The organism is Pontixanthobacter sp. CEM42, assembly GCF_017812015.1.
Taxonomy (GTDB): domain Bacteria; phylum Pseudomonadota; class Alphaproteobacteria; order Sphingomonadales; family Sphingomonadaceae; genus Pontixanthobacter.
In genome coordinates this window covers 1-55,620 of sequence record NZ_JADQTN010000002.1, presented here as the reverse complement: position 1 = coordinate 55,620, position 55,620 = coordinate 1, and the positions used below count along the sequence as shown (strand labels likewise).

The following is a 55,620-nucleotide window of genomic DNA, read 5'->3' as shown; positions in this document are numbered from 1 at the left end:
AAAGATCGCCTCGCGGTCACACTCCCGATCAAGGGCGATTTCCTACCCGAGAATGATCTGCCATCATTGCCTGATGTGCTTTCCTATTCCCCTTCTCGATACAGTCCCAAGTGTCCGCCGATCGTCTGAAAACTATTTGCGATTAGACCCTGTTCCATCTGTTCCATCTATTCAGGCTTGTGGATGGGAGGCTGAACGATGCGGTTACCACTGGCCAAATGATTCGCGGCAGGGCAGGAACATAACGCGCTCAAATAGCGAAGCGGTAGCGCAGAAAGTAACGTATGATTGCTAAGCTAAAAGGGCTACTCGACGAAACCGGCACTGACTGGGCGGTTCTGGACGTTCAGGGGGTCGGATATCTGGTCCATTGCTCGGCCAAGACGCTGGCTGCGCTGGGCGAAGTGGGTGAGGCGGCAACGGTCTATACCGATTTGCAAGTCAGCGAGAACGATATGCGTCTGCTCGGTTTTGCAGAGGCATCGGAGCGCGACTGGTTCCGCTTGCTGACACAGGTGCAAGGCGTAGGCAGCAAGGTCGCGCTGGCGATCCTGTCGGCGCTCTCAACTGCCGAGGTTCAAACCGCCTGTGCCAATGGCGATGCTGCCATGGTTGCGCGCGCTAATGGGGTCGGGCCGAAACTGGCGGGCCGGATCGTCAACGAGTTGAAAGATAAAGCTGGCGCGCTTCCGGCATCGGCTGGCGGCGCAGCGGTGGCGATCACACCTGCAGGCGGCGCGAGTGCGGATGCGCTCAGTGCGCTGGAAAATCTCGGCTTCAAACCGGTAGCGGCGGCAAGGGCTGTCGCTGAGGCGCAGGACGAATTGGGTGCTGACGCAAGCGAGGGCGATCTAATCCGCGTGGCGCTGAAGAAGGCGGCGGGATGATGGAGGCAGTAGTGCGAATTTTGATACTTTTGGCGGCAATGGTGATCGCGGCTCCGGCTGCGGCGCAGGATTTGAGCAAGTTCAAAACCGGCCCGGTATTTGAAGATTTCGGGCCGCATGCGCCGATTGAAGGGATCGACAATGTTCCGGCGGACACCGAGTTTTCGGTCGCTTTCGATGTCGCTAAACCGGCCGAAGAAGGGGCCCGAAATCGCGGGTTTGAGAGCGCGGCACGGTTTATCAATATGCATGTCGCGGCGGGTGTCGATCCGGACAATATCCGCATTGCGGTGGTGGTGCATGGCAAGGCGTCGCTGGATTTGCTCAATGATGTGGCTTGGGCTGCACGGCAGCCGGTGGGCGAGGAAGAAGAAGCTCCCGAAAACCCGTCAGGCGCGATGATCCGCGTCATGCTCGATCACGGTGTACGCTTTATCCTCTGCGGTCAAAGCGGCGCGGCATACGGGATCGAGCAAGCTGATCTGATACCGGGCGTTGAAACGGCACTGTCAGCAATGACCGCGCATGCGCTGCTGCAACAGCGCGGCTATACGGTGAACCCGTTTTGATCCTAAACTGGCAGGGTTGGTTTTCGTTCAAAGGAACAGGCTATGGCTAACGAGAAAGACAGCGAACACTCAATCCTCAAAATGGCCGAGTTCGAAAGCAAACGGAGGTCAGCCGAAATTGAGGAAAGGCGGCGCTATGCGCACGACTATGAGCAGGCAACCATTAAAGGGCTTTTTCTGGCAAATGGCGCTGCAATTATCAGTTTGATCACATTGGTTGGTAACAGTGATATCCAAGTCGATAAGTATGCACTCTACTGGTCATTTGTATGGTTTTCTATTGGGCTAGTGTTCGCAATGTTTGCAAACATTCTCGGTGCTATGTCTCAAGATCGGATGGCGAGTGCAGCGCACTGGACGGCCATTGAAGCAGAAGCGAGGTCAGTGCAGTTAGAATATGAACGCCGATCGAAGGCGCATGCGAAGAGTGGCAATAGCCTGTTCCGAGCTTCAATGGCATCGAGCTTCTTGGCGCTTGTTCTGTTTGTTTCAGGGGCGATGGTCGCGTTGGGCGCAGTCACATGACCGATAACCCCGACCTCTCCCCCGAGCGCCAGCCTGAGGATCAGGACGCAGCCTTGCGTCCCAAGTCGCTGACCGAATTTATCGGCCAGGAGGCGGCGCGTGATAACCTCCGTGTGTTTATCGAGAGCGCCAAATCGCGCGATGAGGCGATGGACCATGTGTTGTTCTTTGGCCCTCCCGGTCTCGGTAAGACCACGCTGGCGCAGATTGTTGCCAAGGAATTGGGCGTTGGTTTCCGCGCGACATCGGGGCCCGTTATCGGCAAGGCTGGCGATCTGGCGGCGCTGCTGACCAATCTCGAAGAAGGCGATGTCCTGTTTGTTGACGAGATTCACCGGCTCAATCCGGTGGTTGAGGAAGTGCTCTATCCGGCGATGGAGGATCGCGCGCTCGATCTGATTATCGGTGAAGGCCCATCAGCGCGCAGCGTGCGGATTGATTTGCCACCCTTCACATTGGTTGGAGCGACAACGCGGCAGGGCTTGCTAACCACGCCTTTGCGCGACCGTTTCGGCATTCCGGTACGGCTCAATTTCTATACCGAGGAAGAGCTGGAGCGGGTTGTGACGCGGGGGGCAAAGTTGCTTGATATGGCGATTGAGCCTGCGGGCGCGCGCGAGATTGCGCGCCGCGCGCGGGGGACTCCGCGTGTCGCAGGACGCTTGATGCGCCGTGTTCGTGACTTCGCGCATGTGGCTGGTGACGGTGTTGTGACGGCCAAGATCGCGGACGAAGCGCTCACCCGTTTGGAGGTCGACAGTCTCGGCCTTGATGCAATGGACCGGCGCTATTTGCACATGATTGCAGGCATTTACAAAGGCGGTCCCGTTGGCGTGGAAACGCTCGCAGCCGGCCTCGCCGAACCGCGCGATACGATAGAGGAAGTGGTTGAACCCTTCCTGATCCAGCTGGGTCTGGTTGCCCGCACGGCACGGGGGCGGTGCCTCAATGATCTGGGGTGGAAACACCTCGAGATGGACCCGCCTAAGGCCGCGAATCAGCGCCCAAGTGATTCGGGATCGGAGACGTCGCAAACAGGCTTGTTCGACGGAAAAAGTTAATAGCGCGGTAGGGTTTAGCGCGATTTTGGTTCCATTGTGGGACAAGTCGCGGAATCGCGCCGTTCATCGCGCAGAAATTTTCCGAATCGGCGGTTTTTCATGGTTAATTTGATTGCCGGTTAAGGGGTCAAGGCGCTTCTTGCTGTTCGAGGGAATTGAATGGAGGCGGACCCGCTGCTCTCCAAACATCCCGAGAGTAACAAGAGAGTTTGCCCATGTCGGTAAAAATGGCCCTAGCGAAATTGTCTGCGACAGCAGCAGGCGGAGCGCTTCTAGCAGGTGGTGCGGTGCATGTCGCCGAAACCCCAGTTACGGATAGCCCGACTTACAAGTCGGTTAAGTCTGAGCCGCGCTCGGTCAAAGCGAAGCCCGTACGCTATATTAAAGAGCGTCCGACAACGCGGAAGCGCATCGTGCGCACTGTACCCCGCAAGCGCCGGATCGTGCGCCGCGAGGTTGAGTGTCAGCCAGTTGGTAACGGTGGCTATGCCTATGCGAACCCTGCACATGCGGGTGCCGGTGTAGTTGGCGGCAACAATGGTGCTTATACAGGGGGTGCCTATGCGGGCGGCGCCACTTACGTAAATGGACAAGTAGACGGCTGTGCGCCGGCCTATCAAATGGCGCTGGCAGCAATTCCGGCTCCTTATGCCGCTCCACCGCAGCCTCCTTTCCAAGGCGGTAGCAGCGGCGGGGTAACCGTAATCGGTGGCAGCGGCGGATTTGGTGGCGGTTTCGGCGGCGGCTTCTTTGGCGGTTTCTTCGGTGGCGGTAGTAGCTCGGGCGGCAGCGTTGTTGTCAGTTCGACCACAACAACTTCTGGCGGTACGTCTTCGAGCGGTGGCTCTTCGACTGGCGGCGATATTATCATCGATATCGACAATTCCAGCGGTGGTAGCGGCGGCACCAGCACAAGCACCGGCGGTGTTACCAGTACAACTGGCGGTAGCACCACTGGCGGCATTAGCAGCACTTCGGGCAATGTCTCTTCGACATCCAGCTCGGGTGGCAGCAGCACAACCACAGGCGGTGTCAGCACATCGACCGGCGGTGTTTCGACATCAACCGGCGGGATCAGCAGCACCAGCACATCGGGCAATGTCTCGACGTCGACCGGTGGTGTATCGAGCTCTTCAGGCAATGTGTCATCATCGACTGGCGGCGTTTCGAGTTCGAGCGGTAACGTTTCCAGTTCATCTGGCAACGTTTCCAGCTCTAGCGGTAACGTCTCGAGTTCTTCGGGTAACGTTTCCAGTTCGAGCGGTAACAATGCATCGTCTTCGAGCAGCAGCTCGTCCAGCTCCAGTTCTTCGTCTTCGTCGTCCTCCAGCTCTTCAAGCTCGGGCGGTAGCAATGGCGGAATGACTTCGGGCGGATCAAATGGCGGTCACCCAGGTACCACCACCGGCGGCAGCAATGGCGGCTCGGGCGGCAGTTCGGGTAGCTCGAGCAGTTCGTCATCGTCTTCTTCGTCGAGCAGCAGCTCGTCGTCGTCTGGCGGTAGCAATGGCGGTACCAGCGGCATGACATCGACTGGCGGATCGTCGGGTTCGAGCTCCAGCAGCTCGTCCTCGTCGAGCAGCTCCAGCTCTTCGAGCTCGGGCGGCAGCACCGGCGGCGCGACCAGCAGCGGTTCGTCCTCGGGTAGCTCGTCATCGAGTGGTTCGTCATCGTCTTCGGGCGGCAGCACTGGTGGCGCGACATCGAGCGGTTCGTCTTCGAGCAGTTCGTCGTCTTCGTCGAGTTCTAGCTCGTCCTCGTCGGGCAACATGACCAGCTCGACCAGCAGCTCGTCCGGTAGCTCCTCTTCGAGCAGCAGCTCTAGCTCATCTTCGTCGAGCAGCTCGTCTTCGGGCAGCTCTTCGACTTCGGGCGGTACAACGGGCGGAACTCCGGTTCCTGCACCGCCAATGATGATCCTATTCGGGCTGGCTGCAGCAGCAGTCCTCGGACGCAAGAAGTTCAAACTCACGAAAACGGCCTAACCGCCTCTTCGGAACTTCAGACTAAAGGGCGGCTCCTGACGGTGCCGCCCTTTTTCTATGCGTCAGTGTCTTCTTCTGATTCTTTTGCGGCGACCCAATCGAGATCAGATGTCGGGACGACGTCCGCCAACTCCCACACATTGGTGTAGCCATATCCGTGGAGATTGATGAAGGTCGGGATGTTGAGCGCCAGCGGCGCGCGCTTGCTGACGACCGGGCGGATATCATCGCTGAAATTGTTGTTACAATAGATAAAGATTGGCCGGGTTTGATCCTTGCCGAGAACCTTGGCCAGCTTCTCATCTGTAAAGTCGGAGAACGGCAGGTTGATCGCGCCCGCGATATGACCTTCGGCGAAAGCCGCAGCGGAGCGGGTGTCGAGCAAGATCGCTCCCTCGGCTTGCGAACGTTTGATAAATTCTGCGATTGGTAGCCGATGCGCTTCGCGCACTTCCGCGAGTTCTATTGTCAGTTTGACGAACCCGTCATAGTCGATCTGCGGATTGGCCTCTTGGGCGGATGCCGGTGTAGCTGCGAGGATGGTTGTGGCAATTCCCAATACTACGGCACGCATAGCGATCTCCCATTGATCGGGAAAAACTGCTCTGCCGCCGCTGTATCGAGGCTGAATACAAAAAGAGCCCCGCCGTAGCGGAGCCCTTTCGTGATTGATTGATCGGCCGTGTTACGCGGCGAGTTTGCGCAGTACGTAATGGAGAATGCCGCCATTGCGGTAATACTCCATCTCGTTTGCGGTATCGATCCGGCATTGTGCGGTGAAGGTGAACTCGGTGCCATCGGCGCGAGTCACAGCCACTTCAACATCCTGACCGGGGGTCAGATCGGCGAGGCCAAGAATGCTGAAGCTGTCTTCGCCTGTGAGGCCGAGAGTTTCGCGTGTGTCGCCATCTTTGAACTGCAGCGGCAGCACGCCCATGCCGACAAGGTTGGAGCGGTGAATGCGCTCAAAGCTCTCGACTATCACGGCGCGGACACCCAGCAGGATGGTACCCTTCGCGGCCCAGTCACGGCTGGAGCCGGTGCCATATTCCTTGCCGCCAACAACGATCAGCGGAGTGCCATCGGCTTTGTGCTTCATGGCAGCGTCGTAAATCGCCATCTGCTCGCCATTATAGGTGGTGTAGCCACCCTCGACGCCCGGAACCATTTCGTTCTTGATACGGATATTGGCGAAGGTGCCGCGCATCATCACCTCATGATTACCGCGGCGGCTGCCGTAGGAGTTGAAGTCCGCTTTAGCGACCTGATTGCTCATCAGATATTCGCCAGCTGGGCTGTCTTCCTTAATCGCACCTGCGGGTGAGATGTGGTCGGTGGTGACCGAATCGCCCAGTACCGCCAGCGGCTTCGCGCCGTTGATGTCGGTGATCGGGGCAGGGGTCATATCCATGCCTTCGAAATATGGCGGGTTGGCAACATAGGTGCTGCCGGGACGCCATTGGTATGTGTCCGAACCGTCGACATTGATTGCTTGCCAATGCTCATCGCCTTCATAGACATTGGCATAGCGGGTCTCGAACATTGCGCGGTCGATCGAGCTTGCGCGGAGGTTCGCGATTTCGAGATTGGACGGCCAGATATCCTTCAGGAACACATCCGCACCATCTTGATCTTGGCCAAGCGGTGTATCGACCATGTCGGTGGTAACCGTGCCGCGAAGGGCATAAGCAACAACCAGTGGCGGCGATGCGAGGAAGTTCGCTTGAACATCCGGCGATACGCGACCTTCGAAGTTGCGGTTGCCCGAGAGGACTGACGCAGCGACGATACTGTTGCCGTTGATCGCCTTGCTGATCGGCGGTGCGAGCGGGCCCGAGTTGCCGATACAGGTTGTGCAACCATAGCCAACTAGATCGAAGCCAATCGCGTCGAGATCATCCTGCAATCCGGCTTTTTCAAGGTAGTCCGTGACCACCTGAGAACCCGGTGCGAGGCTGGTCTTGACCCACGGCTTCGGCGCGAGGCCTTTTGCGCGCGCCTTCCGTGCAACCAGACCGGCAGCGATCAGCACATCGGGGTTCGATGTGTTGGTGCAGCTGGTAATCGCAGCGATCACGACGTCGCCATCGCCAATGTCATGATCTTTGCCCTCGACAGGGGTGCGCTCTGCGGCGTCTTTCTTGAAGATCTTCTTCAGATCGCCGTTGAACAGCTCGTCCACATTGGGGAGCGTGACCTTGTCTTGTGGACGCTTAGGACCAGCAAGCGATGGCACAACGCTGGCCATGTCGAGGCTGAGAGTTTTTGTGAAGACAGGCTCGTTTGCCGGATCGAACCACATGCCCTGCTCCTTGGCATAGGCTTCGATGAGCGCGATCTGGTCTTCATCACGGCCAGTTAGGCGCATGTAATCGATGGTTTTGTCGTCGATGCCGAAGAAACCGCATGTTGCGCCATATTCGGGTGCCATATTGGCGATGGTTGCGCGGTCAGCGAGGCTGAGATTCGCGACACCAGGGCCGTAGAACTCAACGAAGCTACCAACAACGCCAACTTCGCGCAGCATTTGCACGCAGGTTAGGACGAGGTCAGTCGCGGTCACCCCTTCTGGCATCGCACCGTCGAGCTTGAAGCCGCAGACTTGCGGTACCAGCATCGAAACAGGCTGGCCGAGCATCGCTGCCTCAGCCTCAATACCGCCAACACCCCAGCCCAGCACGCCAAGGCCGTTGATCATCGTGGTGTGGCTGTCCGTACCGACGCAGGTGTCAGGATAAGCAACCATTGTGCCGTCAGGACCAGCCGACGACCACACGCCTTGGCCAATGTGTTCAAGGTTCACCTGGTGGCAAATGCCCGTGCCCGGAGGAACGGCTTTGAAATTGTCGAGGCTTTTCGCGCCCCATTTCAGGAAGTCATAACGCTCTGCGTTACGCTGATATTCCATTTCGACATTGTGCTCGAATGCTTTGGGATGGCCGAACTCGTCAACCATGACCGAGTGATCGATCACGAGGTGCACAGGAACTTGCGGGTTAATCTTCTGCGTATCGCCGCCCAGCTTGCCAATCGCATCGCGCATTGCAGCAAGGTCAACCACGCAAGGGACGCCGGTAAAGTCTTGTAACAACACGCGTGCGGGGCGGTACTGAATCTCGCTGCCGGTTTTGGGGTCTTTCTGCCAATCGGCCAGACCCTGAATGTCGTCGGTCGACACGGTGAACCCGCCATCTTCGAAGCGCAGCAGGTTTTCCAGAAGGACTTTCATCGAGAACGGCAGCTTGCTGACGTCACCGATTTTCTCAGCCGCTTTGGCAAGCGAGTAATAGGCGTATTCTTTACCGCCTACGGAGAGAGTGCTGCGTGTGCCGAGTGTGTCCTTACCGACCTGCGTCATCCGGGTGTTTCCTTTCGAGTGTGAGGTCCGCTCAGCAACCCTGCGGTGGACGCGGGTGGCGGCGAACGAATATCTGTCGCGGCACCTGCTCTTTCAGGCCGCTTTGGTCAAGACTTCGCACCTGCAAAATCGGCCAAATTACGCCTGAAACGCAGGAATTCTTACCTAATCAAGCCGCTAAAGCGCAGTTTGTTCCGTTTGGGGGACTTTCGGGCGCTGTCTCGCCGCGATCCAGCAGCCGATCACGATCAGGACTGTACCGGCAATTGTGGTGAGCGTGATCGTCTCTTTGAAAAACAGCCAGCCAAACAAAGCGGCCCATAAAAAGCCCGAATATTCCATCGGGACCAGCGCCTGCGTTTCTGCGCGGGCATAGGCCCATGTGATCGCGAAAGAGCCGAGCAGCGTCAGGATCGCGGCGGCTGCCAGATCACCCAGCACATGCACTTCAGGGACCGCAAAAAACCATGGTGCGAAGACCGCAAGAACCAGCCCGGCGACACCGCTATGGAAGGTCGTGGCTTCCAAGGGGCTGGAGACCTGTGCTTGCCGCCGGATAACAATGAAATTGTAAGCGTAAAGCAGCGCTGAAAACAGGATGGCGGCCAAGCCCTTAAGCGTTTCGGTATCGTAGTTAGCCGCGCCCAGCCTGCCGCTGATAATGATAATCGTACCGATCAGACCCAATACAGAAGCAATAATGGCTTCGCGCTGGATACTCTCACCAAGCAGGATTGCGGCTAGATACAGCGCAATCAGCGGCGCGATAAAGGATATCGCAATGGCCTCTGCAATCGGCAATTTTGTAATCGCATAGAAGAAACTCAGTGCCATGAACCCGGAAACCGTACCGCGTAGTGCATGTAGCTTGAGCACATGCTTCTCCGGCCATTTCGGGCGCGTGCCCAACCACACTGGCGCGATCAATCCGGTTGCGATGGTCGAGCGGAGTAGCGCCGCGCTATAGGCGCCGGCGGCCAATGCAGCGCTTTTCATGAATGCGTCCATCAGCGACAAAAACCCGACACCGAGCAACGCCGCAATAAATGGTAGGATGACATGCTGCTTTGGCATGGCGCCGCGCATAGGCGCTGTGTGGCGCGGCGTCACCATTTTGCTGCGATTCAGCGTTCAGTCAGCCATCATGGTTGATGATGCGTTGATATTGGGGCAAATTCGAATCGCATCAGGGGCGCGATCCGCCCCGAAAATCGGAACGATTGCCCTTTAAAAGGATTATGACTGTACGCACAGTCAAGAATGATGGGACGCGACGTGAATACACTTATGACTATCCGGATTTCCTTGCTGAGCGCAGCAGCATGTTTGGTGCCTGCAGCACTGTCCGCGCAATCGACCGGCCCGGAGAACTTGATTCCCGAACCAAAAGAGATCGTGAGCGAGCCGGTAGAGGTCGAAGACGATGCGGTCGCGGCAACCCCTGTGGAACAAGCTATCGATGCGATGGCCGAACCAGATTTCCCGGAAACGCAAGTTTGGAGCATCGAGAATGCTCGTGCTCTTGCTGCAATTGTCGAAGGGATCGGCGCAGAGGGTCTTTATCCCGAAGACTACAATCTCTCCGGCTTGCGCCAAGCGATTGCGATTGGACCCGATGGCGGACTGAACGATGTGGCCAGCGAAAGCTTCCAGTTTCTGGTCGAGGATCTGCGCGATGGGCGCACACCAATGAAAGGTCGTAAGCAATGGTTTGTGCTTGATCCCGATGTCGACCGCTATCCCACTGACAAATTGATGGCTGATGCCGTTGAAAGCGGCGATATCGCGGGGGTTCTGGCGCGCATTATGCCGGAGCATCCCGATTATTTCCGTTTGAAAGACGAACTGGCCAACACACCAACGACCGATATGAACCGGCGCAAGCTGATCATCGCCAATATGGATCGCTGGCGCTGGCTGGCGCGCGATCTGGGCAGTCAGTATTTGATGACCAATGTGCCCGAATATCAGCTGCGCTTGACGGTCAATGACAAGATTATCCGCACCTACCGCACCGTGGTTGGCAAGCCAGGGCGTACAGCGACACCGCAGATCGCCGAAAGCGTTGAAGGCGTTATTTTCAACCCGACTTGGACCGTTCCGCAATCGATTGTGAAAGGCGAAGGCTTGGGTGCGCGCGTGCTAGGCAATCCAGCTTGGGCACGGGCGAAAGGCTACAAGGCGAGCAAAGGCGCGAACGGATGGGTGTCCGTTGTGCAGCAGCCAGGTCCGACAAATTCACTCGGGCTGATGAAGCTCGACATGCCCAATCGCCACGCAATCTTCTTCCATGACACGCCGTCGCGGCATTTGTTCAAGAATGCCAGCCGTGCGCTCAGCCATGGCTGTATCCGCACAGAGCGAGCAACCGAGTTAGCGATTACTCTGGCGATCTTGCAGGGCGGTCTTACTGGCGATGAAGCCGCAGCTGTGTTGAAGACGGGGAAGTATACTAAGATTGGCTTCGGCAAGACGATGCCCGCCTACATCACCTATTTCACGATGGCGCAGGACATTAACGGCGAGCTGCGGACGTTCCGCGACATCTACGGCCGAGACAAAGCAGTGCTCGACAGTTTCGAGAATCCGCGTGTGCCAAATCGCAGCCGGGTGACTGGCGAGCAGGTTATTCCAATCGAGAACGACCCACGCGATATCGTCTGATTTTGAAGTCTAAAGCGGCTTAGAAAACGCCAGGGTTGAGTTGCTCTGTCCCGGTCGGGTTCTCCGGCTGAAGCACTTCGACATTCTTCGGCACTTCTGCCTTCGGTTCTGGCGGTTTCACGATCGTTCCGTTTTCGGCCAGACCGAAACTGTCCGCGTGAAGCACTCGTCCGCCACCAAGTTGCAATAGTGCCAGCTTGAAATCTGCGTCGCTCATCGCGAAGCAGCCATTCGATCTGCCGAGCACACCCCATTTCTTGAGAAATTCCGGCTCTGCATATTTCGCGCGGTGCATTACGATAGCCCGGTCCAACGCGTTGTTGTTGGTCGGGTCGAGCCCTTCCAACCGGATCGAAGTGCCATAGCGACCAGTGTACCATCCAAAGGTCGCGTATGTGCCTTTGCTCGAGCAGTGCGAATTGTGCTCGTTCGAAAAATGGTTCAGCCATCCGTCATGATCCGGATCAGATCCGTCGCCATGGCTGACCAGATACGACTTCACCGTGCCGGCTTCCAGATTGACGAAGTGAAAGCGCGGTTCTGACGAACGCAGCCCATAATCGGCAATGCCGACATAATCTTCGTGCCACAGCATACCGCTGGCCCGGGCTTTGGCCTGAGCGCGTTTGGCGATCTCAGCCAGCTTGTCGTCGCGCGCAAAGCTGGATCGCGCTTGGGCAGGAAGCGTCGTTGGCAATGCCAGCATAGCGCCGGCAACTGCCGTGCTTTTGATAAGATCGCGTCTGTTCATTTGGACTTCGATACCATAGCATTATTGGACGCTTGCTGAATGCCACGAATTGGGGGCTATTCCAAGCATTGAGGGAGATCGGGCATGCACAATCGTTTCGGTGTAAAACTGGCATTGGTCGCCGCAGCGGTCGGAATGGTCAGCGGGCCGCATGCATTGGCCGACGAACCAGCGGAGTCCGAAGAAGCTCAGTCGACCGGCCAGTCCGAGAGAGCATTACAGCGATTGCGCGCAAATTCGGGCGTTACTCTGCAATGGATCAGTTGGGACTATCGCGGCGAAGTGATGCTGCGCGAGCGTGAAGATACTGTCTATCTTTCCGGCGGGCAGATTGATCGGAGAGGCGGCGGGACTCTGTGGCTCGACGGGGAAGTAGTTTCCTCAGGTGATGATCACTTCATATTTGAAGGCCTGATCCGCATCGCAAATGCACCCGATCAAGGGCGAATTTGCCAAGAAACCAAACGCTGGCGTTTCGCGATTACGCAGAACCGGAAATATTACCGGTTGCGCGAATTTGAATGGTGCGACGGTCTGACCGACTACATCGATATCTATTTCTGACGCCGAACCAGCAGTCTAGCTACCTTTCCAAACCATCTGATCCTTCACAATTTCGACTGAGTCGATCTGCGAAAGGAAGGATTGGCCGAGCAGTGATATTTCGAGGCCTTCGGGAATGATCACCGCTTGCACATTGCGCTGGGTTAGGCCGCCGACTTCGACCTGATCGATCATAGTTGCCACGCCATAGACTGCACCGCTGGCTCCGGTCCCGATTTGCCGGATATCAGAATCACTCCATGTCAATCCTGCTGCGCGGGCATCATTGCCGGTCAGTGCAATGACGCTGGCGCCGGTATCCACTAGGAACTCTGTCGATGCACCTTGGACCGTACCGTTGGCGTAGAAATGACCATCTGGCTGACGTTTCAGTGAGTGCCCGCCGCCGTACCATTCGGAATTTCCGCCTGAGGACTTGCCTCCTTGGGAGCGTGTATTGCGTGCTACCCTGTTGCCGCTATCGGCCCAATCCGACGTATCGACACCACGAATTTCGCTGTTCTGCGGTTGCTCAACCGCGTCCTCGTCTCCCTTGGGAAACATGGTCGCTACTGCGACCACTAGGCCGCCGCTGAAGAGTAAAGTCCGGTACATCCCCCAAACCATACGGGCAGGTGCTTAAGCCGCGGTAAAGCCCTCGAGCTCGTTGTATATCGCATCTTCGCTGCGGCTGGCGGCGTTGCGCCATGTCTTCGCGGTATCGGCGTTGAGCAATTCACCCAAGGGCGAGACGATCAGAACGTTTGGTGTGCCCGAAATATCGGTGACTCCGAAGCGCTCGGCGACATCCAGATTATGCCCGTCCTTTGTCTGCGGCATACCTATGTTCACGTAGACCAATTCGTAATGCTGCGCGATCAATTGCTCGAAGCGCGGCGTTTCCATCCATCCGGCGAAGGCGCGGCTATCATGGCACCAATTGGCGCCCAAAACGATCATCACGAGGCGATTTTCGGCCTCTGCCTTGAGCAGCGCGGCATCAACCGCGACTTTGGCATCGAGCGAAGCGTCATAGAGGCGCGCTTCGGGGTGATCGGTTTTGTCGCGACTGGCAGCAGCCACCGTCTGCGGGGCCGGATCAACATGCGCACATGCGGATAGAAAGACCGCGCTTGCCGAGAGGCAGAACGAGAGCGCTTTCATCGGTCCTGATGCTCCTCTCGTGCGGCAACAGCCAACCTTTGAAGGCCCGGTATACCTACCGCGATGGCTTCCTGAAAACCGCCCATCACGGCGAGGCGTGTGTCGCCTTCTGCCATCATTTTCGCGATTGTCATGCCGGTCGGATCAAGTCGAGCCTTGGAGAGCCACGCTGCGATTTTCGGGTTCTGCGACCAAGCGCCGCGATTCATGAAATTGGTCAACATTCCCAGCGGATAGGTGTTGGGCGTGTCGGTCAGAGGAGACGGAACACCAAGTGCATTCTTGGTCTCATCATCATCGAAGTTGGCCTCGAGGAATGCGGTCAGCGCAGAACTGAACGTTACCAGCGGCACATGTAGCGGCTGCAGCACAATCGTGTCGCCGCGGAACTGCGGGCCGTGCACACGCTGTTCGGTGAAGGGCACTGCGGTCGCGGTGCAATCGATAAACAGCGCGTCTTCCGGTACCGTTTCCTCCGCATGCGCAAATGTCATTGCGCCGGGTGCGATTGACGTCACACGTCCATGGCGAACCACATTCTTGATCTTCCGGAGTAACTCGACCTCGCCTTCGGAGATCGTGGCGTAGTGGAACATTTCCGGCTTCACGCTCTCATCGATGCGCAGCATGTAGCCGTCTTCGCCCAGTTTCTCGAACATCTCGTCGCCGGTCTCGGATGCCGCAGCGGCTTTAAGCTGGGCAATCTGGTTTCCGACAACATCCTCGAAAAAGTCGGGGCCGGGCTGGGTGTATGTCCGGTTGATGAGCCAGGAATCGCGCGGGCAGATCCATGTGATTGCATCGGGATCGACGCCCGCCTGAATGAGCCAAACCCCCGCGTCCATCGCAGTCTTGCCCGCGCCGACAATGACATAATGGCTCGGCAAATCGTCGCCGCGCATCCACAAATCGGGAAGCTCACCCGGGATCGCGATCGGAGTCCCCTCGGCTACCTCATATTGGCGGGTGTGCGTGGCGGGGACGGAGGTTTTGTAGAATGTCGCATCGACCGTCTTGCGCCGGATATCGACCGTTGTTTCCTTGCCCGAGAGGATCGATTTGAACTTTCCATCTCCGAGATATTCGGACAGCGGATGATAGCTGACCCGTCCGCTGGGCAGGAAGCGGCGGTTCATCAGATGTGAGAAATAGGCCGAAATCTCCGAACCATTCGCTAGCGGAAACAGACCTTTGTTGGGCCCGTGATCATCGACTACATCATTGCCGAAGCCCATCGAATTGACGCCGTAAAAGGCGCTCGGTTGGTGCAGGGCAACGAAAGAATAGGCGTCATTCCAATGCCCGCCTGGTTTGTCATGCATATCGACAATGGTGATGTGACAATCGGGGTCTTCATCCAGCATCGTATCGACAAAGGCGAGGCCAACTGCGCCTGCGCCAATGACGAGATAATCGGTTTCAAAGTCAGCCATGGTTTCGTTGTCCAATCAGATCGTGTTGCACCGGCTGTATCACCGGCCAACGGCTTTGGGCAGGGCGTTGTTTTGGGTGTGAGGCCAGCGCGCATTCTCGTCAGCCATGGCGAGCATTGACCGGGCATGACGGTCAGCGACAATCCGCTGGTCATTGCCATACCCGCCGCCGAGCGCGCTTGCGATGGGAATGCCGCGTTTGCGCGCTTCACGAACAGTAAAGCGGTCGCGGATGGTTAGGCCCTCATCGGTTAGATTGAGCCTGCCGAGCCGGTCGTCAGCATGGGGATCGACGCCCGCCTGATACAGGATTAACGACGGATCAAAGTCATCGATGATGAGTGGCAAATGGCGCGACAGCGTGTCCATATACCCGTCGTCATCGACGCCGTCTGGCAGCGCCACATCCAATGTTGAGCGGGCTTTGCGAACGGGGAAGTTTTTGTCCGCGTGCAACGATAGCGTGAAGATATCTTCGCACCCAGCGGTGAGGCTTGCGGTTCCGTCTCCTTGATGGACATCGAGGTCGACAATCAGAATGCGGGTTGCGTCACCTTCCGCGATCAGGCGATTGGCTGCGACTGCCAGATCGTTGAACACGCAATATCCCGCGCCGGTATCATGCAGCGCGTGGTGGCTTCCGGCGGCGCTGTTGGCGGCATAGCCGTGCTTGGTCGCAAGCTGCGCTGCTAGCCATGTCCCGCCATTGGTGTGGCGAACTCGGGAGGCGATGTGCGGCGTAACGGGGAAGCCGATGCGGCGTTCCTTTTCGTGCGGTACGGTCTGGGTGAACACTTCTTCGACATAGGAAGGATCGTGCACTGCCTCCAGCCATTCGCGCGGGCAGGGATCGGGTGCGTGTTCTGTCATCGCTGCGCCGCTTTCGCGTAGCGCGACCATTACCAGCTGATATTTGTCGAATTTGAATGTGCCGCGCTCGGGTGGCGGCGCCATATAATCAACGTGATGAACGACGTGGAGCAAGTTACTCGGCGGGTACCGCGTCCTCTGCATGCAGGTCGAATGCTGTGGCTTCGCCAGCTTCGATTTTCGCAGCTTTTTCTTCCACCAGCTTGGCGATGTGATCGAGCATATCGTCTGATTGCACGGTGTGGTCAGTCACGCCGGACAGGTAGACCATGTGTTTGCCATTGCCGCCGCCGGTCAGGCCGATATCGGTTTCGCGTGCTTCGCCGGGGCCGTTGACTACGCAGCCAAGGACGGAGAGCGAGAGCGGTGTTTTGATATGTTCGAGCCGCGCTTCGAGCGCTTCGACTGTGCGGATCACATCAAAGCCTTGGCGTGAGCAGCTGGGGCATGACACAACCCGAACGCCGCGTGTCCGCAGACCGAGCGCTTTGAGCATTTCAAAGCCGACTTTGACTTCCTGCTCCGGCTCTGCGGAGAGCGAAACGCGGATAGTGTCGCCGATACCGGCCCAGAGCAGGCTACCCATACCAATGGAGCTTTTGACCGTGCCGCCAATCAGACCGCCGGCCTCGGTGATTCCAAGGTGCAGTGGACAATCAACCGTTTCCGCGAGCGCGTGATAGGCAGCAACCGCGAGGAATACATCGCTGGCCTTCACCGCGACTTTGAATTCGTGGAAGTCGTGATCCTGCAGCAGTTTGATATGATCGAGCGCGCTTTCGACCAATGCCTCAGGGCAAGGTTCGCCGTATTTCTCAAGCAGGTCCTTTTCGAGACTGCCTGCGTTCACGCCAATCCGGATTGAGCACCCGTTCGCTTTTGCGGCGCGGACCACTTCCGCCACGCGCTCGCTCGAACCGATATTACCGGGATTGATCCGTAAACAGGCGGCCCCGGCATCGGCAGCCTCAAGCGCACGCTTATAGTGGAAGTGAATATCCGCGACGATCGGAATGCGGCTGGCCTTGGTGATTTTTCCGAAAGCGGCCGTCGCTTCCTCAGTCGGGCAGGATACGCGGATGATATCGGCACCCGCATCTTCGCAGCGCCGGATCTGGTCGAGCGTCGCCACGGCATCTTCCGTTGGCGTGTTGGTCATTGTCTGCACAGTAATCGGTGCATCGCCGCCCACCGGTACATCACCGACCATAATCTGGCGGCATTTGCGGCGCTCGATTGTGCGCCAGGGGCGGATTGCGTTCATACTCACCAGTCAAATCCTACACGATGGAACACATGGAACAGGGTCCTAAAGCACAAATTCCGGCTCTCGAACCTCGCTTCCTTACCGACCCTATATGGCGGCTTTCCTGCGAATTTGCGACATATTTCATTGGCCCAGATTAGCGGTCGTCATGTAAGTAAGAAAACGGCGGCGAAGCCTAGGGATAAACCCCTTGCCTCGCCGCCGCTAATTCGGTCAAAATGAAGTATGTGTTACCAGCGCAAAAGCGGCGGCAGCGCGTAGCGACCGATGATCGCGCCAACCACTACCGGCGCAGCGTGCCACAGACCGAGATGGACGACACCGTCAATCGGGCAGGCCAAGCCGTATGCCACCGAACCGAGCGCAGTCGATGCTACACCAACATGCAACCCCGCGAGATTGGGCGATACCGGTGCGCCTTTGCGCAGCCAGTAAATCAATGCGCCAGCAGTACCGACTGACGCCAGCAAGCCTGCGCCGAAGCAGGTTAGGCCGTAGGGATCGTCGAGCGCGGACATTCCGTGATCGTGACCCAGCAATGTGATGAAGGCCGCCACAGGTAGAACAGCGGCCATCGCCATCGCCCATTTCGGACCATCATGCGAATTGCCGACACGCGGTGCAGCCATTTTGAGCACGCTGTTAGCGCTTGCACAGCCAAGGATCAGCAGCAAGCCGTTGCCAATCACGAAGAAGGCCGAGGCCTGTCCAGCGAAGGCACCGCGCCATAGACCGTCAAACAGTTCGACCGCCAGCACCGTAACCACAACGGCCAAAGCGACGAGGATCAACCCGTCGCGGAATTTGATCGATCGGACCGGCTGCAGATCTGCTGCCATTTGCTCAATCAATGGATTGGGAGTTACCCTTTTGTCGTCGGGGCTCATCTTTATTCTGCCTTCTCAATTAACGCGGAGAGTTTCTTCAAACCGCGATGTATATTCACTTTAACCGCGGACTCTGTTTGCCCGCTTCTTTCTGCAGCTTCCCGGATGGAAAGCCCTTCAATCTTTACCATCTCGATCACATCGGATTGCTTGTCGGGGATATGGACAAACATCCGCTCGAGACTGAGCCGCGCCAAGACTGCTTCTTCATCGCTGTCTTCCGGCGCATCATAATCTTCCAGACCCTCTTCCGCATTGCGGTAGACCTTCCGAAGATGGTCCACCCACCGGTAACGCGCGATAGCTGCGAGCCACGGTAGGAAGGGCCGGTCTGTGTCGAATGTGGCGCGCTTATTATGCACTGCCATCATCACTTCCTGGACCAAATCATCCAACTGAGCCGGGGGACAGCGACGGCGGAAATAGCGTTCCAACCACAGCTGCACCTCGGTCAGCAGAACGGTATAGGACTGTTGATCTCCCTTTTGGGAGGCGACCATCAGACGGGCCAATGTTTGTTCATCTGCAATCATTGACCCTCTCCCATACCGATCATGTTTAGTCTTTCGACGCGCTACGTACTTTGGTTACAAGCGCATCGAAAGAAAATATTCCAGCTCCGCGAGAGATCAGGATCATAGCGAGAGCAATGATTGTTATCGCCCATCCAAAGAAGTGGTCCGAGGTAGGGAACACGAATATCTGGATTACCAGAGCCATGATCATCAAAGATGCAGCGGATAAGCGTGTGAACACCCCGAGCACCAACAGGATCGGAAACAGGAACTCTGTATAGGTCGCCAAGGGAACCGCGATATCTACCGGTAGCGGAAGACCCGAAAACTCGTTTTCAAACAGGAAGTACTGGATCTCGCTGATTTGAAACCAGGTTCCTTCCTCGACCTTCGTTTTGTAGGATCGCCAGAACACACCGGCCAATGCAAGGCGGGTGAGCAGCAGGGCAACACTTTCAATAAAGCGTCCTGATAGAAGTCCGGTTACCCGGTCGTAAATCGATGTGATGCTCTGCATGGCTCACTCCCCTTAATTGTGTTGGTTTAGCGCTTGATTGGCTTCAACGAGCCGTTGCCTTTTGGGGTTTTGATGGTCGTGCAAGTGCCCTTGTCGACCAGCTTCCAGGCATTGCCTTGGTAATCGCGGGTCGATGTGCCCGAGCAGCTCGTGCCGGGTCCGGCAGCGCAATCATTCTTGCCTGCTTTGGCAACGCCATAACATTTTTCTTTGCCGCCGCTTTGGGCTGCAGCCGGGGTCATTGTGAGGCCAGCAGTTACGCCAGCTGCCAGTGCGATGCCTGCGATACGGGCTACTGAGTTCTTGTTCATGTCTATTCTCCTTACGTATTGTTTCGTTGTCCTAGGGGGGACTGTTTTGAAGCCCCGCTGTTGTGGGGTCAGACTGCAATTCGGAAGGAGGGGCGGGAAAGTTACAAAAGGAAAAATTATTTTGCTTTGTAACCTTTGATTGGGTGGGCGCGAATTGCCTCATGTCCAACGCGGACACTTTGTTAATTACGCGACACACAATTTAGAGGATTACCCCAATGACTAAGAACTCAGTATTCGCCGCTACTGCAGCAGCTCTCGCCCTTTCTTCTGCAGCCGCTTTTGCAGCAGACGCACCCGCCGGCAGCAACGGCCGCGCGCTGAACGCCAACGACACCGTCCACTGTTACGGCGTGCACGAATGTAAAGGTAACGCCGACTGCGCGACAACCGAGAACGCTTGTAAAGGCCAGAACGCTTGTAAAGGTCACGGCTTCAAAGCGATGAAGGCTGGTGAATGCCTGAACGCTGGCGGCACCATTGGTGACCTGGGTTAATCCCGACGCATCAACCAAGGTCTATAAAAATAGACTAGCTGATTGAGCAATCGCTTGATCACCTTGGGCGGTCCGGTGGGTTCCAACCCCTCCCCCATGCCTGCCGGACCGCCTTTTTTGCACTTAGAGACGACACTATGACCACTTCCGATCCGTTAACTGGCAACTCGGTCTCCGGCCCTTTTTCGGGCTTCGGTCTGGGCCTGCGCCGGACGCATTATCAGGACTTTCTGGAAGGCGATGTTGCGGTTGATTTTGTCGAAGTGATTTCCGAAAACTACATGGTGGAAGGCGGCAACCCGCTGCGCATTCTGGAACAGGTGCGCGCAAAAATGCCTGTCATTATGCACGGCGTTTCGATGTCCATTGGCTCTGCCGACGGGCTCGACCGTGACTATCTCAAAAAATTGAAGCAGCTGGCTGACCGGATTGATCCATTGTGGGTCTCCGACCACCTCTGCTGGACCCGCACCAGCGCGCATAACAGCCACGATTTGCTGCCTCTGCCTTACACGCATGAGGCGCTCGATCTGGTATGCGACAATATCGATCACGCGCAGAATACGCTCGGCCGCTCAATGCTGTTCGAGAACCCTTCCAGTTATATGACTTTCCCCGAAGACGAGATGACCGAATGGGAGTTCATTGCCGCGATGTCGATGCGCACCGGCTGCTATCTGCTGCTTGATGTGAACAACATCTATGTCAGCGCGCACAACCATGGTTTTTCGGCAGAAGCATTCCTGAATGGTCTACCGCTCGACCGCGTGCGTCAGGTCCATCTGGCGGGCCACACCGATGGCGAGATCAAAATCGACACGCATGATCAGCCGGTCTGTGACGGTGTGTGGGATCTCTATGCGAAGGCCATGCGCAAGCTCGGCCCGGTCGCGACGATGATTGAGCGTGATGACAGTATTCCGCCACTGCCTGAATTGCTTGAAGAGCTGGATATGGCAGCCAAGATCGCCGAACGTTCGCGCGAGCTGGAGCCAGCCTGATGATCGCAGCGCAAACGCTCACTCTGGCCGAGAAGCAACAGGAATTTATGGCGCAAGTGCTCGATGACGAGCGCGCGCTGCCCGATGGCTGGACCCCGCGGCACGCCGCAGGAATGGATATCTACCGCAACGCCTATCGTGCGCGATTGGTCGATGCGGTGCGCGATACTTACGAGCGGACAGCCAAATGGGTGGGCGAGGATGCCTACCGACAAGCTGCCGCGCATCATGTGATCACGCACCCGCCAAAAAGCTGGACGCTTGATCATGCGGCAGATGGTTTTCCTGAGACACTGCGCGAGCTCTTTACCAATAATCCCGAAGTTGCCGAACTCGGCTGGCTTGAATGGGCGATGCATCAGGCGTTTGTAGCGGCTGATGCCGAGCCAATGGATGCCGCCAAATTCGGCGAAGTGGCCGCGAGCTTTGCAGAAGAAGACTGGGCCAGCATGCGCCTGACTTTCCTGCCCGGCACCGAGCAACTGCCGATCACACACGACATCGGCAAGCTATGGCGCGCTTTGGGTGATGAGCAGGCTGAAACACCTGAGTTTACGCTGGAACAACCACTTCACTGCATCGTCTGGCGCGAAGGGTTCAAGCCCGTCTTTATGCAAGTCGAACAGCATGAAGGCCATGCGCTGGAAATGATGCGCGGCGGCGCAAGCTACGGCGAAATGTGCGAGACTCTGATCGAAATACTCGGCGAAGAAAGGGCAGTCGCAGAAGCTGGCGCGATCCTAGGCCGGTGGCTGCATAACGGGCTGATTGCTTCGGTTGAGAAGTAGCGTTGGCGCGACTCGGTCGATCGCCGGGCCGCTTGCATGCTTAGCCTTAGTAGCGTTAGAGTCTCTACACCTGTCGGGGGGGAGGCCACGTGAAAACCATTTTCTTTGTGTTGACCGTCCTCGTTAGCTGTGCGGCTCTCTACCTCCTAGAAGGTACCAACGCGCAGGCAATTTTCTTTGCCGTATTGGCCACCGTGTTGATCTATCTGGTCTTCGGGTTTGTTCAAAAACACCGCTTATCCAAAGCGCTGAGATCAGAACTGACTAAGCCGAATATCTGGCGCCGTAACGTCGTTTTTGGAGGAATGGTAACCGGCCTTGCGCTCTATGCCGGATGGATTGCCAACGCGCGTGTGCGAGTCGCGTCTATGCCAACTTACCCGAAACAGCGGAGCTTACCTCCAGTCGATCTTAAACTATCGGCTCCCAGTTTAGTGCGGAAAGGTAGAACGCTCGCCACTCCCGATGGGCCATTCTATTTTTCCGGAACACCCGAGGCGCGCGATATCGCGGCGACCCAAACGCCGGGGCAACCGATGGTGTTTCAGGGACGTGTCGTGGATGAGCAGATGCAACCAATCCCAGAAGCGGTGATTGAAATATGGCACGCCAACGGTGATGGCGACTATGATATTTCGGGCGGCAACAACTGTCGCGGCCATCAGTTCACCGACGAAAACGGCTGTTTTGAGTTTAGCACAGTGATGCCAATGGGATATGGCGAGCCAACGAAGTCAATCACCGGCATCATCGACTATCGTGCCGCGCATATTCACGTCAAAATCCTGACACAAACGGGTGCAGAATTAACCACTCAAGTTTTCTTCCCTGACGATCCGCGTAATCCGACTGATATGCTCTATGACACGTTCAAGGACGCGCTGTTCGTCAATGTCGCGGATATCGATGATGCACTCTATGCCCGTTTTGACTTTGTGCTGTGATAAAGCTGGCCTCCGCCGGACATCAATCTCCTTGCTTCCGCTGCCAAACAGTACTGGCTTGACCCCAACCCCATAACCCGCTTCACCTCCCGCCAAAGGGAGAACAGCATTGGCCGCCACATATTCCGAATTGCGCTTCAATAAACCAAGCCTGCGGATGCGGCTTGGGGAGTGGCTCGTCAGCAAGAAGCCGAGCGAGTTTAGGGATGCGGCGAAAATCCGCGCCGAAGTACCTAAACGCAAGACACCGGTCGACGCGCCGATGCCAGATGGTTTCCATGGCAAGTTCACGATCGAGGACTGGGAAGCTGAAGGGCAAAAGGTTGTCACCGTTCACCCAAAAACGGGCAAGGGCGAGTGGCACATCATCTATTTCCATGGCGGCGGATATTTCATGCCGATGTTCAAGGAGCACTGGCCGCTGATTGAGGCGATGGTCAATACCACCGGCGCGAGCATAAGTGTGCCACTGTATCATGTGATCCCCGAGCACGACTATCACCCGGCCAATAAGCAGGCGGACGCGGTGTACGAGAAAATTGCCACTGAGTGGGGCGATGACAAGATTGCTCTAGCCGGCGATAGTGCGGGCGGAAATATGACGCTGGCTCTGGCCTTGCAGCGACGCGATGCAGGCAAGTCCCTGCCCGGTCGCCTGATCCCGTTTTCGCCTTGGTTGGATATGGCAATGAAGGACCCCGCCGCGCAGGACGTGCAGGAAAAGGACATCATGCTCGATATTGAGAGCATCAAGGTGCTCGGCGAATGGTGGGCGGGCGATCGCGGCGTTGATGATCCGGTGGCTAGTCCGCTTTATGCCGATCTGAAGGGCCTGCCGCCGATTGCAATTTTCCAAGGGCGGCATGATGTGTTTCTGCCCGATGCCCGGACCTTCGCGGCGAAAGCACAGGAGGCGGGCGTGCCGACAAAGCTCTACGAATATGAGGGCGGTCCGCATGTTTATATGGCGCTGACTTTTACCCGCGAATCCAAGGATACGCTAAAGCTGGTGAAGGACTTCCTCGACAACGGCTGAGACTGTCAAAGGTCAAGCCTTGCCGACCGAGAAACCCAAAGAAAAGGGGCGCAGAACTCTCGTTCCGCGCCCCATTCTTTTTCCAGCCCGTTTCAGGCCGGCGGTATGTCAGCTTACTTCTTTGGAGCAGCCTTCTTGGCTGGTGCCGCAGCGTCGCCATCCATGCTTTCCAGCTTTTTCGCTGCCCAATCGCGGCCACCAAGGCCGAAGGCCAGAGCACCTGCGACTGCGCCGCCTACCATGAGGGCACCGAAAGCCATGCCGACAATTTCTTCGCCGACACCCATCTGACGCAGGCCCATGAAGGTGAACAGCACGATGGTCGCATAGCGCACTACCGAGCTGGCCATGGTTCCCTCGCTGGCGCCGCCAACGATGTTGGCCAGCAGATTGGCGATCAGGAAGCCGAGGCCGATAACCACCGCACCAAACGCAACATCACCGCCCTGACGCAGTACCTCGTTAAGAATGCCCGTCAGTTCGGGGAAGCCGAGCAGCTTGGTCGCAGCAATCGCAAAGAACAGTATGATCGCGATTTGCGCAATGCGCGCGATCAGGTTCGATGCTGTGGTCCCCGAAGGCAGCAGCCCCATCGCTTCAACCGAACGGTCAATGCCCAGGCCCGAGAGCAGATCGCTTAGAATGCCAACCGCAAACTTGCTGATCAGATAACCGATACCCAGCAGGATGCCTGCAGCGATGATATTCGGAACAGCGCCCAAAATCATACCGAGCATGCCTGTCGCCGGGCCTGAAATTGCCGCGATGTTCAACACGCCAAGCGCGCCGATCGCTACCGGAATCGCAATCAGAACATAGATCACCGTGCCGATGGTCTTGCTGATGGCATTATTGCCAGTGACGTTCTCAACGCCGCCCTTATTGGCCCATTTATCGAGATCGACCGTCTGCATCGCCGTCACCGCAATATCGCGGATAATGCCTGCAATCATCAGGCCCACGAACAGCAGGATACCCGCGCCGATCAGGTTTGGCACGACGTCCATAACATTGTTGAGCAGATTATTGATCGGACCTGCGACGCCTTCAAGCTCGAAGACTTGCAGGATAGCGAGCAAGCCGAACAGCCACACGAATAGCGAAACGATCTTGCCCAGCGACAGCCCAACGGACTCTCCCGTTGATGTCCCGCGTTGTAGCAGCGGAACCATGTCCACTAGCTTGGCGAAAGCCCATTTTGCCGCTTTCGCAAGCACCCAAGTGACAGCGAGAATGATCGCCGCCATGACCACATCCTTGCCGATCTCAATCGCTAGGTTCTGGTCAAATACGTAGTTCCCAATTTGCATATATTCTCTCCCCAAAGAGCTGTTTTGATTATCAACATGACAAGCAGAAATGACGAAAATTTCCAACTTTGTCCGTTGATAAGTTGGTTAACAGATTTTGCATGGCCGCAAGCTGAACCCGTGCTACTATTCGGCCATGCGCATCATCACTCTATTGTCCGCCTTCCTATTCTCACTTGTTGCAGGCCCTGCTTTTGCCAATGAAGAAGGGGATGAACCGCAATGGTCCATCGCCATTCATGGCGGTGCGGGCACTATGGATCGCGACAAGATGACACCCGAGCAGCAGGCCGAGTACAAGGCTGCTTTGCAAAACGCGCTCGATGCCGGCGCAGAGGTTCTGCGCAATGGCGGCACCGCAGTGGATGCAGTGAAGGCGGCGATCACTCCAATGGAGGATGATCCCAAATTCAACGCTGGGCGCGGCGCGGTCTTCACATGGGAAGGCGCGAATGAAATGGATGCGTCGATCATGGATGGAAAGACGCGTGAAGCCGGCGCGATCACCGGCGTGAGCACCATTCGCAATCCGATCCTGCTGGCCGATGCCGTTATGAAAGATGGCCGCCATGTATTCCTGAGCGGCTCGGGCGCAGAAGAATTTGCGAGTGATGCCGGCTTGGAACGCGCAGACCCCGAATGGTTCGCCACCGAGCGCCAGAAGAAGGCGCTTGAGAGGATGAAAGCGCGGCAACTCAGTGCGATGGATGTCGACCACAAGTTCGGCACCGTCGGCGCGGTCGTGCTCGACACCCATGGCAATCTGGCAGCGGGCACATCGACCGGCGGAATGACCGGCAAGCGCTGGGGCCGGATTGGCGATTCACCGATTATCGGCGCCGGGAACTATGCAGACAATCGCAGTTGCGCGGTATCCGCGACAGGCTCGGGCGAATATTTTATTCGTGTAGGCGTGGCGCAGGAGATTTGCACTCGACTGAGTTATCAATACAGGGTGGAAGCTCTCGAAGCACAATTGAGTGTCCCACGCGATGAGAAAGGTTGGCCAAGCTACATCGTCCATGCATCCGAGTTAGCTTGGGAGAGCGACATCGCTCAAAAGGTAGCTGACGAGGTGATTGCAGAAGTGGTGGAACTTGGCGGTAGTGGAGGCGTCATTGTCGTAACGCCCGAAGGCCACACTCTCTTTAGCTTTAATACGCAGGGCATGTATCGCGGCCGGGCGGACAGTACCGGCCTCAATGAAGTTGCAATATTCGCTGACGAGTGAGCGGACCTAGTGGTCCTCTAACCGACACCCGCGGGCTTCCAAAATGGGGCGCATCTCACGATACGCCGCTGGCGTTCGGGTGAGCGGGATATAGGGATGCAGATGGTGGACGATGTGGAACTGCATGCCCATCGAACCGATATTGCCGACCTTCGACATCCAGCTGCGCGTGTTGCGATAGCGACCTTGCTCGGGCTGCGGGTAATGCGGTGCCCACGACAGGAAGAACACGAGATAGGTCAGCGCGATATGATACGGGAGCCACCACAGAAAAAACGCTTCCAGTGCAAAGCCGCTCCACGCCAGAGCGCACAATATCGCCAAATGGCCCAGACGGAAGAGGATGGTCATCAGCACCAGGTCATCGCGTCCCTGACGCTGTAGGGACGCAAGATAATCCTGACTGCGCTTTCCGTTTGGCTGCCGTTGCTTGATCGCCTGCCATATCGCTTGCCAAGGCCCGTCAGCATTCGAAGTGATGTCGGGATCAAGCTCCGGATGGTTGGTATGTTTGTGATGCTCCAGATGGGTGAAGCGGAACACGTTGAATGGCGTCACAATCATCCAGCTTGTCGCATGGCCGACCAATTCATTGAGCCAGCGGAGCTTCGCGCCCGGCCGCGCGATAATGTCATGCTGCGCCTCGTGCGTGGGCAGATAAACCAGCGACATATTGATCGTCGCGATGATGAAACCCAACCACAGCGGGACCACATCCAACAGCACCAGCGGCCACAGCGCCAACCAACAGACAAGATTACCGAACGCCCAGACCACTGCTTCCCATGGGAACATTCCGCTGTGTTTGCGGGCGATTTGCAACTCTAGCTTGCGCAGATCTTTCTCGGGAAGAGATGACAGATCGGAAGGTAGCGTAATCGTCTCGCTCATACCCAGCTTCCGCGTATCTGAGCGACGATCCCCAACGTGCCTGCGACAACCAATGCAAAGATCAGATTAGTGGTACCGAACGGAGCGGACCAACCCAGCGCATCCATGCCCTGCGCAATCACGGGCGCGAGGAAGCCCAGCGCAAAGATCATTGGCATTGATGCCAGCAGCAATTTCAGCGCGTGTTCCATAGCGTGGCCCCTCTATGTCAGAGCTTAGCAGGCGTTAGAAGTGGAGGGCAAGAAACGGGGAGGACGCCTGTTCAACCCAGCTTCGTGTCCATGCACAGACTAAACTCGTCAGACACATAGTCGCCAAACGGTGCGCATTCGGCGAAACCGTGTTTCTCATAGAGCTTTATCGCGGGAAGAAACTTTGCGGGACGCCCCGTTTCCAGCCCCAGCCAGTGATAGCCTCTGCGCCGCGCCTCAGCGAGCAAATGGAGCAGAATTGCCTCGCCCGCACCTTTGCCGCGAAAATCTGGTGAGGCGCGCATCGATTTCAATTCCCCGCGACCATCGCCCAGTTCTTTGAGCGCACCGCAAGCTGCCAGATCATCGCCCAACCACGCGGCATAAAAGGTCACATCGGGCTCACGCAACCGCTCAACCGGCATCGCGTGGACTTTACACGCTGGCGACCATTTGTGCATTTCTTCCAGATGCAATGTCAGCAGCGCGTTGATTGCATCTCCGGACAGATCATCCTCGACAATACGGAATGCGCTGGTCATGAAAATTTGTCCGCCTTACGTTTGCCGAAGCGCATATCGGATTCCAGCTTAGCCCGAAGCTGCGCATAGAACGCTTCCAGGAATGCGCGTTCATCGCCTGATCCCGCTTCCCAGCCGATCTTGCGGCAGATGGTTTCGGCCACGGCTTCGATTGCCTCCTGGCGTCCATCGCGCAGCACGCGTTCAAGCGTTTGCAATTCATGCTCGCCATAGATCGAAAGCTCATCGTCGCCGAATTTGTAGGCTGCGCCGGTGACGGAACTCGATCCGTCAGCCGCTGCTCCTTCAGTGGAGAGTGTAGCGGCGAGTTTCTGTTTGGGGGCATCGAGCACCCATGTCCCGGCAATCAAATCGCCTGCGCGCATTGAATCTTTGTTGAAGAACGGGAACAGCAGAAAGACAAGGAACCACAGCATTGCCGCCCAACCCGCAGCCCCGCTATCGCCCGATGGTGCGACCAGCAGCATCACCAAGGGCAAAAACAGCTCGACATCGCGCAGAAGATTGCGCGCAACAATGGCTTCGGGTGTCAGCCGCCCGCCATCGCGCGATGCCACGCGTAAGCCGACGATCCGCTTCCCCGGGGTCGCCCCACGCGGTCCCATTTCAAAGAACATGAAATAGCCGTTCCACGCGAAAAACCACATCAGCGACCAGATGACAAACAGGAACTCTAGCGAGCCTGGCATGCCTTCAAGCCCCTCTTCAATGCGAGTGCCGAGCGCGGTTCCAAACAGTGCCAATGTGAGCGAAATGGTGGCTATGCTTAGGATCAGCAGATCGAGGATCAGCGCACCCGCTCTAGCTCCGCGTGAGCCGATGGAGAGTGGCAAGGCCACGCCCTCTGGTGTGACCATGGTCCGTTGCCGGCGCGCACGTCGGTCGCGGATTTGTGCAGGAAGCGAAGCGGAACTCATGCGGTGTCCTCCACCTTCCTGTTACGGCCATAGACGAAGAAGTATACCAGCCAGAACAGCAGCATGAAGATGCCGATAATTGCCCGGGCTTCCTGTCCGGCCAATTGGCGCGGGAAGGCTTCGAGCAGTGCTGCGAAGACCAACATGAGCACCACGCCGACCATCACCTGTGCGCCGCGCTGACCACCTTCTGCTGCCGCTGCCAAAATCGATTTGTGGCCCGGGAATGCCATTTTGCGACCGATATGCATGCCCGCAGCACCGGCCAGCAGGATCGCGAATAGCTCCGTGGTTCCATGAACGCTAAGCCATGCAGCGAACTCCCACGTCAGATCCTGGCTGGAGAACAGCCATAACATCGCCCCCAGCACCGCCATGTTATGGATCAGCAGCAGCAAGGATGGAATGCCAAAGGCGAACCCCAGCGCGAAGGCGAGGATCGACACGCCTGCATTGTTAGTGAACAGCTGCGCGGCGAAGGCAGAGAGACCATTTGCGCTTTGTTCCACCTTCAGGCTTTCCATCAATATTTCGCGGCTGGCACCGGGGACGCGGCTATCGGTGAACTGCGTTGGCACCAGCGAATAATACCATTCAACATCGCGCGCGACGAGGAGCCATCCGGCAATCGTGCCCATCACCATCACAAACAATGCGACGCAGATATCGAGCCAGATTTCCTGAATGGCTCGGCTAAGATTGCCACCGAGGAACTGGCGCAGCCATGCGGTCAGCCCCTGCCGAGGTCCGTAGACTTGGAACCATGCGCGCTGCACCAGCGATTCCAGATAAGTCAGCGTGGCGGAATCGAGCGATGTCTCACGCGCTACGGCGAGGCTCGAAGCCGCCATGCGGTAGAGCGCGGGCAGTTCCAGCACGTCCTCGTCAGACAGCTTGCGTAGCTTACCTTTTTCAAGCCGGGTAAGAATATCTTCGAGCCGCCGCCATTCGCCTTCACGCTGCAGACGGAAACGGTCGGATCGCAAAGCCGCCGCTTCGATATCGGGCGTCGCTTCGATTTCCGCCTTGCGGGTGAACATGCTGAGCGTAGGGGCCTTCATCCGATGGCTCCGCTACGCTTGATGTCGAGATAGGAATCGATCAGCCGGTAGCCGATCTGATCCCATGGCGCCTCGATAATATCGACGCCCATCTGGCGCAGGCGTTGAAGCACGACGGCGCGCTGGCGAGACAATGTGTCGGCGGTCACTGCCGCCGCTAGATCGTCGAGCGTGTTGGGATCGGCCTGAGTCAGCTCCTGCAGCTCGGCGTCTTCGATTGTAACGAACAGCACCAGATGTTTCTCGACCAAGCGCCCGACGCTTTCGATCATCATTTCTGCCCCGGTTGGGTCGGTGAAGTCGGTGAACAGGACAATCAATGACCGCCGCTGGAGCCTTGCGGTAAGCGATGCCAGCGCGAGCGTGAAATTTGGCTCCTCTGCATGGTAATCGAGGCCAGCCGCAGCGGATTGCAATTGATAGAATGCACGCGTGTCGCCCACAAACGGCGTCATCACTTCGGGCCGTTGGGCAAAACCGAACAGCGACACCCGGTCACCGCCTTTCAGCGCGACATAGGATGCGGTGAGTGCAGCGGTGACCGCGCGGTCGATGCGGGGCAGTCCCTCCACCGGCTCGCACATGGCCTGCCCGCAATCGAACGCGAAGATGATCTGGTTGTTACGCTCGCTCTCGTTTTCGCGGGCATAGAGCTTGGTATGCCGTGCGCTGGCTTTCCAATCGATCCGGCGTCGATCCATGCCGGGTTCGTATTCGCTGAGCGCTTCAAACTGGGTGCCTTCGCCGCGAATCCGCCGCGCGATCAGGCCGAACTGCGCGTCGCGCAGATAGTTCTGCAATTCGGGCGAACGGATCGGCGACAGGTCGGGCCAAATCCGTACTTCTTCTTCGATCTCATGTGTAACTTGGCGAGCACCAAGACCAAGCGGGCCCGCCCAGCGCAGCCAGATCTGGCTGATTGGTGCAGTTCCGCGCCGCGACGGGATCAGTTTCGCTGCGCCCTGCCAGCTGTCGGTTTCCGCGTCGAATTCGAGCAGAGTCTCAACGCGTCCTTCGTCATCCAGTCGCGGATCGACTTGCAGCGAGACTTCCGGCTTCGATCTCGATGCGCGCCCAGCCATGTCGGCGTCGACAATAATTGAAAGCGGCTCACCGACTTCGCTATCTGCTGGCGCATGGACGCGCCAATCGACCAGGCGCCCTGCGACGGCTCCATCCAGAAGCACCAATAGCAACAAAGCCACCGCCGCTGCGGGTACGATCAACCACGCATCGGGCGCGGTTGTGGCGATAACAATCGCCACGGGTGCAGCCAAAGCCGTCATCCATGCCGCGCGGGCTGTTGGAAGGATGGAGAGTTTCAAGAGCTATCTCTGATCCGGCACCTTCAGCGCGGGGCCTCGGTATTTTCGACCAGATCGGCGACTAACGCTTCGATCTCGCGGCCTTCGATTTCTGCTGCTGGGCTGAGCATCAGTCGGTGACGGAGAACTGCGACCGAGAGTGCTTTTACATCGTCGGGAATCACATAGTCGCGGCCTTCCAACGCAGCACGGGCGCGGGCCGCATTGGCGAGCAGTACAGCAGCGCGCGGGCTGGCCCCGCTCGACAGATCGGCATTTTCCCGCGTCGCACGGATCAGACGGACAATATATTCGGTAATCTCGGCTGCAACGGTGACGCTGCTCAGTGCAGCGCTGGCGGCGGCTAGTTTACCCGCATCGGTAACCGCTTCGATGCCGAAATCGGCGGCGCGCTGCGGCCCTTGCTTGTCGCCGAAGCGGGATACGATAGCGGTTTCCTCTTCAGCGCTTGGGTAGTCGACCAGAAGTTTGAACAGGAAGCGGTCCAACTGTGCTTCGGGCAGCGGATAGACGCCTTGATTTTCGATAGGGTTCTGTGTCGCGACGACCATGAACCGGTCCGCGAGGGCGTGCGTTTCACCATCCAGCGTTACGCGGCGTTCCTGCATCGCTTCCAGCAGAGCAGCTTGCGTTTTCGGCGGCGTACGGTTGATCTCATCCGCCAGCAGCATTTCACAGAAGATCGGGCCACGTGTCAGAGTGAACTCGCTCGTCTGGAAGTTGAACAGGTTCGATCCCAGAATATCGCCGGGCAGCAGATCAGGCGTAAACTGGATGCGCCCGAATTCGAGGCCCAACGCCGCGCTGAAACACTGGGCGAGGAAGGTTTTAGCCGTTCCTGGCGGACCTTCGAGCAGCACATGCCCTTGGCTCATCAGAGCGATCAGCAAATGATCGACTGTTTCGGTCTGTCCGACCACAGCTTTGCTCACTTGCTCGCGAATATTGCGCGCCAATTCGCGGACATCGTCGAGCGTCATCGCGGCGGCGGCCTCTGTTTTGTCGGTCATTTGGATAGCATCCTTTCAATCGCTTTCAGCGCAGCGGCAGCGCGCAAAATTTCGTTGGGTGATTTGGCGGCGCGCAATGCCTCGGCGCTGCTGGAGAATTGGTCGGCGTCGGGCGCGCGTTTCGCCACCGCCTTGTCAATGGTGTCATTGTCCGGTTTACGTAGCGCGAGCATCTTCACAATCCGTTCGCGGATCATATCGGCGTAGGGGCCGGAGAGCAGATGCAAGCGTTTACTGCGCTGGATAAACCCGGCACTGTTCTTGATCAGTCGGGCCTTGCCAAATGCAATCGAGCGCCCCTCCGTCACGGGTGGACCGAACCGGCGGAACGCGCGCCATCCAATCACGATCAGGGTCAGGATCAGGCACAATGTCGCCGCCAAAAACGGTGCAGTGAAGGCAAGTGTGAGAAGATTTTTCGAGCTGCCAAACCCGTTGAAGGTTAGATCAAATGTCACTGGAAGATTTTCGCCCTCCATTGCCAAATCGACCAATGAATAGGCCAACTCGCCGCGAGCACGATCGGCAAAGCCGTAATTGTTCACCAGATCGGGCTCGATAACGAAGATCACGCCCCATTTGTCGGTTTCGAGATAGTCGCTGTCGCCGGCATTGACCCCTGCCGCATCGGCGAGGATCGGATAATAGCCCTCATCATCCGCATATCCCGCCAATGTCAGACCGCCGCGCGTTCTGACGAGCGGTACGAGTGTCGTCATTTCACCTGCGGGTGTGCCCATGACTTGTTCGGGATGGGGCAGTGTGCCTGACTGGCCGAGCCCCTCCCAACCGGAATTATCCGATACGAGTTCTGGCTCTAACGTGTAGTCGAGTTCTTCCGCCCAATCGGGCGTGATGCTGTCGTAGAGCCGGACCCATCCGTCTTTGACATCGCTGCCCATTCCGCCCTGCGCCTGAAAGGCCAACCATTTGGGCAGAACCACCAGTGTTGGCCCAAGATAACGGCGATCTTGGATTGCTCTGGTGATTTCTTCCGGATCGGCGGAAATCGGTGGAGTCAGAATGAGCAATCCGTCGGTGTCGAGATTGCCCTGGCTGCGCGAGAGCGTAACATCGTGACCTTGTTCTTCCAGAATTCCGGCCAATGCAGCATAGCCGTTCAGGCCCTTACCTGCGCCATGGGCGGAACCATCATTGGTGTCGCCTCCGGTGTCGCCAGTACCGATGAAATAGAGTGTCGCTAGAAATGCCAGCGCGCCGAACAGGACCAGCGCAAGGACTACCTTGGCATTGAACGGGTTTGCCGATGCTGTTGTGGAGCGACTCATTTACGTTCACCTGCAAGCTTCTGCAGAGCAAATTCGGCATAGGCCGCGCGCGCGGCATCCCAGTCATCGGCCCCAAGCCGCTTCAACGCGAACAGGCTGCGCTCCACACGCTCTGCGATAGTGCCAAAGGCTGTTTTGGCGGCATCTGGCAGAGCAGGCAGCACTGCCAATTCGCGAGCGGTGCTCGACGGTTCAACCCAAGCAGGTTTGGCAGCGGCTATCTGGCTGACACTGCGCTGGAGCAACAAATGTGTGGCTTCGTCATAGCGGCCTTCTCGTGCCAACTGATCTGCTTCGTCGAGGAGCGCCACAGCTTCCTCTTGATCCGGCACCCATTCTTTTTCGCTCACTTTTGAAGTCTTCGGCGTTAAGTCGAGTATTGGGGCAAGGAGTTTCCAGAGTAGCAAGAGCGCGAGGCCGACCGCCGCGGCAATGAGTACCCATTTCACGACAAACCACGATGCGCCGAAAACTTGACCCAGGGGCTCGAACAATTCGCTGATCCAGCTGAACAGATCGTCCAGCCAGCTAAGCTCGGGCGGTTCGGCCTGTTCGATCTCAATCGGTGCATATTGGATCGATTCGTCGGCGCGCACTGCCTCCCAGCCGCCGCCAGACGCTTCCCCCTCATCCGCTTCAATCTGAACAGGCGCCGTAGTCACAAGGATGTGGTGGCAGAGGCAGGGGGCAGGCGCAAGCGTTCACGGCACACAAATGCCTGATATCATTCGCTCAGAACCCGCTAACGGATTATCCGCGAGGCCGTGCTTGGCGATAGCTGCCCAAGATGCGCAGTTCCTTGCAGTGGAACGCCAGTTCTTCCAGCGCACGATCAACTGCAGGATCGCCCGGTGTGCCAACAATATCCGCGTAGAACGTCGTCGCCGAGAAGCTTGCGCCCTTTTGATAGCTTTCCAGCTTGGTCATGTTGACGCCATTGGTCGCGAAACCGCCCATCGCTTTGTACAGTGCGGCAGGGATGTTTTTCACTTCAAACACGAAAGTCGTCATCGCGATTTGGCCGTTCAGGCTCGCAGGATCGAGCGGCTCGCGGGCCAGCACTACAAAGCGGGTGGTGTTGTCCGCCGCATCCTCGACATTGTGCTCGACGATTTTCAATCCGTATAGATCGGCGGCAAGCGCGGGCGCGATAGCGGCAAATGATGGATCGCCCATGTCTGCCACGTGTGCCGCTGAACCTGCGGTGTCGGCAAAGCTCAGTGGGGTAACATCCCGCTCGCGCAAGTAGTGGCGGCTCTGGCTGAGCGCATGCGGATGGCTGTAGGCGGCTGTAAACGGGCCTTTGGTGTCAGTGGCCATCAATGCATGATGGATGTCCATGAAATGCTCGCCGACGATGTAAAGACCGCTTTCCGGTAGCAGAAAATGGATGTCCGCCACGCGCCCAGCTTGCGAGTTATCAATCGGGATCATCGCGCAGGCGGCATGCTTCTCTTTGACTGCATCAATCGCATCAGCAAAGCTGAAGCAGGGCAGTGGCAGGTAATCGCCGGCGGCCTCTGTCGCGGCACGGTGCGAATTTGCCCCGGGGCACCCTTGGAAGGATACCGCGCGCTCAGGTTCAGCGGCAGCGGCTTCGCGCATTGTCTCGACCATCGCGAGAGCGGGTTTAGGAAAGCTATGCATCGCGCCAGCGCCTAACCCCGCCGCTGGCAAGGTTCAATGGTGTATTGTCATTGGTGCATTTTGGGCACCAGATAGTGCGTAAGCGGCTATTGCAGTCTGGCCAGCCTGTCCCTAAAGCGACGCCCAACCACTCAACAGCCAAAAATTTCGCGGAATCAATACGCATGGATGATCGTTTCAATACTGCCGCCGGATGGGTCCTGTTTGCGGGCATCATTGCTCTTGGACTGTCCAGTATCAGCGCCAAGGTGTTTCACACCGAACGCCCAGAGACTTTGGGCTATCCGATTGAAGTTGCAGATGCGGGCGGCGGTGAAGAAGCTGGTCCTGATCTCGGCACATTGCTTGCCAGCGCTGATGTTGCTGCTGGCGCGACTGCCGCTGCCGCACGCTGCGGAACGTGCCACACATTCGAATCGGGCGGGGCCAACGGTCAAGGTCCGAACCTTTGGAGCACCATGGGCGCGAATCTCGCTGGCCATGCAGGTTTCGGGTATAGCTCGGCGCTGACCGAAAAGGGCGGCACCTGGACTTGGGACGCAATGAACGACTGGATTTTGAATCCGAAGCGTTTTGCACCCGGTACGTCGATGGGCTTTGCTGGTCTGAAGAATGACACAGATCGCGCAAACATTTTGGTCTATCTGAACAGCCTGGGTTCAAATCTGCCGCTGCCAGAACCGCAAGCGGCTGAAGAGCCTGCTGTTGAGGAAGCTGCTGCAGAAGCGGACGCAGAAGGCGCTGCTGAAGTGGAAGAAGTTACCGGCTAAGGTAATTTCGGCGCGGCTTAGTCTCGCCCTTTAAACCCCTGTGCAATCACATACCATTCGGATGAGCCCTTGCGGCTGGCCGGTGGTTTGGCGTGTTTGACGTGTTTGAAGTGCTTTTTCAGCAGGTTCAGCAATTCGGCATCGGTCCCGCCTGCCAAGACTTTGGCGATAAAGGTGCCGCCTTCGGATAGGTTTTCGGCCGCGAACCATGCGGCGGCTTCGACCAATCCCATCGTGCGCAAATGGTCGGTCTGTTTGTGGCCGACCGTGTTCGCCGCCATATCCGACATTACCAGATCGGGCGGGCCATCCAGCGCATTCTCAAGCGCAGCTGGCGCATCGTCATCCATGAAATCCATCTGGAAAATGGTGACGCCTTCAATCGGGTCAGTCTCGAGCAAATCGATCCCGACGATTGCGGCTTTGGGCGCAACCTTGCGAACGACTTGGCTCCAGCCACCGGGTGTAATGCCCAGATCAACCACGCGTTGTACGCCTTTGAGCAGTCCGAATTTCTCGTCCAACTCGATCAGCTTATAGGCCGCGCGGCTGCGATAACCATCCGCTTTGGCCTGCTTCACATAGGGGTCGTTAAGCTGCCGCTGCAGCCATAATGTCGATGACTGGCTGCGCTTCTTCGCGGTCCGGACTTTCCGGTCGGGATTCTTACCTGAACGGCTCACTTCGCATCTCTGATTTCGCGGCGATGGCGTTCGCCTTCGGCATCGGCAGCCATGAGGCTGCGCAAAATGCCCTCGCGAATACCGCGATCCGCCACGCCGAGCCGTTCGGACGGCCAGATGTCGAGGATCGAATCGAGTATCGCGCAGCCGGCAACAACCAAATCCGCACGATCATTGCCAATGCAGGGCAATTCACTGCGTTCTTCCAGCGACATGCCCGATAGGCGCGTGCTTATGTCGCGCATCGCTTGCGATCTCACGATCAAACCGTCGACTTCGCGGCGGTCATAATGCGGCAGCTCCAGGTGGAGGCTGGCGAGAGTAGTCACAGTGCCGCTGGTGCCGAGCAGGCGGATTTCTTCATCGCATTCTGCACGGGGCGCAATACGCTCCGCAAAGGGGGCAAAGCTCTCCGCGACGACGCGGCGCATTTCGGCGTATCGGGCCAAGCGCTCGTCGCGATCGCCGGTGCACCGACCAACCGTGTCGGTCAGCGAGACGACACCCCATGGCACGCTTTGCCAGTCGATGATGTGCGGTACTTTGCCGCCCGGTTCGATCAGGATCAGCTCGGTCGATCCACCGCCAATATCGAAGATCACTGCTGGGCCTTCGCCGCCTTCCAGAAGGATATGACAGCCGAGCACAGCGAGCCGAGCCTCTTCCTCGGCAGAGATGATATCCAGCGCAATACCGGTTTCTTCGCGAACATGTTCGATAAAGGCAGGACCATTTGCCGCCCGGCGACATGCCTCGGTCGCGACTGAGCGCGCGAGATGGACATTGCGGCGGCGCAGTTTCTCAGCGCAGACTTTAAGCGCGCCCAAGGTCCGGTCCATGGCCTCGTCGCTAAGCTTGCCCGACATCGCCAGACCTTCGCCGAGTTTTACCACGCGGCTGAAGGCGTCGATCACCGTGAAGTTCTCGCCCGAAGGTCGCGCAATCAGTAGACGGCAATTATTGGTACCCAAATCGAGCGCGGCATAGGCTTGTTTGCGGTGATGATGCGCAGGCACGGGACCGCGCAATTTGGGTGTGTGAAATGATGGCTTACTACCTCCGCGTTTTTTAGCGGAAGAGCCTGTGCCACATTTTTGTGGCTTGGACTGCGAGGGGGGACGGTAGCGAAAATCTGCTACCCGGCCGGACTTCTCGGCCCCTCTTTGGCCAGTCCTCTTATTATCGTCCGGCGGAGAAAAATCCGCCATAACCAGTACTTTCTTGTTCCTCTCGTGACCATATCACGAGGACCTGACGCCAATGCTAACGATCAAGTGACGTTTGGGCAAGCTGAACCAAGCGACTAGGCTTGACCAAAGCTCGGTGCGTACCTATTTGCCCGCCCTCGCTGAGCGCCGCAGGCGGCACCGTCCAGCGCTCAGACCAATGCCCCGTCGTCTAATGGTAAGTTTTGGGCCGACTAAGTAAATTCAATGACTTAGCCTGCGCGAACGGTGCAACATAGGCAATCGATCCGTATTTTGTTGCATCGATATTCGTTCATGGTGCGCCCACTAGGATGGCGGCTTTGCGGGGCTGCTTCAGCTATCTGCCTCTGCCGTAAAGTTGCGATGTTTGATCCGATATGACAGAGTGGAAATGCAAGGGGAGCAAGGGTAGAAAATGTTGCAGGTGGCAAGCGATTCCACGATGCCGAGACGATCAAAATACCAACCACCGGATTGTGTGGAAAGTACTAGCTTGCTCAAAATCCTGCGCAAAAGCGGACGTGATGAGCTCGAAAAGAAACAGCTTGATTTCCTAGATCGCGCTGCTGCGAGCACCGGCAAAGACGATTTAGAGATCTTTTACGCCGGCGATATTGAGTTGACTGCCAGGCCATCCATCGCCGTGATCGGAACTCGCAAGGTAAGCGAAGATGGCAAAAAGCGTGCCCACCGATTTGCGCGAGAGCTCGCGGAACGCAACGTTGTTGTAGTTTCTGGCCTAGCGGCCGGAATTGATACGTGTGCCCTTCGTTCGGCGATTAATGCAGGCGGGAGTGTAATAGCTGTTATCGGGACTCCAATCGATAAGGCATATCCGGCGGCCAACAAAGAGTTGCAGGAAACCATTTATCACGAGCATCTTCTCGTCTCCCAGTTTCCTGTCGGCCAGCGTACATACCCTTCAGATTTTCCTGCCCGAAACAGAACCATGGCCGCCATTTCCGACGCGAGTGTGATCATTGAAGCGTCTGAGTCTTCTGGTACGCTTCATCAAGCATCAGAATGTATGCGCTTAGGCAGATGGTTAGGCATTTCCCGTAGCGTCGTCGATGACCCAAGGTTGACCTGGCCCGAGAAGTTTCTGTCGTATAGCCGGTGCTTTGTTTTGGAGAGCACCGATGAAGTCCTCGACAAGATTTATGGCAAATGAAATTTCCAGTTATGGTGAGCTGTGGCTATCCTAGCTATCGGGAGGCCGGTCTCGATTGGGGCAACCTCGAATACAATGCTTGGAAACTGGTAAAGGCCATCAAAGGGCAGCCGGTAAACGGATATGCAGAATTTGGTAATAGTCGTGTTGATGGCACGCCTGGAGGTAGAAATGTTGCTCGAAGGCTTGTAGCTAACGACGCAGTTCAGAAGCTTCGGAACGCGGGATTGGTTGCGCCACTGGTTGCCGTTCCATCGTCTGACCATGTCGATTTTGAAGCCTCGTTTACTGGCCACCGGATCGCCCAAGCGATCACTGCCGTAGCCGATGATTATCCAACTCGTTCGGTACTACGATTCAGAGAGGTAATGCCCAAGGCAGCCGGCGAGGGCGGAACTCGTGAGCCTAGCACAATCGCAGCTGCACTTGATATCGACGATCCGGTTGATTTCGAACAGTGCATTCTAGTGGATGATGTGACCACGTCCGGCGGACATCTGCGAGGTGCCGCTCGTTTCTTGCGCGAAAGAGGGATATCTGTGATTGGCGCATATTGTGTCGCCCAAACTGTCTGGACGCGCCCAGCCCATCTTTTTCGTATACCTGCTGCAGAGCTTGATAGTGCTCCAGCTTGGTTCGAAAACTAAGGTTGAAAGCAACCGTACCTACCCCTAGTCGTAAAACGGGAAATCTGACGACTCAAAATCTCGCAAACCCTGAAATCCTGTGGCTTTTTGGGGTTGTGTCGACCGGCGATGCAACTTAATCGGCCGTTTGATGCAACAAGGTGTTGCACAGTGCAACAACAAAAGTACTCTAAATATCTGATTTTACAAGCTATTTAATGCCCCGTCGTCTAATGGTAAGACTGCGGACTCTGACTCCGTCAATTGAGGTTCGAATCCTCACGGGGCATCCATAGTCAAATTCGTTGCAATTCGCTGGCTTTCGTTATGGGCCTGCGATTACGGGGGTAAATCTCTAAACACTTTCGCTAAAGCCCGTTGACCTTCGCTCAAGGCCGCCGCATAGTGTGGGAGTGATTGTGGGAGCTATGCCTTGGCCAGACTAACCGCCCTGAAGGTAAAGCATGCGAAAGCTGGACGCCATGGCGACGGCGGGGGTCTTTATCTGCTTGTCTCCAAGACTGGTGGCAAGTCGTGGATGCTGCGCACTATTGTGGAAACGCATGAAGGCCCGAAGCGCCGAGACATCGGCTTAGGCCCTGAATCTCTGTGCTCACTAGAAGAGGCAAGGGATAAAGCCAGAGAGTTGCGGAAAGTCGCGAGGGCTGGCGGCGATCCCATTGCGGCGCGCGATAAAGCAAAGATTGCTTCCCCTACATTCGAGGAGGCCGCCCGTAAGTGTCACGCCGCTCTGAAGGCCGGATGGGAAGAGCGCCACGCGAAGGCGTTTCTCTCGACGCTGGCCCTGCATGCCTTCCCGCGAATTGGCGGGTTGCGTGTGGAAAGCGTTGATGAGGCAGACATCGTTTCGGTGCTGTCACCTATTTGGACAACCAAGCCCGCTGCTGCTCGAAAGCTGCGGCAGCGTATCGGGCTGGTTCTCGATTATGCCAAAGGTCAAAAGTGGCGAAAGGTTCCAGCCCCCCGCGAGAGCCTAAGCGTCCTGCTCTCTAAGCAGGCAGCGTCTGGCAACTTCGCTTCAATGCCATACGAAGAAAGCCCGCCATTTATGGAGTCGGTGGAGGCCTTGCCTGACACTTGGGGCAGGCTGGCGCTGTTGTTCACAATATACACTGCGGCCCGCAATGGCGAAGTCCGCGAAGCACAATGGTCTCACCTGCATACAGCTAGCAACGAGTGGCGGCGTCCTGCGGAGTTGATGCGCAAGAATGGGAAGGCTCATGCGGTTACGCTCAATCCGCAAGCGCTGGCAGTATTAGAACGGGCGCGGCAGCGAAGCACAAACGGTTGCGATGGATTGATTTTCGAGGGAATGCGCGGCGGGCAATTGTCCGATATGACCCTCGGAAAGATCGTGCGGCCAACGGGCTACACAGTCCACGGCTTCCGCTCAACGTTCCGCACGTGGGCTGCTGAGAAAATGCCAAGCATTCCAGAGGCCGTGGCAGAAGCTGCGCTTGCTCACGTGATTCCTGACAAAGTCGAGCGATCCTACAATCGCGCAAAGTTTCTGGATATGCGGCGCAAACTTCTGGATGCATGGGGCCGGTATGTTTCCGGCGCATCCGCTGATGTTGTGCAGCTGCCGCTACGACTGGGAGGCAAGGCCAGTGCCTAAACTTTCGACTAAAGCAATCCCGCTAGATGATTTCTTGAACGGCAATGCTCGCTGGCCATTTTGTCCTGAAGGTTGGGTGTTTGCCGCCGATGCTGTGAATATTGGATTGGATATCTATGCTGAACAGATAGCCAGTGTAAGGGCCGCTGGTGATGATAGGGCATTGCCCAACTTCCTAAACCATCTCCGTTTATTGGTGGTCCAATCAATAGTTACTCGCGAAAATCACCCTCCGATGGACGCGGTTCATGGGGCTTTTGATTGGGTTTGCCACTTCCTTTCAGAGAAGTGCTTCTCAAAAAATATCACCGTCGCCGCCATGCCAAAGAGCGGTGGTGGGATTGTTTCCGTCGAATCCAATAGTTGGGGATGCGATGATGTTTCTAAGAGAATGCTCTATTGTGCGATGAACCCTAGGAAGCCATTCAAGCAGCATGACACATCACACTGGCTGTTCTTCAAGGCAGACGAACTCTATCTGGAGGCTGACAACGCCAGAGAGGATTACGGGCTTGAGAGATTGTGGACAGCATCACCGGAAATAGGGCCTGCAAAGAGCGAAGCGTCTGCGCCAGCACAATTATCGGATGAGAGTGCGCCAGCCAAGAACAAGGGTGGCCACCCTTTGAACTCCGAGAAGTGGGGGAACTTTGTCGCCGTTGCATGTGCTGTGATAGATAACGAGGGCAAGATTGAGGGCGAGACACACGGTCAGCTCTACAAGCGAATTGCTCATTATGCCGACCAAATTGGTGCCGTCATACCAAGTCGCGGCACCGTGTCGGCTGCGATGCTAACGGCGATAAAACTGCTCAATCGAGAACATGACGAAGAAGGTGGTCCGACCATAAGTTTGGATGGGAAGCCTCTTTCATTGGATGGGGAGCCTCTGTCATAAACTCAGGCTTACAGGTTCCTGACAGTTGCTGACAGTAACTGACGCACATCAAGCCTATTTTCGGACACATTCCCTTTCAGTTGCTGGCATTCGCTGGCCAACGAAAGGAAAATCATGGAACCAATTGCACTCTCTCCGAAAGATGCTTTTGCAAGTATTGGTGTAGGAACCACCAAGGGTTATGAGTTGATCGCGAACGGCGATTTGTCCGCCTTTAAGGTTGGTAGGGCAACCCGCATAACTACTGAAAGCGTCCGCTCATATGTGGCCCGCCAACTGCAAGCACAGCAGGAGGCCGCTTGAACCATGCTGGAAACAACAGCGGGGGAATCACCCCCAAAAGGTAAGGGCCGCAAAACGCTGTGCGTTCGCGACCCCATTATCTCAGCAAGCTTGGCGGCTTATGCATTTGATGATTACGATGTAGAGGAAACTCGGCGTTTTGGCAATGCCTTGCTGGCCTCTCGGAATGCATGGGCAGACCGACACAGAAATGGTCGGCGGTACTCTGACAAAGCAACGGCACGGCTCCGCAATTCACTAGCTGAACGCGGGAAAGGTCGTGGCCTTTGACCTGCACCGAACCTCAACCAGCTACAGATATTGAAGCCGCTATGAAGCCTTGGGATGGTGTCTGGCGCGTCGAGCGTCCGGCGTCGTTTACTCCGGGGCTATACCGCCTGCATCAAGCGACTGCATTTCATTTGCTGCGCCACTATGGCCTGAATGAATGGGCCGCCAACTTCCTTCAGGTGATTGCCTACAAGTCGAGCGATCTAACGCTATCGCAAAGGTACTGGTTGCGCCGCCTCGATGATGAATCGACAGGGAGGCGCGCAGCATGAGTAATGCACTCAAAGAACTGCCTGAGCTTCAGGCTGGTTGGCTCTACGCTCAATCGGGCAGGCCTGTGGCATATCTTATGCAGCCGAACAGGCCTGAAACAACGGAGATTGTCGGGTGTGAAACTTGGTGGGAGGCGCTGCACTACGCAGTTGCTTACTCGCAAATTTACCCCCGCTGCGAGTACGTTGGAGGGCCTCAGCATGAAGGTGTCTGACCTAGACGGCGAGATGATTGCCGCCGCATCTGCGATTAAATCCGCCCACTTCAAAAAGCTCGAAGCCATTGGCGTGCCGCCGATGGCGATTGGCAGGTATGGCGCAAGCGGGTTTTCGATTGGCGTCAGTAGAATTGGCGAAGTCGGCGGCGGGCTTTTTGAGCCTGACGCTCAAGGCTTCCCAGCGTGTCTGATTGCCGTGCGCGATCCGTTCCCTCACTTTGGTGAAAGCGGGCTTTTCGACATCGTTGCATTCTGCACTGACAACTTGTCTGTCTGGTGGTGCCGTACCGGACTGGCTAGCTTGATGGGGGCAGACCTGCTCGACAAGCCGGACCCCGTGCCAGTTGTTAGAACACCGGCTGATTGGTTGGCTCATTCGGGAAACGCCCTGTGCGTTCTCGATTGGTCTCCCAATTCTCCGGCATGGGCTGAACTCCGCTTCGCCACTCCACCTTTGACCTTCACTGATAGCGATCTGCGCAAACGTCTGCGCAACGCGCTTGTTCAGTCGTCCCCCCTACCACGAATGGAAATTGCAGCATGACACCTTTGGGTAAATCCGGGAATACTATTTGGTCAGTGCCAGACATGACAATCTTAAACGCGGGGCGTCGTCCTCCTGTTGAAATGCCGCGCGAGTTGTTTGGTGAGCTGGCTGGCCTTCTGCAAATTGTTGCGGATGGCACGGCCTCTCCAATCGATTACCCTGCTATTGGGTATCTGACGGCATGTGCTTCCTTGATCGGCGGAAAGCGCAAGGTTCGTCCCTACCAAGCTAGCAACTGGACTGAGCCGTGCATTCTGTGGGCTGCGGCGGTTGGCGATCCTTCATCCCGTAAATCACCAGCCTTGGAGGCTGTGATTGCGCCCCTGCGCAAACTCGAAACCGATGCTGCCGAAATTCACAAGAACGCTATCCGCGATTGGGAAACCCAATCTGAGCGCGCCAAGGTTGAATATGTCGGGTGGCAAGAGCAGGTGAAGGATGCGGCGAAAGATAATCTGAGCACACCAGCAAAGCCGGAAAATGCGGAATTCCCTATCGAGCCTGTTCGTCGGCGAACTGTTATTCAGGATGCTACACCCGAATCTATGGCAGCAATTCTGGCAGGCAATCCATCAGGAACGCTGCACTTTAGAGACGAGTTGGCTGGCTGGCTGCAATCGTTCGAGCGATATTCCTCTGGCGGTAGGGAATTTTGGCTGGAAGCATATGGTGGCCGCAAGTTTGTGGTTGATCGTAAAGGCGCGAAGGCTCCCATTGAAATAGACTTCAACGGTGTGAGCGTCATTGGGGGTATTCAGCCGGATAAACTGGCGACATTGCTTGCATCACCTGATGATGGGTTGATCCCGCGCTTTCTGTGGACATGGCCTGACAAGGTTCCTTATCGTCGGCCTACACAGATTGCAGACATCGGCACAATTGAGGGCATATACCGGAAGATTGAAGCTATTGAATGGGGGCAGGATGGGGAAGGTCAGCCATGCGCTGTGACGCTTTCTCTTACGCCCGGTGCCGAGGATATTTTCGCGGCATGGGAGGAGGCCAATAGCGAGATTGACGAAGACTCTAGCGGCCTGATTAAATCGACAATCGGTAAAATGAATGGCGTTCTTCTGCGTCTCGCGCTGGTGGCCGAATACACGGAATGGGCATTAGGCCAAGGCAATGAACCAAAGGAAATATCAGCCAAGTCGATTGAGGCTGCTGCTGCTTGGATAGACGATTTTGCAAAGCCTATGGCGGCGCGTGTTTATGGCGATGCATCGTTGCCTAAGTCTGAACGCGATGCGGCAATCCTTGCCCGCTACATTCGGAAGCAACGCTTCAAAACAATAAACGCCCGGGACTTGAAGCGATCCCCGCACAAGTCGGCTCTACCGAGTTTGCGCACCGCTCAAGCAATGGGTGAAGCGATTGAATGCTTGATCGATGCTGGCTGGCTCACCGAGGATGGGAGGAGAGAGGGTCAATCCCATGGTAGGGTGTCCGCTGATTACCAAGTTAACCCCGCAATATGGGGGGCTTCCAATGAGTAGCTGGCGCGAAGTAGCGAAGACAGCGCGTGAAGCCGAGGAAGCGCGGGACAATAGGGACAATAGGGACAATAGGGCCAATAGGTCCCGAAATAGAGCTAACGTCCCTAACGTCCCTAACGTCCCCGCCAATCCTTCTCTCGATCTAAAACAGTGGCATTCGGGCCTTATTGCGGTCGATGAATTTACCGCGCCAGTAGGCGTCACAATGGCGCATTGGCTGGATCTGATTGATGATGCTCATTGGATGTATGAGAACTTCGCTTCGCAAGCTGTTCGGCAGGGATGGAAGGCTCTGGACCTGTTCGGCGTTGTGCCCGATGAGGTTGGGGTCGGTGGTGTTGCTGATAGACTCGCTGGCGCGCGCAACCTGAAAATGCACAGCGACGTTGCTGTGTGGTCGAACTTCGGCGTTTCCCGATATTATGAACGCGGACGTTGTGAAGGTTTCCACCTATTGTGGGAGCTTAAATAAGCATGGCTCTTACAATGCAATCTCCCCTGTTTGGTCGATGCAATCTCATTGAGCAGGACGCCGAAACGCTACCTGATGGCGAGTTGGTCTTCGGTTATGTCCGGCATCGTGGAAGCTCAAAAATTCTGCTCTCGGTCTGGCGTGATGGGAAGTGGCACAATCGCAAACTTCAGCCGCTGCAAGGGGTGATAGAATGCTGGTATTTAGTGGAGAAAGCTGATGGCTCGCCGCTCTTCGGATGAAACTGACACAGACCCGCAACAGGAAGATATTCCAACAGCGAAGCCCAAGCGCCGTAAGCGCCGGAAAGTCCCGAACCCGCCCTCGGTATTGGCAAGCGACAAACAAGCTGCTGAGGAACGATTGCGCTCACGAAAGCCGTCGCCCGGTATAATGCTGGAGCCGCAGGGGCCGGATGATGGATATTTGGTAACATCGCCGCACTCCGATTTGGAATTGTGGCAGATGCAGATTGCAGATGCATTCGGCACCCGCTCCGACTCTGTCATGAGGGCGTTTGTAAGCGATCTTAAGGAACTGACACCGACCTCATGGGATGAAACCGACCAACGCTGGAAACCAAGTGAAACGCTTCTGAATTGCGCTCTCGCAATGATTGCTGAACTCGAACCGCGAAACACGATTGAAGCGGCTATGGCTGCGCAACTGGTGGCTCTTCACCGCATGACAATTCAACTCTCAGGATATGGCATCAACAATAGCTATGTCCCTCTGGCAAAGGAAATGCAGATAGCTGCCAAGCTGTCGCGAACCTACGCGCAAAATCTGCAAGCGTTCTACGCCATGCGCAAGAAAAAGGGGAAGAGTAAGTCAGTCCAGAAGATCACTGTCAGAAAGGAAACACACCAGCATGTCCACTACCACCACGATAGGGGGGAGCCAAAAAATGACGGGCAATCCGATGCAACGCTCGCGAGAGCCAGAAAGCCTAAGGACAGCCGCGCGCTGCCAAGCGAGGAGGAAGCGGGGCGGGTCTTGCCGTTCTCCGGCAGTAAAGGGAAAGCGCGTGTGTAGGATGCACGGCGGCAAAGCTGGCGCTCCCAAAGGCAAGCGGAATGGCAACTGGAAGCATGGCGGCGAAACCAACGAGGCTGTTGCGAGACGATCCGCCGCGCGTGAACTGCTACGAAAGGTTAGGGAATATGCGTGAAGAGTCGGGGCCTAACCATGTGGCGCGCAAATGCGAGGAAACCATAGAAGAGTTGTTAGCCGCGAGGGCTGTGGCGAAAACTAAAGAGGATCGGCGACCAATCAACCAACGGCTGCATAATGTCCGTTCAATGCTGCGCTGGTGTAAGTCTCAGGCGGGCTATGTGGAAACGCCTTCACCATCCGATCGGTCTTCTATAAGGCAATAGATATTAACGTCCTTTATATCGCGTTAGATCTATCTTGGAGAGAAACATATGCGATTCAGTGCATGCGGTGTAGCAAGAAGCGCATTTGTTACCATTTCACTTTTCGTTGCTTCTGCTGCAAGCGCACAAATTGGAAATTCCCAATGTGCTCAGGACAATAGGGATATCTTAAACACTCCCATCATCAGCCCCTCACCGACTTATATTTCCGAGAATGATTCCGACTTTGAATATCGTAGAGCGGCAGGATTCAGATCGCGGAATGGTATTCCAGTCTACGCCAATTCAATGGTGTCCGACTTTGTTGCGATCCGAGGGAAGCTTGCAGAATTTCAAGGCAATCTGGAGGCTGCTCAAAGAGAGTATTGGTCTAGCTATGATAGGGCTGGAAGAGCTAATAATCGTTTGCAAAACGAAGTGGGATACTGGCTTCATAAGAGAGAAGTTTTCGAGAAGATAAAATCCGATGTGCGCTTTGCAGTTCGCGGGTCAGGTCAGAGTTCAGGAGCCGTGATCGATCTACTAATGGGGGCAAATGCCTCACGTGGGTTTAATGTGCCAGCTGACCTTGAATATTTGCCCAACTTTGACCGAACAGCCAGCCTGTCCGCACTGCTGTCCGACGATTCTTATAGACGAAACATTGAGGCCCTGTCGATTTATAGCTTCCTTACGTACAGTAAGTGCGCTCCCCAGCACTGGGGTACTGTGAGAGGGCGAGTTTTGCACGGGCTTATGTATCCGGCCAGAAGTGGGCAATTTGCACTCAGTGATCTATCGCGGATTGAAGAAGCAAATCGGACAGCCGGTCGTACTCTTGCCGACACAGAGCAATATGTGAACCAGATTCTGAGCACAGGTAGTAGAACAAGCTATCGAGATATAGCAATGGAAACCATTGGCTTAAGAACCAATGTTGGACCTTCTACAATTGCAGACAGGTTTGAAAGTTGGTTTAATTCTGCCAATTTTGCAGGGTTTGAGCATGATGGGCCAGGTTATTGGCAAGATAGCAAATACATCTCAGAACAGACTGTCAAAATTCCGAGAGTCAGTCAGTATCGACGGATGGGCAGTGTTAGAGAAAACTACACGCGCTATTCCATTTCTGTAGACATCCCTCGAGTAAGGACCGAAGATGTCCAGAACTGCTATCCTATAAATCTACGAACTCTTAATCGCAGGCTTTATGAGCTCAACGGAGACTCCTACGCTAAGGACATCCAAGGATCGGGTCGTCGGCCCACATCTGCGAGAAGGTTTGTAAAAACAGTCGCATATTATAGCTGCGCTTTGCCGGATGGGCTTGAGAACCCGGCCATCACTACCGCTGCCGAATCATGGGGGTGGGGCATCTGAGCTTGTCTTGCTAAGCTCTCAACGCGCGCCAGAGCGTTGATCGGCTGGGTCCATAGATGTTGCTGTCAAAACACATCCACTTGATTGATGAAGCTATTGCGGCGAGAGGCGCTAAGCCTAGCAGGCGAATGGAACTCGGAGCCGATGGATGGCTTGCCAAGCGTTCTTAGCTATTTGGAGGCCAATCTCGCTCCCTTAGGCAATCAGCCACAAAATGAGTGAAATGAGTGGCCACTAAGCCTGAGTCGTTTTTGCGAAGATCAACGAAGTAGCAAAAGTAGGTCTTGTGCAGTTGGCCGAACTTGCACCTGTATTCAACATATCCACCGATGTAGGGGAAACGCTTGATGTTCTGAGTTCCACGAACAAGGTGGGACGGCTTTGATTTCTCATTCGGCTCGACATTAAATTCCTTCAATGTTGCCCCGCCGAACTCATCATCCAATGGTGACTTTGGTTCAGCCAAAGGTCGGTATCGAATAGCAAGTACCTTGACCGTTGAGCGCCCGGTATTCGTGATCTTGGCCGAAAAATCCAATACGTCCGATGTCTTGCTGGCAGTACCGCCGCTCAATTCAATTTCGCAGTAGCCGCGCTCGGTAGCCCGAAAGGACTCGAGATTGTCTTCTGCAATCCTTGCTTGCCGCCGCGTTTCCCTAAAGGTCGTCCAGACTAACCATATACCAAGCGCGCTTAGACCCATACCGATCATTGCGGCGATACCCATCACTGCAGTCCAGAGGGCCATTTTCTGCTGAGCAACCAAATCAAGCTCTGCGCGTTCCTGCTCACGCAGCGCCGATCTAGCTTCGGCGCTGGCCTCTTCGATGCACGCCGCTTCATCGGCAGCAACGGCGCCATCGCATACTACCAAGTATCTCTGCTGGGCATAATCAGAATGCACAGCTATTTGATCTCGAGCCTCTCGGTCAAACGAGGCTTGCTGAACAAGACCGAAAACAGCACCGCCTATAATAACAGTCGCGGCAGCGGCGAGAGCCAACATCAGCCCTGTATACTTCTTGGGTTTCGGTTCACTCATCGCTGCCTCATACGTTAGGTGCCCTGGGCAAACCCTCGAGCCGATCAAGGATGAGAGGATCGAGGTACTCGCCGACGAGAACAGCTCCCACTAGGACTACCAGAAATGCAAGGGCAAATTTTAGGACCGCCCTCCATGATCTGAACATAGAAGTTAGGAGCAAGTTTGTTGTGAGCGCAGGACCCACCAAGCAGTAAACGATCCCCAGGTCGATTTTTTGGTGAACTCTAAGATTCTCCCTGGCAAACGTGCTAACTAGAAACACAAAGATAAGCACCAAGAAAGCCACGGTACCAGAAGGTGTTGTCGTAAAAAGCCGCCAAAGGAACGACAACCAATATAGGCCCGAAACTCCGACCATGGCATGAATCACCAACGCCTTTGGCTTCGATTCTTCTTCGAATTCTTCAGCCGACGAGGTCACCATCTCTGAGGCCAGTTTAACGTTATCCCACAATGGTAGGTCATTGCCCTTTTTCATACCCCAAACGATGCGCCTGAAGCCAAATGCTCCAAGCGTAATCAAAACCACCAGTAGATCTTTCTCCCAAAGCGGCATTGCAAACGGCAATGGCCAGAATAGAAAACTGGTTAGGTAGTGCCACCACTCAGCCAGCCAGACCAAACTAGCAGCAAGGTCAAAAGCCGTCTGATAGTGCGCAACTATGTTGAAGAGGCTGAGAAAGCCAAAGAACGCCAACAACGATTTTAGCTTAGTCAAAGCATTCCCCCAGTATCAGCAGATTAAATTCACTCACCATGTTGTACAAGAGGTAAGCGGGGGAGGTCCCCGCATAGGCGAATTCGAGGGCAGGAACGACGTGATCCTCAAATTTACGCTCCGCCATTTGTTGGTCAGGTAAAGCAGGAGAAAGCTGAATGGGTAACCCTCGCACTCCTGTGGCTAAAGCTCGAACAGCCGTTGCTGCGGATTTGCATCCAGGACGGCACGCACTCAGCAAAAGGATTTGAAAGCGGATGCGACCGAATCAAGCCGAACGAGCCTGTGTCTGATTGATGGGCCGCTCCCGAAGTGCATACACCTGACCCCGACAACATTTTATGATCTCGATGAGACTATAGACGAGAAACCAGAGCACAATGTTTGCTATCGCGCTGCCTGCGCTAGCTTTCCCGAAGATGGCTAAAAGAGCGTTAGAAAACGAGTCACCCAACACATTTGACTGTGTCAGGTGACCCAACATCGATCAAGTTGGAGGGCGCCTTCCTGATCAACGGTCCTCATACTGATGCACAATGCCCAATCGGGCAATGCGGATGCCGCCGATATTCGTTTCTAGCAAGAATAGCTAGGCGATTTATCAGCGCCCACAAAAGACTGATATGGCATTGGCTTGGAGAGCGGTCGAAGATTGACTTCAAAGCCCTTGTTCCGTCATCCTTCGCCCATGTGCAATCTCTACAGAATGGCAAACTCGGCAACCGAAGTAGCGCGCATGTTCTCAGTCGAGGGAGATGCAAGCAATGCTGGCGGTGATGTCTTTCCGGGTTACCCCGGCATGGTCGTTGCAGGCGGCACACTACAATCAATGGCATGGGGTTTCCCGCTTGTCATGAAGAGCAAGAAAACCGGCAAACCGCTAAAGCCCAAACCCGTCAACAATGCGCGCACTGACAAACTCGACAGCTTCTTTTGGCGGCACAGCTTTGAAGAACACCGCTGCCTTATTCCGCTATCGGCATGGGCAGAAGCGGAAGGCCCTCGAGGATCGATGACACGCACTTGGCAGAGGGTTGCTGGCGAAGAGGTTTTTGCGGTTGCCGGTATATGGCGCGACAGCGACGAATGGGGCCGATGCTACTCAATGGTTATGACGGACGCTGAAGGGCCTTCTAAGAGCGTCCACAACCGCATGCCGGTGATCTTACGGCCTGAGACTTACAAAACATGGCAGTCAGCTTCGGCTGATGAAGCGAGAGCGCTGTGTGTGGCCTATGATGGCGATCTCGAGATCAATCGTACTGATGAGCCGTGGTTTCGCAGGAATTAGAACTTTTCGCGCTATGTCCGCTAACGACCCAATTGCAGACATTGATAGTCTACCGAGTATGAGGCGACGAGCGCATGTACGTTCCAGTCAATTTTGGCCGTTTGATCACAGTTTCATGCACAGCTCAGACACCGCTGCTTCAAAGGACACGATCGCGCAAAGCTTTAGCGCCAGCCCTGCTAGTCTTGATGCGTTCTCCGTTTTCCATTTGCAGGACTAGGCGACCATCGCCCGAGGGCTCAGCATGTTCAATCTTGTGGACATTAACAATGCGCGACCTGTGAATGCGCAGGAATTGTTCAGGATCGAGCGAGGCTTCGAATTTTGAAAGCGTGGTGCGCACCAGATGCTTCCCCTCAGCCGTGATAACTTCGGCATAGTCGTCCGCGCCAAGGATCATGATCACCTTCGAGACGTCGATGGGTTTGATGTCTTCGCCAAGTCGAATGAAATAGCGTTCGAGGGTGGGCTCAGCCTCTCGCCATCCTTCTGCCTCGCCATCCGCGGAGCTGGGAAGGTCGGGCTGCGCGCGCATATAGGTGAGTGAAGCAACTAGAGCATAAATGGTCACGCCCTGAAGGAACTGCCAAGCGAGCGCGGGCTCCGGAAAGAAGGCGCGGACCGTGAATTCGGTCAATGATCCCCCATCGCGCATTCCGACCAAGACTAGGATGAGCCAGTGCCAAGCGAAACTGAAAAGCGCGGCCAAGGCGACATGGCCTGTGCACTGTCGCAGGATCGGCGCATCGATAAGCCAACGGCGAATGGCTGGGCGAACAGCAACAGTTAGGAGCACCATGGGTGCCAAATTGCTGAGGGAGGAAAGCGCGAGTTTCAAAAATGTAGACTCGCGGTTCACCACCGCGAAAACGACAAGGTATGCCGCAAATACCAATACGCACGCTATGGCATCAAACGCGCGGTCGCTGATGCGCTTTGTCGGCTGGAGATATTCACCCATCTTCATTTACACGCTTATGGGCACAGCCAATCGAGTCGGCAACGTGTATTGAATACACGTCAGACCCGCCCTTACCCCGATACCGCTCGTTTGTGCTTGTTCGCAGTTGCAGCCCGTCGCTTCACCGATTGCAACGTTCGTTCGCCGATTTTTGCGCATGATTAGCGTAAGCCGCTTTATTCGACTGATGGGATTGTTGCTGGTCAGTCATGGCCTGAACACAGGAGCCTTACTTTTGATTTTAAAGCGTATTTTCATTAGCGCCATGTACGCTGCTACTTTTGTAGGGTGGACAACATCTGCTTCCGCTCAGCGGTTCGAACTGCAAAGTGGAGAGGTAGTCACAGCTGGCGATCCAATTCTCATCAATGCGCTTGATCTGCCTCCTGACACCGATGTCGAGCTCCGCGCGGAACGGGTGCTGAAAAACTATTACCAGCGCGGGTTTCCAGTTCTGCGCTACCAGTCCTCAGCTTTGTTTCGTAGCGATGGAAATGGCCGCATTGATCTAACAACCAGCCCCGCGACTTCAGGATCGTATCAAGGCGCCGACCCGCTGGGCCTGTTCCGATCCATGCAACCCGTCAATCAAGAGCCTGTCGAGGCAGACAAGCGGATCACGCTAACCGCGCTGATCGATGGCACAGTGGTAGCATCAACCTCATTCGAAATGCGTCACGCGCCGTTAGCTTTTCACATTGAGGAAGTTGCTTCATTGCCCGGCTCGTATTTCGCGCCGCAACCTGGCCCGGGAAAGCACCCGGTGATCATCATCGCGGGCGGTGCAGACACCAATCGCCAAAACCGCGAAGTGCTCATGCCTCAACTGGTCGCCAAGGGGTATTCAGTGTTTCACTTTGCGACCTACGAGATAATCTATGGGCCAGGGGAACCTTCCGTCGAGGGGCTTCCCACACGCTATGTCGACATTCCAATTGACCGACTTCAAGACGTGCGGGACTGGCTGACCCGCCGCGCCGATGTCGATCCAGATCGTATGGGCCTCTATGGCTATTCGAGAAACGGCGCTTACGTGCTTCTTGCTGCTACCCGATTTGACTGGGTGAAAGCAGTCGCCGGAATTTCGCCCTCAGATGTGGTTTGGGAAGGTTGGGGTGATGGGGTGAGGCTAGGGACGACCTCGTCCTATTCCTGGAATGGCCAACCGCTTGAATATGTGCCTTACAGCGAAAATTGGTATCGCGAGACTGGTAAGTTTGCGCGCGGATTGAGAGGACGCTTGCGCACTCCGATGGATGAGGGGCGTTGGGCGAATCCCGATCGGGTTGAGGCTGCGCGCATTCCTATCGAAGACTACACCGGCTCGGTGTTAGTTGTGGGCGGTGAATTGGACGACTTGTGGTCAGCCGGTCACATGGTTCAAAATATTGCCGAACGACGCGCCGAAGCCGGGCTTGCAACTTCATTGCTAGTCCTTCCCGAAGCTGGTCACGGCATCACGGGTACAGGTTACAACCCGACCTTACTATTCGAAGAGGGTGCGAGGCGCCGTGCCGAGGCGCATGGGCAGGCGCAAACTTGGGGAGCAACACTGGAGTTCTTCAAGGAAGCGCTTTCACCATGATCAGCGCCATGCGGCACTGCTTCTTCAAGCCAAAGAAGTCTTGATCAGTTATTGCCTTGGTGTATTATGGCAGCAACGCAGCTGGAGTCTTTCATGAATTTACTAAAACTCGTCTCTCTTTGCTTGGTGACCGTTTTGATGCCGGCTGCGTTAAACGCTCAAACGGACGATCAGGCCGAGCAATCAGAAACAATCAAAGTCATGGTGTTGGGCCTGTATCACTTCGACAATCCGGGGGCCGATATGGTCAATTCTGAGGTCGATGATATGCTGGCTCCCCATCGCCAGCGCGAGATTATCGCCTTGGTCGAAAGTCTGGCTCAATGGCGGCCGACAAAGATTGCGGTTGAAAACGAAGCCCCGCTACCTTCCCTTAGTATGGAGGAATACGCTCGCGCGGACGAACTCCTTGCAACCTCACGCAATGAAACGGTTCAGATCGGATATCGGCTCGGCGTTATGCTCGGGCACAATGCCGTCTACGGCTACGATGAACGAGGAGGGGACAGCGAGCCAGACTATTTTCCGATGGGTAAAGTCCAAGCCTTTGCTCAGGCGAATGGCGGCATGGAGCTCATGGGTAGCCTGATAGCCGAAATCCAGGCCGTAGCTGATCAAGAAACAGCCGAGCGGCCAAGCCAAACCGTCGCGCAGTCTTTGCTCCAGCACAATGACACGGATCGGGTCTCAAGCTTGCACAATAGACTGTATTACTCCTTGCTGCGAATTGGCGATGGTGACCAACAGCCAGGGGCTGAACTCAATGCATATTGGTATATGCGAAACGCCAAGATGTTCGCCAAATTGGATATGATCGCGGAAGCCGGAGACCGTGTCCTTGTGCTTGCAGGCAGCGGCCATGCGACTTGGTTGAAGCACTTTGTCGAGCGTATGCCAGGTTACGAGTTGGTTGAGGCGCTACCTTACATCGAGGATGCCGCGAACAACTAAGACCAGGTGTTCTCATAGGCTGGCAGCAAACGTCTCGTAGAAGCAAATTTAGTGATATGGTGAAGCTCGGAATACAGAGCTACCAAGTTCTATAGCCTGATATGTGCTTCCACTCCCTAAGCAGCCGCTCTGAGGCCAACTAGCCTGACTGGCAGATAGTTAGGTTTTGGCGCCGGTGGGGGTTGTTCTGCCACCGAACCGATGGTGGAAACCTAGTCCTTGTTCACACCTTGGAGCTAAAAAACACTCTTGAGGAGTTTGAGCCCCCATGGCGACGATCTCGATCGTAGCTTGTGGTTTTTGGTTCAACATGGAGAGATATCAAAAGGATCGGGTGGCAACGGTGATTGTCAGATCGGTCGAAAGTGTTGTCACTCAAGGGAGCGAGCCCGAACAGATGGAAACGCTGGAAAACAAAGAGGTCCTCAATTCCTCCGTTAGCGAATATTGATCTCAGCTTACATGCATGGCCCAAAGGTCAGCTATTGAGCCTTGGCAGTCAGGCTGCTTTCAGCGCCGAAAGCCATCTTGTTGCCAGTCAGCTGCCAGTGCGTATTGATAGCCCGTACATTGTCACCTTCTGGAGTGTGTTCCAGACAATGAAGCAATTATTCAAAGGTTTCGATTTGGCTGCCCATGTTCAAGCAATAAGCGTAGGGCTGGCAGGAACAATCGCGGTAGCCATGGCGATGGCCGAGAGTACGACTGCGAAGGCGGCGGCGTAGAGGTTGTTGGCATTAAAGGTCATGGGGTCTTCCTTTGCGAGGGGGT

The 55,620-nt window shown here is 56.0% G+C and carries 61 protein-coding genes and 1 tRNA gene (1 of these 62 only partly in view); 31 read left to right on the top strand and 31 right to left on the bottom strand.

Annotated features, from left to right (window positions below; genetic code table 11):
• The 5 genes from J9777_RS10225 to ruvB form a co-directional block, all read left to right on the top strand.
• Positions 1 to 129: the 3' portion of a hypothetical protein gene (locus tag J9777_RS10225; RefSeq protein ID WP_209348745.1), read on the top strand. It extends 69 nt beyond the left edge of the window; only the last 129 of its 198 coding nucleotides appear in the window; its start codon lies beyond the left edge, outside the window; the stop codon is at positions 127 to 129.
• Positions 130 to 284: 155 nt separating this feature from the next.
• Positions 285 to 887 (top strand): Holliday junction branch migration protein RuvA, encoded by a 603-nt coding sequence (gene ruvA / locus J9777_RS10220; protein WP_209348744.1) that lies wholly within the window; start codon positions 285 to 287, stop codon positions 885 to 887.
• An 11-nt stretch (positions 888 to 898) separates the two neighbouring features.
• Positions 899 to 1,456 (top strand): DsrE family protein, encoded by a 558-nt coding sequence (locus tag J9777_RS10215; RefSeq protein WP_348631986.1) that lies wholly within the window; start codon positions 899 to 901, stop codon positions 1,454 to 1,456.
• A 42-nt stretch (positions 1,457 to 1,498) separates the two neighbouring features.
• Positions 1,499 to 1,981, top strand: a complete 483-nt coding sequence (locus J9777_RS10210) for a hypothetical protein (protein ID WP_209348743.1) — start codon at positions 1,499 to 1,501, stop codon at positions 1,979 to 1,981.
• A complete protein-coding gene (ruvB, locus tag J9777_RS10205) occupies positions 1,978 to 3,042 on the top strand; it encodes a Holliday junction branch migration DNA helicase RuvB (RefSeq protein ID WP_209348742.1) in 1,065 nt (354 codons plus the stop codon). Before J9777_RS10210 ends, ruvB begins: the two co-directional genes overlap by 4 nt.
• 646 nt (positions 3,043 to 3,688) lie before the next feature.
• Here ruvB and J9777_RS10200 read toward each other — a convergent pair.
• From J9777_RS10200 to J9777_RS10180, 5 genes are all read right to left on the bottom strand, one after another.
• Complete coding sequence (locus tag J9777_RS10200; RefSeq protein ID WP_209348741.1) at positions 3,689 to 4,396, bottom strand: hypothetical protein; 708 nt, start codon at positions 4,394 to 4,396, stop codon at positions 3,689 to 3,691.
• Between the two features lie 33 nt (positions 4,397 to 4,429).
• Entirely contained in the window at positions 4,430 to 5,014 is a 585-nt protein-coding gene (locus J9777_RS10195; RefSeq protein WP_209348740.1) for a hypothetical protein, read from the bottom strand.
• A 68-nt stretch (positions 5,015 to 5,082) separates the two neighbouring features.
• Positions 5,083 to 5,601 carry a rhodanese-like domain-containing protein gene (locus J9777_RS10190; RefSeq protein ID WP_209348739.1) on the bottom strand — a complete coding sequence of 173 codons (519 nt, stop codon included), beginning with the start codon at positions 5,599 to 5,601 and terminating at the stop codon, positions 5,083 to 5,085.
• Positions 5,602 to 5,712: 111 nt separating this feature from the next.
• Positions 5,713 to 8,385: an aconitate hydratase AcnA gene (gene acnA, locus J9777_RS10185; RefSeq protein WP_209348738.1), complete on the bottom strand. Its 2,673-nt coding sequence runs from the start codon at positions 8,383 to 8,385 to the stop codon at positions 5,713 to 5,715.
• Between the two features lie 177 nt (positions 8,386 to 8,562).
• The gene (locus tag J9777_RS10180) at positions 8,563 to 9,459 is read right to left on the bottom strand and encodes a DMT family transporter (RefSeq protein WP_209348737.1); all 897 of its coding nucleotides are present in this window, start codon (positions 9,457 to 9,459) and stop codon (positions 8,563 to 8,565) included.
• 201 nt (positions 9,460 to 9,660) lie between these two features.
• Between J9777_RS10180 and J9777_RS10175 the strand changes: the two genes are divergently transcribed.
• Positions 9,661 to 11,049: a L,D-transpeptidase family protein gene (locus J9777_RS10175; protein WP_348631985.1), complete on the top strand. Its 1,389-nt coding sequence runs from the start codon at positions 9,661 to 9,663 to the stop codon at positions 11,047 to 11,049.
• Positions 11,050 to 11,068: 19 nt separating this feature from the next.
• Here J9777_RS10175 and J9777_RS10170 read toward each other — a convergent pair whose 3' ends face one another.
• On the bottom strand, positions 11,069 to 11,800 hold the full coding sequence (locus J9777_RS10170) for a murein L,D-transpeptidase catalytic domain-containing protein (protein WP_209348736.1): 732 nt from the start codon (positions 11,798 to 11,800) through the stop codon (positions 11,069 to 11,071).
• Positions 11,801 to 11,884: 84 nt separating this feature from the next.
• Here J9777_RS10170 and J9777_RS10165 point away from each other — a divergent pair, with 84 nt between their 5' ends.
• On the top strand, positions 11,885 to 12,364 hold the full coding sequence (locus J9777_RS10165) for a hypothetical protein (RefSeq protein WP_209348735.1): 480 nt from the start codon (positions 11,885 to 11,887) through the stop codon (positions 12,362 to 12,364).
• A gap of 15 nt (positions 12,365 to 12,379) precedes the next feature.
• On the opposite strand, the gene J9777_RS10160 is transcribed toward J9777_RS10165, so the two are convergent.
• From J9777_RS10160 to J9777_RS10120, 9 genes are all read right to left on the bottom strand, one after another.
• Positions 12,380 to 12,958, bottom strand: a complete 579-nt coding sequence (locus J9777_RS10160) for a TIGR02281 family clan AA aspartic protease (protein WP_209348734.1) — start codon at positions 12,956 to 12,958, stop codon at positions 12,380 to 12,382.
• Positions 12,959 to 12,982: 24 nt separating this feature from the next.
• Positions 12,983 to 13,507: a thioredoxin family protein gene (locus J9777_RS10155; protein WP_209348733.1), complete on the bottom strand. Its 525-nt coding sequence runs from the start codon at positions 13,505 to 13,507 to the stop codon at positions 12,983 to 12,985.
• Complete coding sequence (locus tag J9777_RS10150) at positions 13,504 to 14,940, bottom strand: hypothetical protein (RefSeq protein WP_209348732.1); 1,437 nt, start codon at positions 14,938 to 14,940, stop codon at positions 13,504 to 13,506. Before J9777_RS10150 ends, J9777_RS10155 begins: the two co-directional genes overlap by 4 nt.
• 39 nt (positions 14,941 to 14,979) lie before the next feature.
• Positions 14,980 to 15,894, bottom strand: coding sequence for a histone deacetylase (locus J9777_RS10145; protein WP_209348731.1), 915 nt, complete (start codon positions 15,892 to 15,894; stop codon positions 14,980 to 14,982).
• Positions 15,895 to 15,925: 31 nt separating this feature from the next.
• The gene (ispG, locus tag J9777_RS10140) at positions 15,926 to 17,074 is read right to left on the bottom strand and encodes a flavodoxin-dependent (E)-4-hydroxy-3-methylbut-2-enyl-diphosphate synthase (protein WP_209349519.1); all 1,149 of its coding nucleotides are present in this window, start codon (positions 17,072 to 17,074) and stop codon (positions 15,926 to 15,928) included.
• A gap of 233 nt (positions 17,075 to 17,307) precedes the next feature.
• Entirely contained in the window at positions 17,308 to 17,964 is a 657-nt protein-coding gene (locus tag J9777_RS10135; protein ID WP_209348730.1) for a DUF1109 domain-containing protein, read from the bottom strand.
• Between the two features lie 2 nt (positions 17,965 to 17,966).
• Positions 17,967 to 18,497, bottom strand: a complete 531-nt coding sequence (locus J9777_RS10130; RefSeq protein WP_209348729.1) for a sigma-70 family RNA polymerase sigma factor — start codon at positions 18,495 to 18,497, stop codon at positions 17,967 to 17,969.
• A 25-nt stretch (positions 18,498 to 18,522) separates the two neighbouring features.
• Entirely contained in the window at positions 18,523 to 18,996 is a 474-nt protein-coding gene (locus J9777_RS10125; protein ID WP_209348728.1) for a DoxX family protein, read from the bottom strand.
• A gap of 26 nt (positions 18,997 to 19,022) precedes the next feature.
• Positions 19,023 to 19,238, bottom strand: a complete 216-nt coding sequence (locus tag J9777_RS10120) for a DUF2282 domain-containing protein (RefSeq protein WP_245228772.1) — start codon at positions 19,236 to 19,238, stop codon at positions 19,023 to 19,025.
• 287 nt (positions 19,239 to 19,525) lie between these two features.
• Between J9777_RS10120 and J9777_RS10115 the strand changes: the two genes are divergently transcribed.
• The 5 genes from J9777_RS10115 (at position 19,526) to J9777_RS10095 (ending at position 23,573) form a co-directional block, all read left to right on the top strand.
• Positions 19,526 to 19,804, top strand: a complete 279-nt coding sequence (locus J9777_RS10115) for a hypothetical protein (protein WP_209348726.1) — start codon at positions 19,526 to 19,528, stop codon at positions 19,802 to 19,804.
• Positions 19,805 to 19,941: 137 nt separating this feature from the next.
• On the top strand, positions 19,942 to 20,805 hold the full coding sequence (locus J9777_RS10110) for a DUF692 domain-containing protein (protein WP_209348725.1): 864 nt from the start codon (positions 19,942 to 19,944) through the stop codon (positions 20,803 to 20,805).
• Positions 20,805 to 21,593, top strand: coding sequence for a DNA-binding domain-containing protein (locus tag J9777_RS10105; RefSeq protein WP_209348724.1), 789 nt, complete (start codon positions 20,805 to 20,807; stop codon positions 21,591 to 21,593). The genes J9777_RS10110 and J9777_RS10105 overlap by 1 nt, the downstream gene beginning before the upstream one ends.
• Before the next feature lie 89 nt (positions 21,594 to 21,682).
• Entirely contained in the window at positions 21,683 to 22,537 is an 855-nt protein-coding gene (locus J9777_RS10100) for a hypothetical protein (RefSeq protein ID WP_209348723.1), read from the top strand.
• A 109-nt stretch (positions 22,538 to 22,646) separates the two neighbouring features.
• Positions 22,647 to 23,573 carry an alpha/beta hydrolase gene (locus J9777_RS10095; RefSeq protein ID WP_209348722.1) on the top strand — a complete coding sequence of 309 codons (927 nt, stop codon included), beginning with the start codon at positions 22,647 to 22,649 and terminating at the stop codon, positions 23,571 to 23,573.
• Between the two features lie 113 nt (positions 23,574 to 23,686).
• On the opposite strand, the gene J9777_RS10090 is transcribed toward J9777_RS10095, so the two are convergent.
• Positions 23,687 to 24,883, bottom strand: a complete 1,197-nt coding sequence (locus J9777_RS10090) for a mechanosensitive ion channel (protein ID WP_209348721.1) — start codon at positions 24,881 to 24,883, stop codon at positions 23,687 to 23,689.
• A 136-nt stretch (positions 24,884 to 25,019) separates the two neighbouring features.
• Between J9777_RS10090 and J9777_RS10085 the strand changes: the two genes are divergently transcribed.
• Positions 25,020 to 26,114 carry an isoaspartyl peptidase/L-asparaginase gene (locus tag J9777_RS10085; protein ID WP_209348720.1) on the top strand — a complete coding sequence of 365 codons (1,095 nt, stop codon included), beginning with the start codon at positions 25,020 to 25,022 and terminating at the stop codon, positions 26,112 to 26,114.
• Between the two features lie 6 nt (positions 26,115 to 26,120).
• Here J9777_RS10085 and J9777_RS10080 read toward each other — a convergent pair whose 3' ends face one another.
• The 10 genes from J9777_RS10080 to J9777_RS10035 all read right to left on the bottom strand — a co-directional run bounded on the left by J9777_RS10080 (position 26,121) and on the right by J9777_RS10035 (position 34,987).
• Positions 26,121 to 27,005: a fatty acid desaturase gene (locus J9777_RS10080; protein ID WP_209348719.1), complete on the bottom strand. Its 885-nt coding sequence runs from the start codon at positions 27,003 to 27,005 to the stop codon at positions 26,121 to 26,123.
• Complete coding sequence (locus J9777_RS10075; protein WP_209348718.1) at positions 27,002 to 27,196, bottom strand: hypothetical protein; 195 nt, start codon at positions 27,194 to 27,196, stop codon at positions 27,002 to 27,004. The genes J9777_RS10080 and J9777_RS10075 overlap by 4 nt, the downstream gene beginning before the upstream one ends.
• A gap of 71 nt (positions 27,197 to 27,267) precedes the next feature.
• Positions 27,268 to 27,738 carry a GNAT family N-acetyltransferase gene (locus J9777_RS10070; RefSeq protein WP_209348717.1) on the bottom strand — a complete coding sequence of 157 codons (471 nt, stop codon included), beginning with the start codon at positions 27,736 to 27,738 and terminating at the stop codon, positions 27,268 to 27,270.
• Complete coding sequence (locus tag J9777_RS10065) at positions 27,735 to 28,655, bottom strand: RDD family protein (RefSeq protein WP_209348716.1); 921 nt, start codon at positions 28,653 to 28,655, stop codon at positions 27,735 to 27,737. Before J9777_RS10065 ends, J9777_RS10070 begins: the two co-directional genes overlap by 4 nt.
• Positions 28,652 to 29,716 carry a stage II sporulation protein M gene (locus tag J9777_RS10060; RefSeq protein WP_209348715.1) on the bottom strand — a complete coding sequence of 355 codons (1,065 nt, stop codon included), beginning with the start codon at positions 29,714 to 29,716 and terminating at the stop codon, positions 28,652 to 28,654. The genes J9777_RS10065 and J9777_RS10060 overlap by 4 nt, the downstream gene beginning before the upstream one ends.
• Positions 29,713 to 31,002 (bottom strand): DUF58 domain-containing protein, encoded by a 1,290-nt coding sequence (locus J9777_RS10055; RefSeq protein ID WP_209349518.1) that lies wholly within the window; start codon positions 31,000 to 31,002, stop codon positions 29,713 to 29,715. Before J9777_RS10055 ends, J9777_RS10060 begins: the two co-directional genes overlap by 4 nt.
• 62 nt (positions 31,003 to 31,064) lie before the next feature.
• The gene (locus J9777_RS10050; protein WP_209349517.1) at positions 31,065 to 32,021 is read right to left on the bottom strand and encodes a MoxR family ATPase; all 957 of its coding nucleotides are present in this window, start codon (positions 32,019 to 32,021) and stop codon (positions 31,065 to 31,067) included.
• A gap of 26 nt (positions 32,022 to 32,047) precedes the next feature.
• Entirely contained in the window at positions 32,048 to 33,340 is a 1,293-nt protein-coding gene (locus J9777_RS10045) for a DUF4350 domain-containing protein (RefSeq protein WP_209348714.1), read from the bottom strand.
• The gene (locus J9777_RS10040) at positions 33,337 to 34,002 is read right to left on the bottom strand and encodes a hypothetical protein (RefSeq protein WP_209348713.1); all 666 of its coding nucleotides are present in this window, start codon (positions 34,000 to 34,002) and stop codon (positions 33,337 to 33,339) included. Before J9777_RS10040 ends, J9777_RS10045 begins: the two co-directional genes overlap by 4 nt.
• 88 nt (positions 34,003 to 34,090) lie before the next feature.
• Positions 34,091 to 34,987 carry a prephenate dehydratase gene (locus J9777_RS10035; RefSeq protein ID WP_209348712.1) on the bottom strand — a complete coding sequence of 299 codons (897 nt, stop codon included), beginning with the start codon at positions 34,985 to 34,987 and terminating at the stop codon, positions 34,091 to 34,093.
• 164 nt (positions 34,988 to 35,151) lie between these two features.
• On the opposite strand from J9777_RS10035, the gene J9777_RS10030 reads away from it, so the two are divergent.
• A complete protein-coding gene (locus J9777_RS10030) occupies positions 35,152 to 35,757 on the top strand; it encodes a c-type cytochrome (protein WP_209348711.1) in 606 nt (201 codons plus the stop codon).
• Positions 35,758 to 35,774: 17 nt separating this feature from the next.
• Here J9777_RS10030 and J9777_RS10025 read toward each other — a convergent pair whose 3' ends face one another.
• The gene (locus J9777_RS10025; RefSeq protein ID WP_209348710.1) at positions 35,775 to 36,440 is read right to left on the bottom strand and encodes an RlmE family RNA methyltransferase; all 666 of its coding nucleotides are present in this window, start codon (positions 36,438 to 36,440) and stop codon (positions 35,775 to 35,777) included.
• Positions 36,437 to 37,648, bottom strand: coding sequence for a Ppx/GppA phosphatase family protein (locus J9777_RS10020; protein ID WP_209348709.1), 1,212 nt, complete (start codon positions 37,646 to 37,648; stop codon positions 36,437 to 36,439). The genes J9777_RS10025 and J9777_RS10020 overlap by 4 nt, the downstream gene beginning before the upstream one ends.
• A gap of 415 nt (positions 37,649 to 38,063) precedes the next feature.
• On the opposite strand from J9777_RS10020, the gene J9777_RS10015 reads away from it, so the two are divergent.
• The 13 genes from J9777_RS10015 (at position 38,064) to J9777_RS09955 (ending at position 48,298) form a co-directional block, all read left to right on the top strand.
• Entirely contained in the window at positions 38,064 to 38,819 is a 756-nt protein-coding gene (locus J9777_RS10015) for a DNA-processing protein DprA (protein WP_209348708.1), read from the top strand.
• A complete protein-coding gene (locus tag J9777_RS10010) occupies positions 38,816 to 39,466 on the top strand; it encodes a phosphoribosyltransferase (RefSeq protein ID WP_209348707.1) in 651 nt (216 codons plus the stop codon). Before J9777_RS10015 ends, J9777_RS10010 begins: the two co-directional genes overlap by 4 nt.
• Before the next feature lie 198 nt (positions 39,467 to 39,664).
• A tRNA-Gln gene (locus J9777_RS10005) sits at positions 39,665 to 39,738 on the top strand.
• A 140-nt stretch (positions 39,739 to 39,878) separates the two neighbouring features.
• Positions 39,879 to 41,084 carry a site-specific integrase gene (locus J9777_RS10000; RefSeq protein ID WP_209348706.1) on the top strand — a complete coding sequence of 402 codons (1,206 nt, stop codon included), beginning with the start codon at positions 39,879 to 39,881 and terminating at the stop codon, positions 41,082 to 41,084.
• A complete protein-coding gene (locus tag J9777_RS09995) occupies positions 41,077 to 41,982 on the top strand; it encodes a hypothetical protein (RefSeq protein WP_209348705.1) in 906 nt (301 codons plus the stop codon). Before J9777_RS10000 ends, J9777_RS09995 begins: the two co-directional genes overlap by 8 nt.
• Before the next feature lie 114 nt (positions 41,983 to 42,096).
• Positions 42,097 to 42,285, top strand: coding sequence for a helix-turn-helix domain-containing protein (locus J9777_RS09990; protein ID WP_209348704.1), 189 nt, complete (start codon positions 42,097 to 42,099; stop codon positions 42,283 to 42,285).
• Between the two features lie 538 nt (positions 42,286 to 42,823).
• The gene (locus J9777_RS09985; protein ID WP_209348703.1) at positions 42,824 to 43,042 is read left to right on the top strand and encodes a hypothetical protein; all 219 of its coding nucleotides are present in this window, start codon (positions 42,824 to 42,826) and stop codon (positions 43,040 to 43,042) included.
• Positions 43,029 to 43,589, top strand: coding sequence for a hypothetical protein (locus J9777_RS09980; RefSeq protein ID WP_209348702.1), 561 nt, complete (start codon positions 43,029 to 43,031; stop codon positions 43,587 to 43,589). The genes J9777_RS09985 and J9777_RS09980 overlap by 14 nt, the downstream gene beginning before the upstream one ends.
• Before the next feature lie 44 nt (positions 43,590 to 43,633).
• Complete coding sequence (locus tag J9777_RS09975) at positions 43,634 to 45,088, top strand: DUF3987 domain-containing protein (RefSeq protein WP_245228703.1); 1,455 nt, start codon at positions 43,634 to 43,636, stop codon at positions 45,086 to 45,088.
• Positions 45,081 to 45,560, top strand: a complete 480-nt coding sequence (locus J9777_RS09970) for a hypothetical protein (RefSeq protein WP_209348701.1) — start codon at positions 45,081 to 45,083, stop codon at positions 45,558 to 45,560. The genes J9777_RS09975 and J9777_RS09970 overlap by 8 nt, the downstream gene beginning before the upstream one ends.
• A gap of 2 nt (positions 45,561 to 45,562) precedes the next feature.
• A complete protein-coding gene (locus J9777_RS09965) occupies positions 45,563 to 45,802 on the top strand; it encodes a hypothetical protein (protein WP_209348700.1) in 240 nt (79 codons plus the stop codon).
• On the top strand, positions 45,780 to 46,595 hold the full coding sequence (locus J9777_RS09960) for a hypothetical protein (RefSeq protein ID WP_209348699.1): 816 nt from the start codon (positions 45,780 to 45,782) through the stop codon (positions 46,593 to 46,595). Before J9777_RS09965 ends, J9777_RS09960 begins: the two co-directional genes overlap by 23 nt.
• 392 nt (positions 46,596 to 46,987) lie before the next feature.
• Positions 46,988 to 48,298, top strand: a complete 1,311-nt coding sequence (locus tag J9777_RS09955) for a hypothetical protein (RefSeq protein WP_209348698.1) — start codon at positions 46,988 to 46,990, stop codon at positions 48,296 to 48,298.
• A 166-nt stretch (positions 48,299 to 48,464) separates the two neighbouring features.
• On the opposite strand, the gene J9777_RS09950 is transcribed toward J9777_RS09955, so the two are convergent.
• Both J9777_RS09950 and J9777_RS09945 read right to left on the bottom strand, forming a co-directional pair.
• Positions 48,465 to 49,340 carry a hypothetical protein gene (locus tag J9777_RS09950; RefSeq protein WP_209348697.1) on the bottom strand — a complete coding sequence of 292 codons (876 nt, stop codon included), beginning with the start codon at positions 49,338 to 49,340 and terminating at the stop codon, positions 48,465 to 48,467.
• 7 nt (positions 49,341 to 49,347) lie between these two features.
• Positions 49,348 to 50,061, bottom strand: a complete 714-nt coding sequence (locus J9777_RS09945) for a hypothetical protein (RefSeq protein WP_209348696.1) — start codon at positions 50,059 to 50,061, stop codon at positions 49,348 to 49,350.
• A gap of 688 nt (positions 50,062 to 50,749) precedes the next feature.
• Here J9777_RS09945 and J9777_RS09940 point away from each other — a divergent pair.
• The gene (locus J9777_RS09940) at positions 50,750 to 51,352 is read left to right on the top strand and encodes an SOS response-associated peptidase family protein (RefSeq protein ID WP_209349515.1); all 603 of its coding nucleotides are present in this window, start codon (positions 50,750 to 50,752) and stop codon (positions 51,350 to 51,352) included.
• 139 nt (positions 51,353 to 51,491) lie between these two features.
• On the opposite strand, the gene J9777_RS09935 is transcribed toward J9777_RS09940, so the two are convergent.
• Positions 51,492 to 52,319 (bottom strand): LytTR family DNA-binding domain-containing protein, encoded by an 828-nt coding sequence (locus J9777_RS09935; protein WP_209348695.1) that lies wholly within the window; start codon positions 52,317 to 52,319, stop codon positions 51,492 to 51,494.
• 259 nt (positions 52,320 to 52,578) lie between these two features.
• Here J9777_RS09935 and J9777_RS09930 point away from each other — a divergent pair, with 259 nt between their 5' ends.
• The 3 genes from J9777_RS09930 to J9777_RS09920 all read left to right on the top strand — a co-directional run bounded on the left by J9777_RS09930 (position 52,579) and on the right by J9777_RS09920 (position 55,300).
• Positions 52,579 to 53,898 (top strand): acyl-CoA thioesterase/BAAT N-terminal domain-containing protein, encoded by a 1,320-nt coding sequence (locus tag J9777_RS09930; RefSeq protein ID WP_209348694.1) that lies wholly within the window; start codon positions 52,579 to 52,581, stop codon positions 53,896 to 53,898.
• Positions 53,899 to 53,991: 93 nt separating this feature from the next.
• Entirely contained in the window at positions 53,992 to 54,849 is an 858-nt protein-coding gene (locus J9777_RS09925) for a DUF5694 domain-containing protein (protein ID WP_209348693.1), read from the top strand.
• Positions 54,850 to 55,117: 268 nt separating this feature from the next.
• The gene (locus J9777_RS09920; RefSeq protein WP_209348692.1) at positions 55,118 to 55,300 is read left to right on the top strand and encodes a hypothetical protein; all 183 of its coding nucleotides are present in this window, start codon (positions 55,118 to 55,120) and stop codon (positions 55,298 to 55,300) included.
• Positions 55,301 to 55,620 lie beyond the last annotated feature (320 nt).

Coding starts and splice junctions, on each gene's coding strand:
- J9777_RS10210 (WP_209348743.1), top strand. CDS start 1,499: ATGGCTAACGAGAAAGACAGCGAACACTCAATCCTCAAAATGGCCGAG.
- J9777_RS10085 (WP_209348720.1), top strand. CDS start 25,020: ATGCGCATCATCACTCTATTGTCCGCCTTCCTATTCTCACTTGTTGCA.
- J9777_RS10125 (WP_209348728.1), bottom strand. CDS start 18,996: ATGCAGAGCATCACATCGATTTACGACCGGGTAACCGGACTTCTATCA.
- J9777_RS10070 (WP_209348717.1), bottom strand. CDS start 27,738: ATGACCAGCGCATTCCGTATTGTCGAGGATGATCTGTCCGGAGATGCA.
- acnA (WP_209348738.1), bottom strand. CDS start 8,385: ATGACGCAGGTCGGTAAGGACACACTCGGCACACGCAGCACTCTCTCC.
- J9777_RS09955 (WP_209348698.1), top strand. CDS start 46,988: ATGCGATTCAGTGCATGCGGTGTAGCAAGAAGCGCATTTGTTACCATT.
- J9777_RS09940 (WP_209349515.1), top strand. CDS start 50,750: ATGTGCAATCTCTACAGAATGGCAAACTCGGCAACCGAAGTAGCGCGC.
- J9777_RS09990 (WP_209348704.1), top strand. CDS start 42,097: ATGGAACCAATTGCACTCTCTCCGAAAGATGCTTTTGCAAGTATTGGT.
- J9777_RS10065 (WP_209348716.1), bottom strand. CDS start 28,655: ATGAGTTCCGCTTCGCTTCCTGCACAAATCCGCGACCGACGTGCGCGC.
- J9777_RS09965 (WP_209348700.1), top strand. CDS start 45,563: ATGGCTCTTACAATGCAATCTCCCCTGTTTGGTCGATGCAATCTCATT.
- J9777_RS10160 (WP_209348734.1), bottom strand. CDS start 12,958: ATGTACCGGACTTTACTCTTCAGCGGCGGCCTAGTGGTCGCAGTAGCG.
- J9777_RS09920 (WP_209348692.1), top strand. CDS start 55,118: ATGGCGACGATCTCGATCGTAGCTTGTGGTTTTTGGTTCAACATGGAG.
- J9777_RS10030 (WP_209348711.1), top strand. CDS start 35,152: ATGGATGATCGTTTCAATACTGCCGCCGGATGGGTCCTGTTTGCGGGC.
- J9777_RS10155 (WP_209348733.1), bottom strand. CDS start 13,507: ATGAAAGCGCTCTCGTTCTGCCTCTCGGCAAGCGCGGTCTTTCTATCC.
- J9777_RS10015 (WP_209348708.1), top strand. CDS start 38,064: ATGTTGCAGGTGGCAAGCGATTCCACGATGCCGAGACGATCAAAATAC.
- J9777_RS10105 (WP_209348724.1), top strand. CDS start 20,805: ATGATCGCAGCGCAAACGCTCACTCTGGCCGAGAAGCAACAGGAATTT.
- J9777_RS09985 (WP_209348703.1), top strand. CDS start 42,824: ATGAGTAATGCACTCAAAGAACTGCCTGAGCTTCAGGCTGGTTGGCTC.
- ruvA (WP_209348744.1), top strand. CDS start 285: ATGATTGCTAAGCTAAAAGGGCTACTCGACGAAACCGGCACTGACTGG.
- ruvB (WP_209348742.1), top strand. CDS start 1,978: ATGACCGATAACCCCGACCTCTCCCCCGAGCGCCAGCCTGAGGATCAG.
- J9777_RS10050 (WP_209349517.1), bottom strand. CDS start 32,021: ATGACGCTCGACGATGTCCGCGAATTGGCGCGCAATATTCGCGAGCAA.
- J9777_RS10045 (WP_209348714.1), bottom strand. CDS start 33,340: ATGAGTCGCTCCACAACAGCATCGGCAAACCCGTTCAATGCCAAGGTA.
- J9777_RS10055 (WP_209349518.1), bottom strand. CDS start 31,002: ATGACGGCTTTGGCTGCACCCGTGGCGATTGTTATCGCCACAACCGCG.
- J9777_RS10135 (WP_209348730.1), bottom strand. CDS start 17,964: ATGAGCCCCGACGACAAAAGGGTAACTCCCAATCCATTGATTGAGCAA.
- J9777_RS10090 (WP_209348721.1), bottom strand. CDS start 24,883: ATGCAAATTGGGAACTACGTATTTGACCAGAACCTAGCGATTGAGATC.
- J9777_RS10080 (WP_209348719.1), bottom strand. CDS start 27,005: ATGAGCGAGACGATTACGCTACCTTCCGATCTGTCATCTCTTCCCGAG.
- J9777_RS10020 (WP_209348709.1), bottom strand. CDS start 37,648: ATGGCGGATTTTTCTCCGCCGGACGATAATAAGAGGACTGGCCAAAGA.
- J9777_RS09975 (WP_245228703.1), top strand. CDS start 43,634: ATGACAATCTTAAACGCGGGGCGTCGTCCTCCTGTTGAAATGCCGCGC.
- J9777_RS09925 (WP_209348693.1), top strand. CDS start 53,992: ATGAATTTACTAAAACTCGTCTCTCTTTGCTTGGTGACCGTTTTGATG.
- J9777_RS10120 (WP_245228772.1), bottom strand. CDS start 19,238: ATGACCCCGGCTGCAGCCCAAAGCGGCGGCAAAGAAAAATGTTATGGC.
- J9777_RS10075 (WP_209348718.1), bottom strand. CDS start 27,196: ATGGAACACGCGCTGAAATTGCTGCTGGCATCAATGCCAATGATCTTT.
- J9777_RS10060 (WP_209348715.1), bottom strand. CDS start 29,716: ATGAAGGCCCCTACGCTCAGCATGTTCACCCGCAAGGCGGAAATCGAA.
- J9777_RS09980 (WP_209348702.1), top strand. CDS start 43,029: ATGAAGGTGTCTGACCTAGACGGCGAGATGATTGCCGCCGCATCTGCG.
- J9777_RS09950 (WP_209348697.1), bottom strand. CDS start 49,340: ATGAGTGAACCGAAACCCAAGAAGTATACAGGGCTGATGTTGGCTCTC.
- J9777_RS10035 (WP_209348712.1), bottom strand. CDS start 34,987: ATGCATAGCTTTCCTAAACCCGCTCTCGCGATGGTCGAGACAATGCGC.
- J9777_RS10145 (WP_209348731.1), bottom strand. CDS start 15,894: ATGGCGCCGCCACCCGAGCGCGGCACATTCAAATTCGACAAATATCAG.
- J9777_RS09935 (WP_209348695.1), bottom strand. CDS start 52,319: ATGAAGATGGGTGAATATCTCCAGCCGACAAAGCGCATCAGCGACCGC.
- J9777_RS09930 (WP_209348694.1), top strand. CDS start 52,579: ATGTACGCTGCTACTTTTGTAGGGTGGACAACATCTGCTTCCGCTCAG.
- J9777_RS09960 (WP_209348699.1), top strand. CDS start 45,780: ATGGCTCGCCGCTCTTCGGATGAAACTGACACAGACCCGCAACAGGAA.
- J9777_RS10110 (WP_209348725.1), top strand. CDS start 19,942: ATGACCACTTCCGATCCGTTAACTGGCAACTCGGTCTCCGGCCCTTTT.
- J9777_RS10190 (WP_209348739.1), bottom strand. CDS start 5,601: ATGCGTGCCGTAGTATTGGGAATTGCCACAACCATCCTCGCAGCTACA.
- J9777_RS10010 (WP_209348707.1), top strand. CDS start 38,816: ATGAAATTTCCAGTTATGGTGAGCTGTGGCTATCCTAGCTATCGGGAG.
- J9777_RS09970 (WP_209348701.1), top strand. CDS start 45,081: ATGAGTAGCTGGCGCGAAGTAGCGAAGACAGCGCGTGAAGCCGAGGAA.
- J9777_RS10165 (WP_209348735.1), top strand. CDS start 11,885: ATGCACAATCGTTTCGGTGTAAAACTGGCATTGGTCGCCGCAGCGGTC.
- J9777_RS10170 (WP_209348736.1), bottom strand. CDS start 11,800: ATGAACAGACGCGATCTTATCAAAAGCACGGCAGTTGCCGGCGCTATG.
- J9777_RS10180 (WP_209348737.1), bottom strand. CDS start 9,459: ATGCCAAAGCAGCATGTCATCCTACCATTTATTGCGGCGTTGCTCGGT.
- J9777_RS10130 (WP_209348729.1), bottom strand. CDS start 18,497: ATGATTGCAGATGAACAAACATTGGCCCGTCTGATGGTCGCCTCCCAA.
- ispG (WP_209349519.1), bottom strand. CDS start 17,074: ATGAACGCAATCCGCCCCTGGCGCACAATCGAGCGCCGCAAATGCCGC.
- J9777_RS10150 (WP_209348732.1), bottom strand. CDS start 14,940: ATGGCTGACTTTGAAACCGATTATCTCGTCATTGGCGCAGGCGCAGTT.
- J9777_RS10115 (WP_209348726.1), top strand. CDS start 19,526: ATGACTAAGAACTCAGTATTCGCCGCTACTGCAGCAGCTCTCGCCCTT.